At 61.3% G+C, this 57,671-nt stretch carries 51 protein-coding genes (1 of these 51 running past the window's edge); 19 read left to right on the top strand and 32 right to left on the bottom strand.

Translation table 11 applies throughout. The features are described from left to right. Positions 1–853, top strand: the 3' portion of a protein-coding gene (locus CAF79_RS07370; RefSeq protein WP_085697280.1) for a glucan biosynthesis protein D. It extends 776 nt beyond the left edge of the window; only the last 853 of its 1,629 coding nucleotides appear in the window; the start codon falls outside the window, past its left edge; the stop codon is at positions 851–853. A 121-nt stretch (positions 854–974) separates the two neighbouring features. On the opposite strand, the gene CAF79_RS07365 is transcribed toward CAF79_RS07370, so the two are convergent. The 4 genes from CAF79_RS07365 to CAF79_RS07350 form a co-directional block, all read right to left on the bottom strand. Continuing rightward, on the bottom strand, positions 975–1,508 hold the full coding sequence (locus CAF79_RS07365; RefSeq protein ID WP_085697279.1) for a GNAT family N-acetyltransferase: 534 nt from the start codon (positions 1,506–1,508) through the stop codon (positions 975–977). 91 nt (positions 1,509–1,599) lie between these two features. Further along, positions 1,600–2,706 (bottom strand): NADH:flavin oxidoreductase/NADH oxidase, encoded by a 1,107-nt coding sequence (locus tag CAF79_RS07360; protein WP_085697278.1) that lies wholly within the window; start codon positions 2,704–2,706, stop codon positions 1,600–1,602. A 233-nt stretch (positions 2,707–2,939) separates the two neighbouring features. Next, positions 2,940–4,649, bottom strand: a complete 1,710-nt coding sequence (gene recJ, locus CAF79_RS07355) for a single-stranded-DNA-specific exonuclease RecJ (RefSeq protein ID WP_085697277.1) — start codon at positions 4,647–4,649, stop codon at positions 2,940–2,942. Positions 4,650–4,703: 54 nt separating this feature from the next. Continuing rightward, entirely contained in the window at positions 4,704–5,246 is a 543-nt protein-coding gene (locus CAF79_RS07350) for a YaeQ family protein (RefSeq protein ID WP_007954646.1), read from the bottom strand. 146 nt (positions 5,247–5,392) lie between these two features. Here CAF79_RS07350 and CAF79_RS07345 point away from each other — a divergent pair, with 146 nt between their 5' ends. Further along, positions 5,393–6,592: a CaiB/BaiF CoA-transferase family protein gene (locus tag CAF79_RS07345; protein WP_085697276.1), complete on the top strand. Its 1,200-nt coding sequence runs from the start codon at positions 5,393–5,395 to the stop codon at positions 6,590–6,592. A 13-nt stretch (positions 6,593–6,605) separates the two neighbouring features. Beyond that, complete coding sequence (locus tag CAF79_RS07340) at positions 6,606–7,499, top strand: TIGR02285 family protein (protein ID WP_170929706.1); 894 nt, start codon at positions 6,606–6,608, stop codon at positions 7,497–7,499. 174 nt (positions 7,500–7,673) lie between these two features. Here CAF79_RS07340 and CAF79_RS07335 read toward each other — a convergent pair whose 3' ends face one another. The 7 genes from CAF79_RS07335 to xerD all read right to left on the bottom strand — a co-directional run bounded on the left by CAF79_RS07335 (position 7,674) and on the right by xerD (position 14,819). Next, entirely contained in the window at positions 7,674–7,955 is a 282-nt protein-coding gene (locus CAF79_RS07335) for a DUF3509 domain-containing protein (RefSeq protein WP_085697275.1), read from the bottom strand. A 164-nt stretch (positions 7,956–8,119) separates the two neighbouring features. Continuing rightward, complete coding sequence (locus tag CAF79_RS07330; protein ID WP_085697274.1) at positions 8,120–8,527, bottom strand: response regulator; 408 nt, start codon at positions 8,525–8,527, stop codon at positions 8,120–8,122. 118 nt (positions 8,528–8,645) lie between these two features. Further along, positions 8,646–10,016, bottom strand: a complete 1,371-nt coding sequence (locus tag CAF79_RS07325; protein ID WP_085697273.1) for a transporter substrate-binding domain-containing protein — start codon at positions 10,014–10,016, stop codon at positions 8,646–8,648. 119 nt (positions 10,017–10,135) lie between these two features. Continuing rightward, a complete protein-coding gene (thrC, locus tag CAF79_RS07320) occupies positions 10,136–11,545 on the bottom strand; it encodes a threonine synthase (RefSeq protein ID WP_085697272.1) in 1,410 nt (469 codons plus the stop codon). Between the two features lie 66 nt (positions 11,546–11,611). After that, the gene (locus CAF79_RS07315) at positions 11,612–12,916 is read right to left on the bottom strand and encodes a homoserine dehydrogenase (protein ID WP_018926703.1); all 1,305 of its coding nucleotides are present in this window, start codon (positions 12,914–12,916) and stop codon (positions 11,612–11,614) included. A gap of 132 nt (positions 12,917–13,048) precedes the next feature. Continuing rightward, a complete protein-coding gene (dsbC, locus tag CAF79_RS07310) occupies positions 13,049–13,780 on the bottom strand; it encodes a bifunctional protein-disulfide isomerase/oxidoreductase DsbC (RefSeq protein WP_085697271.1) in 732 nt (243 codons plus the stop codon). A 142-nt stretch (positions 13,781–13,922) separates the two neighbouring features. After that, a complete protein-coding gene (gene xerD, locus CAF79_RS07305) occupies positions 13,923–14,819 on the bottom strand; it encodes a site-specific tyrosine recombinase XerD (RefSeq protein WP_085697270.1) in 897 nt (298 codons plus the stop codon). A gap of 107 nt (positions 14,820–14,926) precedes the next feature. On the opposite strand from xerD, the gene CAF79_RS07300 reads away from it, so the two are divergent. Next, a complete protein-coding gene (locus CAF79_RS07300) occupies positions 14,927–16,735 on the top strand; it encodes a sodium:proton antiporter (RefSeq protein ID WP_085697269.1) in 1,809 nt (602 codons plus the stop codon). A 117-nt stretch (positions 16,736–16,852) separates the two neighbouring features. On the opposite strand, the gene CAF79_RS07295 is transcribed toward CAF79_RS07300, so the two are convergent. From CAF79_RS07295 to ffh, 6 genes are all read right to left on the bottom strand, one after another. Then, complete coding sequence (locus tag CAF79_RS07295) at positions 16,853–17,266, bottom strand: acyl-CoA thioesterase (RefSeq protein WP_011332614.1); 414 nt, start codon at positions 17,264–17,266, stop codon at positions 16,853–16,855. 90 nt (positions 17,267–17,356) lie between these two features. Beyond that, the gene (gene rplS, locus CAF79_RS07290) at positions 17,357–17,707 is read right to left on the bottom strand and encodes a 50S ribosomal protein L19 (RefSeq protein WP_085697268.1); all 351 of its coding nucleotides are present in this window, start codon (positions 17,705–17,707) and stop codon (positions 17,357–17,359) included. Between the two features lie 45 nt (positions 17,708–17,752). Continuing rightward, positions 17,753–18,505: a tRNA (guanosine(37)-N1)-methyltransferase TrmD gene (gene trmD, locus CAF79_RS07285; RefSeq protein WP_007954629.1), complete on the bottom strand. Its 753-nt coding sequence runs from the start codon at positions 18,503–18,505 to the stop codon at positions 17,753–17,755. A 3-nt stretch (positions 18,506–18,508) separates the two neighbouring features. Then, positions 18,509–19,045 (bottom strand): ribosome maturation factor RimM, encoded by a 537-nt coding sequence (gene rimM / locus CAF79_RS07280; protein ID WP_085697267.1) that lies wholly within the window; start codon positions 19,043–19,045, stop codon positions 18,509–18,511. Between the two features lie 5 nt (positions 19,046–19,050). Then, complete coding sequence (rpsP, locus tag CAF79_RS07275) at positions 19,051–19,302, bottom strand: 30S ribosomal protein S16 (protein WP_003198088.1); 252 nt, start codon at positions 19,300–19,302, stop codon at positions 19,051–19,053. Between the two features lie 332 nt (positions 19,303–19,634). Further along, on the bottom strand, positions 19,635–21,011 hold the full coding sequence (ffh, locus tag CAF79_RS07270) for a signal recognition particle protein (RefSeq protein ID WP_085697266.1): 1,377 nt from the start codon (positions 21,009–21,011) through the stop codon (positions 19,635–19,637). 209 nt (positions 21,012–21,220) lie between these two features. Here ffh and CAF79_RS07265 point away from each other — a divergent pair, with 209 nt between their 5' ends. The 3 genes from CAF79_RS07265 to CAF79_RS07250 all read left to right on the top strand — a co-directional run bounded on the left by CAF79_RS07265 (position 21,221) and on the right by CAF79_RS07250 (position 24,839). Next, entirely contained in the window at positions 21,221–22,033 is an 813-nt protein-coding gene (locus CAF79_RS07265) for an inner membrane protein YpjD (protein ID WP_085697265.1), read from the top strand. Positions 22,034–22,045: 12 nt separating this feature from the next. Beyond that, entirely contained in the window at positions 22,046–23,287 is a 1,242-nt protein-coding gene (locus tag CAF79_RS07260) for a transporter associated domain-containing protein (protein WP_085697264.1), read from the top strand. Between the two features lie 235 nt (positions 23,288–23,522). Beyond that, positions 23,523–24,839 carry an MFS transporter gene (locus CAF79_RS07250; protein WP_085697262.1) on the top strand — a complete coding sequence of 439 codons (1,317 nt, stop codon included), beginning with the start codon at positions 23,523–23,525 and terminating at the stop codon, positions 24,837–24,839. A 112-nt stretch (positions 24,840–24,951) separates the two neighbouring features. Here CAF79_RS07250 and purT read toward each other — a convergent pair whose 3' ends face one another. The 5 genes from purT to CAF79_RS07225 all read right to left on the bottom strand — a co-directional run bounded on the left by purT (position 24,952) and on the right by CAF79_RS07225 (position 28,149). Further along, positions 24,952–26,133 carry a formate-dependent phosphoribosylglycinamide formyltransferase gene (gene purT, locus CAF79_RS07245; protein ID WP_085697261.1) on the bottom strand — a complete coding sequence of 394 codons (1,182 nt, stop codon included), beginning with the start codon at positions 26,131–26,133 and terminating at the stop codon, positions 24,952–24,954. A gap of 100 nt (positions 26,134–26,233) precedes the next feature. After that, on the bottom strand, positions 26,234–26,701 hold the full coding sequence (locus CAF79_RS07240) for a preQ0 transporter (protein ID WP_085697260.1): 468 nt from the start codon (positions 26,699–26,701) through the stop codon (positions 26,234–26,236). 64 nt (positions 26,702–26,765) lie between these two features. Beyond that, entirely contained in the window at positions 26,766–26,981 is a 216-nt protein-coding gene (locus CAF79_RS07235; RefSeq protein ID WP_085697259.1) for a DUF1289 domain-containing protein, read from the bottom strand. Beyond that, positions 26,978–27,502 (bottom strand): gamma carbonic anhydrase family protein, encoded by a 525-nt coding sequence (locus CAF79_RS07230; protein ID WP_085697258.1) that lies wholly within the window; start codon positions 27,500–27,502, stop codon positions 26,978–26,980. Before CAF79_RS07230 ends, CAF79_RS07235 begins: the two co-directional genes overlap by 4 nt. A gap of 47 nt (positions 27,503–27,549) precedes the next feature. After that, complete coding sequence (locus CAF79_RS07225) at positions 27,550–28,149, bottom strand: CoA pyrophosphatase (protein WP_085697257.1); 600 nt, start codon at positions 28,147–28,149, stop codon at positions 27,550–27,552. Positions 28,150–28,296: 147 nt separating this feature from the next. On the opposite strand from CAF79_RS07225, the gene CAF79_RS07220 reads away from it, so the two are divergent. The 7 genes from CAF79_RS07220 to nagE all read left to right on the top strand — a co-directional run bounded on the left by CAF79_RS07220 (position 28,297) and on the right by nagE (position 36,955). Then, the gene (locus CAF79_RS07220; protein WP_085697256.1) at positions 28,297–28,848 is read left to right on the top strand and encodes an NUDIX hydrolase; all 552 of its coding nucleotides are present in this window, start codon (positions 28,297–28,299) and stop codon (positions 28,846–28,848) included. A 102-nt stretch (positions 28,849–28,950) separates the two neighbouring features. Then, positions 28,951–29,466: a murein L,D-transpeptidase family protein gene (locus CAF79_RS07215; RefSeq protein ID WP_007954614.1), complete on the top strand. Its 516-nt coding sequence runs from the start codon at positions 28,951–28,953 to the stop codon at positions 29,464–29,466. Positions 29,467–29,795: 329 nt separating this feature from the next. After that, the gene (locus CAF79_RS07210; protein WP_085697255.1) at positions 29,796–30,527 is read left to right on the top strand and encodes a GntR family transcriptional regulator; all 732 of its coding nucleotides are present in this window, start codon (positions 29,796–29,798) and stop codon (positions 30,525–30,527) included. A 30-nt stretch (positions 30,528–30,557) separates the two neighbouring features. Beyond that, positions 30,558–31,664, top strand: coding sequence for an N-acetylglucosamine-6-phosphate deacetylase (nagA, locus tag CAF79_RS07205; RefSeq protein WP_085697254.1), 1,107 nt, complete (start codon positions 30,558–30,560; stop codon positions 31,662–31,664). Beyond that, positions 31,645–32,667, top strand: a complete 1,023-nt coding sequence (locus CAF79_RS07200; protein ID WP_139832564.1) for an SIS domain-containing protein — start codon at positions 31,645–31,647, stop codon at positions 32,665–32,667. Before nagA ends, CAF79_RS07200 begins: the two co-directional genes overlap by 20 nt. A gap of 35 nt (positions 32,668–32,702) precedes the next feature. Continuing rightward, complete coding sequence (gene ptsP / locus CAF79_RS07195) at positions 32,703–35,216, top strand: phosphoenolpyruvate--protein phosphotransferase (RefSeq protein ID WP_085697252.1); 2,514 nt, start codon at positions 32,703–32,705, stop codon at positions 35,214–35,216. Positions 35,217–35,239: 23 nt separating this feature from the next. After that, positions 35,240–36,955, top strand: coding sequence for an N-acetylglucosamine-specific PTS transporter subunit IIBC (gene nagE, locus CAF79_RS07190; RefSeq protein WP_085697251.1), 1,716 nt, complete (start codon positions 35,240–35,242; stop codon positions 36,953–36,955). A 412-nt stretch (positions 36,956–37,367) separates the two neighbouring features. On the opposite strand, the gene CAF79_RS07185 is transcribed toward nagE, so the two are convergent. Together CAF79_RS07185 and purL are read right to left on the bottom strand one after the other, a co-directional pair. Then, complete coding sequence (locus CAF79_RS07185) at positions 37,368–37,679, bottom strand: YqfO family protein (RefSeq protein WP_085697250.1); 312 nt, start codon at positions 37,677–37,679, stop codon at positions 37,368–37,370. Between the two features lie 5 nt (positions 37,680–37,684). Beyond that, positions 37,685–41,581, bottom strand: a complete 3,897-nt coding sequence (gene purL / locus CAF79_RS07180; RefSeq protein ID WP_085697249.1) for a phosphoribosylformylglycinamidine synthase — start codon at positions 41,579–41,581, stop codon at positions 37,685–37,687. Between the two features lie 285 nt (positions 41,582–41,866). On the opposite strand from purL, the gene mltF reads away from it, so the two are divergent. Further along, positions 41,867–43,327, top strand: coding sequence for a membrane-bound lytic murein transglycosylase MltF (gene mltF, locus CAF79_RS07175; RefSeq protein ID WP_085697248.1), 1,461 nt, complete (start codon positions 41,867–41,869; stop codon positions 43,325–43,327). Positions 43,328–43,380: 53 nt separating this feature from the next. On the opposite strand, the gene pdxJ is transcribed toward mltF, so the two are convergent. The 8 genes from pdxJ to lptF form a co-directional block, all read right to left on the bottom strand. Continuing rightward, positions 43,381–44,124, bottom strand: coding sequence for a pyridoxine 5'-phosphate synthase (gene pdxJ, locus CAF79_RS07170; RefSeq protein ID WP_085697247.1), 744 nt, complete (start codon positions 44,122–44,124; stop codon positions 43,381–43,383). A gap of 39 nt (positions 44,125–44,163) precedes the next feature. Beyond that, positions 44,164–44,850: a DNA repair protein RecO gene (gene recO, locus CAF79_RS07165; protein ID WP_085688939.1), complete on the bottom strand. Its 687-nt coding sequence runs from the start codon at positions 44,848–44,850 to the stop codon at positions 44,164–44,166. A gap of 155 nt (positions 44,851–45,005) precedes the next feature. Next, positions 45,006–45,908, bottom strand: coding sequence for a GTPase Era (gene era, locus CAF79_RS07160; protein WP_011332590.1), 903 nt, complete (start codon positions 45,906–45,908; stop codon positions 45,006–45,008). Next, entirely contained in the window at positions 45,901–46,590 is a 690-nt protein-coding gene (gene rnc / locus CAF79_RS07155; RefSeq protein WP_011332589.1) for a ribonuclease III, read from the bottom strand. The genes era and rnc overlap by 8 nt, the downstream gene beginning before the upstream one ends. 182 nt (positions 46,591–46,772) lie before the next feature. After that, positions 46,773–47,627: a signal peptidase I gene (gene lepB / locus CAF79_RS07150; RefSeq protein ID WP_085697246.1), complete on the bottom strand. Its 855-nt coding sequence runs from the start codon at positions 47,625–47,627 to the stop codon at positions 46,773–46,775. A gap of 9 nt (positions 47,628–47,636) precedes the next feature. Further along, positions 47,637–49,433 carry a translation elongation factor 4 gene (lepA, locus tag CAF79_RS07145; protein ID WP_085697245.1) on the bottom strand — a complete coding sequence of 599 codons (1,797 nt, stop codon included), beginning with the start codon at positions 49,431–49,433 and terminating at the stop codon, positions 47,637–47,639. A 172-nt stretch (positions 49,434–49,605) separates the two neighbouring features. Beyond that, positions 49,606–50,667 carry an LPS export ABC transporter permease LptG gene (lptG, locus tag CAF79_RS07140; RefSeq protein ID WP_085697244.1) on the bottom strand — a complete coding sequence of 354 codons (1,062 nt, stop codon included), beginning with the start codon at positions 50,665–50,667 and terminating at the stop codon, positions 49,606–49,608. Beyond that, positions 50,660–51,781: an LPS export ABC transporter permease LptF gene (gene lptF, locus CAF79_RS07135; RefSeq protein WP_085697243.1), complete on the bottom strand. Its 1,122-nt coding sequence runs from the start codon at positions 51,779–51,781 to the stop codon at positions 50,660–50,662. Before lptF ends, lptG begins: the two co-directional genes overlap by 8 nt. 307 nt (positions 51,782–52,088) lie before the next feature. Between lptF and CAF79_RS07130 the strand changes: the two genes are divergently transcribed. From CAF79_RS07130 to CAF79_RS07115, 4 genes are all read left to right on the top strand, one after another. After that, the gene (locus CAF79_RS07130; protein WP_085697242.1) at positions 52,089–53,579 is read left to right on the top strand and encodes a leucyl aminopeptidase; all 1,491 of its coding nucleotides are present in this window, start codon (positions 52,089–52,091) and stop codon (positions 53,577–53,579) included. A gap of 60 nt (positions 53,580–53,639) precedes the next feature. Then, entirely contained in the window at positions 53,640–54,068 is a 429-nt protein-coding gene (locus CAF79_RS07125; protein WP_085697241.1) for a DNA polymerase III subunit chi, read from the top strand. A gap of 8 nt (positions 54,069–54,076) precedes the next feature. After that, on the top strand, positions 54,077–54,469 hold the full coding sequence (locus CAF79_RS07120) for a DNA polymerase III subunit chi (protein WP_085697240.1): 393 nt from the start codon (positions 54,077–54,079) through the stop codon (positions 54,467–54,469). A 200-nt stretch (positions 54,470–54,669) separates the two neighbouring features. After that, the gene (locus CAF79_RS07115) at positions 54,670–57,516 is read left to right on the top strand and encodes a valine--tRNA ligase (RefSeq protein ID WP_085697239.1); all 2,847 of its coding nucleotides are present in this window, start codon (positions 54,670–54,672) and stop codon (positions 57,514–57,516) included. Positions 57,517–57,671 lie beyond the last annotated feature (155 nt).

Raw genomic sequence — 57,671 nt, 5'->3', positions numbered from 1 at the left:
CAATGCCCGCACCGCCATCGAGCAATTGGGCATCGCGCCGATGACCAGCATGTTCAGCTGCGGCACCCACGAGCGCCGGATGTGCGACACCATTCACCCGCAAATCCACGACTCGGATCGTCTGGCCATGTGGCGCGGCAACGGCGAGTGGATCTGCCGCCCGCTGAACAACCCGGCCACCCTTCAGTTCAACGCCTTCGCCGACACCGACCCGAAAGGTTTCGGTCTGGTGCAGACCGACCACGAATTCGCCAATTATCAGGACACCGTCGACTGGTACAGCAAACGTCCGAGCCTGTGGGTAGAACCTACAACCGCGTGGGGCGAAGGCTCTATCGATCTGCTGGAAATTCCTACAACCGGCGAGACCCTCGACAACATCGTTGCGTTCTGGACGCCGAAGAAACCGGTAGCGGCCGGCGACTCGCTGAACTACGGCTACAAGCTCTACTGGAGCGCCCTGCCGCCGGTCGGCACGCCGCTGGCACGGGTGCATGCGACCCGTTCGGGCATGGGTGGATTCGTCGAAGGCTGGGCGCCGGGCGAGCATTACCCGCCGGTCTGGGCCCGTCGTTTCGCCGTGGACTTCACCGGTGGCGGTCTGGATCGCCTGCCGCAGGGCACCGGGATCGAGCCGGTGGTGACGTGCTCCAACGGCAAGGTGCAGGACTTCAGCGTGCTGGTGCTGGATGACATCAAGGGTTACCGGATCCTGTTCGACTGGTACCCGACCAATGACAGCGTGGATCCGGTAGAACTGCGTCTGTTCATCCGCACCAACGACCGCACGCTGAGCGAGACCTGGTTGTACCAGTACTTCCCGCCGGCACCGGACAAGCGCAAATACCCTTGATGATTCTCTAGCGTCAGATCGGGCCTCATCGCTGGCAAGCCATCTCCCACATGGATATCGATTGATCACCGAGCTTGTGTACAACCGAAAACCTGTGGGAGCGAGCTTGCTCGCGATGGCATCAGTCCAGGCGACAGTAAAAGTGGATATCGTGAGGTTCGAGTGCAAACAGTTCGGGATCCGGTTGCGCCAGCAACCGGCAACCCTGGCGCTGATAGAACTCCACGGTATTGCGCGACTCGGTCGCCGAGACGTACAACGCCTCGGCGCCAACCTCTCGGCCATGGGCGCAAGCCAGGGCAAACAATCGCCCGCCCAATCCCTGCCCCCGCCAGACACGGCTGATGTGCAGAAACTTCAACTGCCGCATGTTCAGGCCCTGATTGTGAATAACCCGGTTATCCACAACCACCGCAGCCACCAGTGTTTCGCCATCGAAAATCCCGTGTAGCCACCCGCCACTGCGCCAGCACTTTTCCAATACCCGCGCATTCTCCTCCGCCTCGCCTTCGGGCCAGCCGCGCATGTCGAAACGCGCCGGATACAGAATCAACTCACCGTTTTCCACGCGATAGCATTCCTCGACTAACTCGCTGCGGTCGATCAGCGCCAGCCGCGGCAAGTCCGATTCAGTCAGCGCTCGTTCGATCAACATTGCGATCCATTCCTTTGCAATTCCAAACGACAGACAAGAAAAAACCCGCCGGTTCAATGGCGGGTTTTATAGGCTTTGCGACAGGTCGGAATCAATCCCGCAGATCAGACTCGTGAATCGGCTGATCCCGATGGGTCGCACGTTGATACTGCGCCGGCCACACTGCTTTGCGTCCGCCCAGGTCATCGTCGGCATGCAGTGGCCAGTACGGATCACGCAGCAACTCACGGGCGAGGAAGATGATGTCGGCCTGACAGGTTCGCAAAATGTGCTCGGCTTGCGCAGGCTCGGTAATCATTCCCACGGTGCCGGTGGCGATACCTGACTCCTTGCGTACCCGCTCGGCGAAGCGCGTCTGATAACCCGGCCCAACGGGGATTTCAGCGTTGGCCGCCGTGCCGCCCGAGGACACGTCGATCAGGTCAGCCCCCAAGGCTTTCAGGCGGCGCGCCAGCTCTACGGTTTCATCCGGGTTCCAGCCGTCCTCGACCCAGTCGGTAGCCGACAGACGCACAAACACCGGCAGTTCCTCCGGCCACACCCCACGCACCGCTTCGGTCACTTGCAGCACCAGACGAATGCGGTTTTCGAACGAACCTCCGTACTGATCGCGGCGCTGGTTACTCAATGGCGAAAGGAACTGGTGCAGCAGATAACCGTGCGCCGCATGCACCTCGACCACACTGAAACCGGCGGTCAGCGCGCGTTTGGCCGCTGCCACGAAGTCCTGAATGACGTGAGCGATCTGCCCTTCATCCAGTTGTTTCGGCTGGGTGTGTTGCGGATCAAAGGCAATCGGCGACGGCCCGACCGGCGTCCAGCCACCATCCTCCGGTTTGACGCTGCCATGCTTGCCGATCCATGGCCGATGGGTGCTGGCCTTGCGCCCGGCGTGGGCCAGTTGAATGCCGGCCACTGCGCCCTGGGCGTTGATAAAACGGGTGATGCGTTGCAGCGGTGCGATCTGTTCCTCGTTCCACAGGCCCAGGTCTTCGGCGGTGATCCGTCCGTCGGCCGTGATCGCCGTGGCTTCGGTAAATACCAGGCCAGCGCCCCCCACGGCACGGCTGCCGAGGTGCACCAGATGCCAGTCGTTGGCCAGGCCATCAACGCTGGAATACTGGCACATGGGCGACACGGCGATGCGGTTGGACAGGGTCAGTTGGCGAAGGGTAAAGGGTTCAAGCAGCAGACTCATGGGGCACCTCTCAATTCAGTGGGCAGGCTCCAGGGTTCTGTTTGAAAAGTCGACGAGTGACAGGAAAAAGGTGCAGCACCCGCCCCCGCGGGCAAAAAATTCGACAAGACGTCACAAGGCCAATCAAGCAGTGCTTAGAGCCTAGTCGACATCCGGGGATGAGGGAGGGTTCAGAAATGAAACAGCACAATTGAAGATTGCCTGCGCCCCTTCAGTAAAGGGCGCAATGAGCTTTAGCGCGGCTCGATGTGGGCAATCATCAACTGCACGGTTTCATTGCCGCGAAACTCGTTGAGATCGAGTTTGTAGGCCAGTTCGACCCATTTGACCGTCGGGTTCGGCCAGATATCGCGATCAATGCCGAACGCGATGCCATCAAGCTTCACCGAACCGCATTCGGTTTTCAGCACCACTTTGAGATGCCGCTCGCCGACCACCCGCTGCTCGACCAACTGAAACACGCCGTGGAACAGCGGCTCCGGAAAATGCTGGCCCCATGGCCCGGCGTGGCGCAGGGCGCGGGCCAGTTCCAGATGAAACTCCTCGACCGCCAATGTGCCATCTGACAGCAGGCGCCCGGTCAGGTCTTCTTCGCGAAGTTGCCTACGCACTTCGGCGTCGAATGCCTCGGCAAACAACGGAAAATTCTCCTGCCGCAAGGTCAAGCCCGCCGCCATCGCGTGGCCACCGTACTTCGCGATCAGGTCCGGATGTTGCGCCGCAACCACGCTCAGCGCATCACGGATATGAAAACCCTGCACCGAGCGCCCCGAGCCCTTGAGCAAACCATCGCCTGCATCGGCGAAGGCGATGGTCGGGCGGAAATACCGCTCTTTCATCCGCGACGCCAGAATGCCGATGACACCCTGGTGCCATTCCGGATCGAAGAGGCAAAGACCGAAAGGCATCGACTCGACCGGCAAGTCCTTGAGCTGGGCCAGCGCCTCGCGCTGCATGCCTTGCTCGATGGATTTGCGATCCTGATTCATGCCGTCCAGTTGCGCAGCCATCTCACGGGCCAGCGCAGCGTCGTGGGTCAGCAGGCACTCGATGCCCAGGCTCATGTCATCCAGACGCCCTGCTGCGTTAAGGCGCGGGCCGACGATGAAACCGAGGTCGGTCGACGTGATGCGCGAGGCTTCACGCTTGGCCACTTCCAGGATGGCCTTGATTCCCGGCCGCGCACGCCCGGCGCGAATCCGCTCCAGGCCCTGATGCACCAGAATCCGGTTGTTGGCATCCAGCGGCACCACGTCGGCAACGCTGCCCAGCGCCACCAGATCCAGCAGTTCGCCGATGTTCGGTTGTGGTTTGCTCTCGTACCAGCCGAGGCTGCGCAGGCGCGCACGCAAGGCCATCAACACGTAAAAAATCACCCCGACACCGGCCAGCGCCTTGCTCGGGAACTCGCAGCCGGGCTGGTTCGGATTGACCAGTGCATCGGCCAGCGGCAGTTCGTCGCCGGGCAAGTGGTGGTCGGTGATCAAGACCTTCAGACCGTGACGTTTCGCGGCCGCCACACCTTCAACGCTGGAAATACCGTTATCAACGGTGATCAACAGTTGCGGCTCGCGGGTCATCGCGACTTCGACGATTTCCGGCGTCAGGCCGTAGCCGTATTCGAAGCGGTTCGGCACCAGATAATCGACGTGCGCCGCGCCCAGCAGGCGCAAGCCGAGCACGCCGACGGTACTGGCCGTCGCGCCGTCGGCGTCGAAGTCGCCGACGATCAGGATCCGCTGACGCTGCTCCAGCGCCGTCACCAACAGGTCCACCGCCGCATCGATCCCTTTGAGCTGCTGGAACGGGATCAGCCGCGCCAGGCTCTTGTCCAGCTCCGCCTCGGACTGCACGCCCCGCGCCGCGTACAGGCGGGTCAACAGGGGTGGCAGTTCACCGAGAAACGGCAGAGTGGCGGGCAACGGGCGAGGATCGATACGCATGGGCTAACAGAAGCTTCTCTTGAATACGTGGGATTTTTCGGGAATAGCGCGGACTTAACCGCGCTCGCCTTGCAGCCAGGTGAGCTGGACTTCGTGTTGACCACGGTCGTCAGTCACGAAGATCGTGCCTTCGCTGATCATCACGTCCCACTTGATGACGCGGGGCATGTCCTGGGCCAGGGTTTCCAGCACTTCCTGCGGAACGGCTGCGATGTTGACGTTCTTCAGGTTCTTGATTGCCGGGATTACCTTGCCTTCCCAGACGCGCAGGCTGCCGTAGGCCAGCAGACTGGTGCGCTCGGTGCGACGGGAGCACCAGGTCAGACGATCCGCATCAGGCTGGCCGACTTCGATCCAGTGCAGGACACGATCGTCCAGGCTCTTTTCCCACAGCGCAGGTTCATCCACGTCCGACAGACCACGACCGAACGACAGTTGCTCGTTGTACCAGAGCGCGTAGGCCAACAGGCGCACGGTCATGCGTTCTTCGGTTTCCGAAGGGTGACGGGCGATGGTCTGCTTCACGTTCTCGTAGACGCTGCGGTCGAGATCGGTGAGGTTCAGTTCGAATTTGTAGGTAGTGGACGGCTGGGCCATGAACGGGCTTCTTGATACGAGGAAAGTCGGCAAGTCTAACCGATGCTGTAGGCAATCCACGAATTGATGGCGATCAACCTTGCGCGACTGACAGCCGGCTATGTTAAAACGCTCTATCTGCTCAGCCTTGTCCTACAGGATCTCGCATGCCGTTCGCCAACAAACCGCTCAGCGGTCTGAAAGTCATTGAATTGGGTACTTTGATTGCCGGGCCGTTTGCCTCGCGCATCTGCGGCGAGTTCGGCGCCGAAGTGATCAAGATCGAGTCGCCGGACGGCGGTGATCCGCTGCGCAAATGGCGCAAGTTGTACGAAGGCACGTCGCTGTGGTGGTTCGTCCAGGCACGCAACAAAAAGTCACTGACCCTGAACCTGAAACACCCCGATGGCCTGGCGATCCTGAAAAAACTGCTGGGCGAAGCCGACATCCTGATCGAGAACTTTCGCCCCGGCGTGCTGGAAAAACTCGGCCTGAGCTGGGAAACCCTGCATGCGCTGAACCCGAAACTGGTGATGGTGCGTCTGTCCGGTTTCGGCCAGACCGGGCCAATGAAAGACCAGCCAGGTTTCGGTGCCGTTGGTGAATCCATGGGCGGCCTGCGCTACATCACCGGTTTCGAAGACCGCCCGCCAGTACGCACCGGCATTTCCATCGGCGATTCGATTGCCGCCCTGTGGGGCGTGATCGGCGCGTTGATGGCTTTGCGTCATCGCGAGGTCAACGGCGGGCTCGGTCAGGTGGTCGATGTGGCGCTGTACGAAGCGATCTTCGCCATGATGGAAAGCATGGTGCCGGAATTCGATGTGTTCGGTTTTATCCGTGAACGCACCGGCAACATCATGCCGGGCATCACGCCGTCGTCGATCCACACCAGTGCCGACGGCAAACATGTGCAGATCGGTGCCAACGGCGATGCGATCTTCAAGCGCTTCATGCTGATCATCGGCCGCGAAGATCTGGCCAATGACCCGGCGCTGGCCAGCAACGACGGACGCGACAGCCGTCGTGACGAGTTGTATGGGGTGATCGACCGCTGGGTCAACTCGCTGCCGCTGCAAACGGTACTGGACCTGCTGAACCAGGCCGAAGTGCCGGCGAGCCGGATCTTCAGCGCCGAAGACATGTTCAACGATCCGCAGTACCTGGCCCGGGAAATGTTCCTGCACGCCAAACTGCCGGACGGCAAACCCTTCAAGATGCCAGGCATCGTGCCGAAACTCTCTGAGACACCCGGCACGTCCGAATGGGTCGGACCGCAGCTCGGTGAACACAATGCGCAGGTACTCCACGATCTTGGCTACGACGAGAAGCAGGTCGCCCGGCTGCGCGAAGACGGAGCCATCTGAGCTGAAGCGCCTGATGCCCTCGGCCTCGAACCGCGCCCACCATTGGTGGACCTGGCGGTTGTTCGGCCTGCTATTGCTGCTGGTACTGCCGGCGTGGGCGCAGGCCAAACCGACGTTGATCTGGCTGCTGCGCGACCTGCCGCCGCTGACGATCTTAGAAGGCCCGAAAAAGGGCCAGGGCGTTATCGATCAATTGATGCCGATGCTGATTGCCGGCATGCCGCAATACGAACACACCTTGATGCGGGTCAATCGCGCCCGCGGCAATCAAATGCTCCATGAACACCCCTTCGCCTGCGACCCGTCGCTGGTCTGGAACAAGGAGCGGGCGCAATGGATCGCCTTCTCCATCCCCGCGTTTCGCGCGGTCAGCAATGGTTTGGTGGTGCGTCAGAGAGATCGCGAAGTACTCGAGCCATTTCTGGTCGAGGGCGAAGCCGACCTGTCGGCATTTTTGGCCAACGGCGAGCGGAAAGTCGGGGTGGTCGCGGAACGCAGTTATGGCGAGTACATCGATACATTGCTGCATCAGGCACCGGGCGGCGCGTTGACGCCGCACTACGGCAACGATGCGCTCAGCAGCCTGCTGTCGATGCAGCGTCTGGGGCGTCTGCAGGTGGTGCTGGGTTACTGGCCTGAAATCCGCTATCAGGCACGGCAGGCCGAGATCGCCGAGAACGAATTGCTGTTCTTTCCGATTCGCGGCACGGGCAAGTATCTGTCAGGCCATGTCGGCTGCACCGACACCACGGCGGGTCGACAGGCAATCACCGAGATCAATCAGCTGCTGCGCACCCTGCCCCACGAACATCTCGACCAGCTCTATGCCGACTGGCTCGACCCCGAGAGGCGCCAGGACTATCTGGAGCAGGCGCGGATTTTCTTCCAGCAACAAGCCGCGCAGTGAAATCCGGGCAAAAAGAAACCCCGAGAAGTGGGGAGACGACTCGGGGTTAAACGTGGTCTGAATCAAAGACCCGTAGCAGCAAGCCACAAGCACCGGAGCACAATGCTTGATCCTGCTGTTACGGGGTCTGACTGACTTGGATGCAGGAAGGTTCCCACAAAAGAAAAATCAGTTTCAGAGGGTCGGGTGCTTGTCGAGGGCTGCGTTTCGCAACGCGGCGATGACACAGGGCTCCAGCCGGCCTTCGGCAATCAGGATGTCACGGTGCAGGCCGTCGACCACATCGGTCAGCTGGCGCTTGTCGCTCAATTGCGCCTGATTGAATTCGCGCTCCACCACGATCGCGCCGTTGCCGTTCTTCAAGGTCACCAGGCATTCGCCGTGGCGACCCCGAGGGGTCAACGTCACCTGATACGGGCTCAGAGCCTCACCGAGCAATAGACTGATACTTTCCATCTCGATCTCCACTCAATAGTCCGAAAACACAGTGTCTGGGGCGTGTTCACAGTAAATGACCACCGGCCCGAGAGGAAAGTTCTGCCTGCCGCCGGCCTCTCCCGGAGCGTCACCGGCCTATCGGAGCATGCATGGCGAAGATGACAGAAAAATAACCATGGGGCTCAAGCGTCGACGGAATGCCGGGGGGTCGCCATGTAGGTGTCCAGCAGACTCCTCATCAACACCGCAGAGACCGGTGTGTGCAGGCGGCCCAGCAAGGTGATCCCGTGCTCGCCCAGCAACGTTTCCAGTTCGTCCAGCAGGCTGGGGGCCACGGTGCCCAGCAGGATCATCGCCCGCGCGCCCTTCCGGTCGGCCAGATGCCGGATCAGCGCCAACCCGTCACCGTTCTGCAATCGCGGATTGCACAGGGTGATGTCGACGGCTCCGCGGCGCTCCAGTGAGCGCTTGGCCGAACCCAGCGACGGCGCGGTCAGGACATCGTAGATACCGATGGCGTTGAGCATCTGGTGCAACGCCATCAGTTGGAACGGATTGGGTTCTAGAATCAGGATCTTGAGCGAGCGCATGGGACGACCTCTGGAGCGACAATCGCGGATTCACGCCGCAGTGGCCTGTCACTCTAGGGCAGTCGTCCTAAGCCTCCCATCAGAAAAGGAATCGCGGTTTATAGGACTTTTCCCATCTTTAATGCAGACATCGACACCCGCTCTCCTTTCGACGCTCGGTGATGTCCGTCCAGCCGCCAAGCAGACCGCGCAGTTTTCCGTCGGCACAGTAAAACGGCACCGTCCACTGATAGATCTGACGGGGGCCGCTCTTGAACATCAGTTGCCGTTTGCTGAAGCGCGTTTTACGCGTGCCCAGTTGCGCCATGAATTCGTCGTGCAGCATCAGTGCCGTCGCCTGTGGAAGTGCGTCGAACTCGAACAGCATCCGCCCCTGGACCTGCTCCTGACGGACCGACAGCGCATCTTCATAACTGCGGTTGCACATGATCAACCGACCTTGCAGATCGCGCACGAACACGGGATCGGGCATCGCATCGATCAGCGCATGTTGAAAGGCCAATTGATCTCGCAGATCCTTTTCGGCCGCACGTCTCTGTTTTATCTCGGCCGCCAGTCGACGGTTCCACAACAACGACAGGAGTCCGAACACTCCGAGTCCGCCTATCGCCCAGCATCCCCCCTTGATCAATTGCGACGTGATCGAGGGTGTCGGCGCGGGAGCAATGCCATCCAGCCATTTCATGCGCATGGCGCGCAGTTCGGCCGCAGAGAAAGCGCCCAAGGCCTTGTTGAGGATGCTCACCAGTTCGGGCAGCCCTTTGCGTACTGCCAGATGGTCAGCCTCCCACTTGCCCTCTACTAGACCGCCGACCCTGAGCAGGCCAGAGGGAAACAGCTGAGCGCCGATCTCGTTTTCGATGGTGGCGTAGGCCTCGCCACTCTCGACCAGGGCCCGTGCCTCTGCATACGTCTTGACCGAGCGGATCTCGATTGCCGGGTAATCGCGTCGAATGCTGTCCTCCAGCGCATGCCGGGCCGGCAGCACCAGCACCCGCTTGTCCAGCGCCGCAAGCGACTGTATCGCGGGCTCGTCAGCGTGCCCGACGAACACCCAGCCGGCACCGCCGAACGCGTGACTGAAATCCAGAAACGCCTTGCGCTCGTCGTTCATCGCCAGCGTTGTGCTGATATCGGCCACACCACTCTGGAGCCGTTCAAGCAGGTGATCGGTGGAGAATGACTCCTGATGCACAAACTGCAGGCCGGTCAATGCACTGATGTGCGACAGGACATCGTTGTTCAAGCCGCTCCACTGGCCATGCTCATCCTGAAACAGATACAACGGGTACTGCACCGAGGCGACGGTCACTCGGGGGTTATCTCGAATCCATTGACGCTCGTGCTCATCGAGCTCGATCGGCTGAACATCCTCCAGCGCAACGGAATGCTTCGCCAGATGGCCTGCTTCAGCCCACGGTGACAGCCCGAAGCAGCCCAATAAAAACAACCAGCACAGGGCTGGTTTCAATCCTGAAAAAAACCGCATTGCCACATCCTTCGTCATCGACTCGCCCGTCCTTGGTGGGCGAAACGCGCGCAGTGTGGCATGCAAAAACAAGAAAGCCCGTCAGGAGACGGGCTTCAAAATGTGACAGCTCTGCGGGCTTAAAGAGGCTTGCCGCGGTTGCCATGCTGACTGACAAAGGCCTGCACGGCTTTGAGCTCGTTCGGCAGGACAGTGCAGCGCTCTTCTCTCTCAAACAAATCAGAAAGATGTGTAGGTAGCTCGAGTGCTTTTCCTACGCCTGCTTTCTCCACTGCGTCCGGGAACTTGACCGGATGCGCCGTGCCCAGAATCACCATCGGGATGTCCAGGCTGCGACGGCATTCGCGAGCGGCTTTCACGCCGATGGCGGTGTGCGGGTCGAGCACTTCACCGGTTTGCTCGTAGACTTCGGCGATGGTCTCGCAGGTTTGCGCATCGTCCACGGCCAGCGAGTCGAACAGTTTGCGTGCCTCGGTCCAGCGTTCCTGTTCGACGCTGAAACCGCCGCCCTGCTTGAACGAGTCCATCAGGCCGGCGATCGCCGCGCCATTGCGACCGTGCAGGTCGAACAGCAGGCGTTCGAAGTTCGACGAGACCATGATGTCCATCGACGGCGACAGCGTGGCGTGCAGGGTCTCCTTGACGTACTGGTTGCCGCTCATGAAGCGGTGCAGGATGTCGTTGCGGTTGGTGGCAACCACCAACTGGTTGATCGGCAGGCCCATGTTGCGCGCCAGGTAGCCGGCGAAGATGTCGCCGAAGTTGCCCGTCGGCACCGAGAACGACACCGAACGCGCCGGGCCGCCCAATTGCAGGGCTGCATGGAAGTAGTAAACGATCTGGGCCATGATCCGCGCCCAGTTGATCGAGTTCACCGCCACCAGGCGCGTGCCCTTGAGGAAGCTCTGGTCGGCGAAGCTGGCCTTGACCATTTCCTGGCAGTCATCGAAGTTGCCTTCGATGGCGATGTTGTGGATGTTTTCACCGAGGATGGTGGTCATCTGCCGACGCTGCACTTCAGACACACGGTTGTGCGGGTGCAGGATGAAGATGTCGACGTTTTCGCAGTGCTTGCAGCCTTCGATGGCGGCCGAACCGGTGTCACCGGAGGTGGCGCCGACGATGACCACGCGCTCGCCGCGCTTTTCCAGTACGTAGTCGAGCAATCGACCGAGCAGTTGCAGGGCGAAGTCCTTGAACGCCAGGGTCGGACCGTGGAACAGCTCCAGCACCCATTCGTTGCCGTTCAGCTGACGCAGCGGCGCAACGGCGTTGTGGGCGAACACACCGTAGGTTTCTTCAAGAATCTTTTTGAAATCGGCGTCCGGAATGCTGCCGGTGACGAACGGGCGCATGACCCGGAAAGCCAGCTCGTGATACGGCAGGCCGGCCCAGGAAGCGATTTCTTCCTGGGTGAAACGTGGCAGGTTTTCCGGGACGTACAGACCGCCGTCGGTGGCAAGACCGGCCAGCAGGACGTCTTCGAAATTCAGGGCCGGTGCCTGGCCGCGGGTACTGATGTAACGCATGACTGACTCCAATGGACAGTGTTCACGACACCGGCCCCGCTGGCGGGACCGGTGAAGGAGATCGGCTTAGTTCAGGTGCTCGACACGGATCCGCACAACCGGACCGACCACGCCCGCCAGCGCTTCAAGGGCGGCGATCGCATCGTTGATGTGCTGTTCCAGCACGCGGTGGGTCAGCAGGATCATCGGCACCAGGCCGTCGTGTTCCTCGACTTCCTTCTGCATGATCGACTCGATGTTGATGCCGCGCTCCGAGAGGATGCTCGCCACCTGAGCGAGTACGCCCGGGTGATCCTTGGCCTGGATGCGCAGGTAGTAGGCACTTTCGCAGGCCTCGATCGGCAGGATCGGATGAGCCGACAGCGAGTCCGGCTGGAAGGCCAGGTGCGGCACGCGGTTTTCCGGGTCGGAGGTCATGGCGCGAACCACGTCCACCAGATCCGCGATCACCGACGAAGCGGTCGGCTCCATGCCGGCGCCGGCGCCGTAGAACAGGGTCGAACCGGCCGCGTCGCCATTGACCATCACCGCGTTCATCACGCCGTTGACGTTGGCGATCAGACGATCGGCCGGGATCAGCGTCGGGTGTACGCGCAACTCGATACCCGCGGCGGTGCTGCGTGCAACGCCCAGGTGCTTGATGCGGTAGCCCAGCGCTTCGGCGTAGTTCACGTCGGCGGTGGTCAGCTTGGTGATGCCTTCGGTGTAAGCCTTGTCGAACTGCAGCGGAATACCGAATGCGATCGATGCCAGGATCGTCAGCTTGTGCGCGGCGTCGATGCCCTCGACGTCGAAGGTCGGATCGGCTTCGGCGTAACCCAGCGCTTGCGCCTCGGCCAGCACGTCTTCGAAGGTACGACCCTTCTCGCGCATTTCGGTGAGGATGAAGTTGCCGGTGCCGTTGATGATCCCGGCGACCCAGTTGATACGGTTGGCGGACAGGCCTTCCCGGATCGCCTTGATCACCGGAATGCCGCCGGCGACCGCCGCTTCGAATGCCACGATCACGCCTTTCTCGCGTGCCTTGGCGAAAATTTCATTACCGTGAACGGCAATCAGAGCCTTGTTCGCGGTGACCACATGCTTGCCATTCTCGATGGCCTTGAGTACCAGCTCGCGGGCAACGGTGTAGCCGCCCATCAGCTCTATGACGATGTCGATCTCAGGGTTCGTGGCCACTTCGAAGACATCGTTGGTAATCGCAATACCGGTCGTCTGGAACTGAGGCTTTGGCGTGCGCATGGCAATTTGTGCCACTTCGATTCCACGCCCGGCACGACGAGCAATTTCCTCGGCGTTGCGCTGAAGTACGTTGAAGGTTCCGCCACCGACGGTCCCTAACCCACAGATGCCTACTTTGACCGGTTTCACTGTGAACTCCCCATAAAACGGCCGACACGAGGCCGGCCGTGAAAACAACCGCAGGTTCGCGGCTCTCTGTTGATGGCCCGGCAATCCAGCCGCCGGACCACGCTCGTCAACGCCTGAGCGCGACGATGCGAATTACTTCGCGCCCAGCGCCAGTTTGGCGACTTGTGGCGCAGGCTGGTAGCCCGGAATGACTTGTCCGTCAGCCAAAACGATGGTCGGCGTGCCGTTCACGCCGATCGACTGACCGAGGGCAAACTGTTTGGAAACCGGGTTCTCGCACTTGGCGGCCTTGATTTCCTTGCCATCGACCATTTTGTCCATGGCCGCTTTCTTGTCTTTCGAGCACCACACGGCTTGCAGCTGTTCGTCGCCCGGCGAGCCAAGGCCCTGACGCGGGAACGCCACGTAACGCACTTCGATGCCGCGCTTGTTCAGCTCAGGCACTTCGGCGTGCAGCTTGTGGCAGTACGGGCACGTGGTGTCGGTGAACACGGTGATGTGCGACTTGGTTTCACCCACGGCCGGGTAAACCACGGTCTCGGCCACCGGGATCGCATTGATCAGTTTGGAAATGCCCAGGCGCTCGGTCTTTTCGGTCAGGTTGACCGGTTTGCCGTCCTTGAGCTGGAACATGTAGCCCTGAACGATGTACTGGCCGTCGGCGCTGGCGTAGAGCACGCGGCTGCCCTTGAGCTTGACTTCGTACAGGCCCGGCAGCGGGCTGGCGGTGATGGTGTCCACCGGCACGTCGAGCTGGAGGTTTTCCAGGCTTTGGCGAATCGCTTTGTCGGCCGCGTCATCGGCGACGGCAAAGGTGCTGACCAACGCAATGGCTGCGGCGGCGAAAATCTGGGTCAGACGCATGAGAACTCCTGAAGGCGGACAAATGGAACGATCAGAACGCCCGTGCCGGAACACCGGGTCATAACCGCCCATCGTGCAAACCGGCAAAGCCTACCACATAAGGCTCCCGTGGCCGAATGCGCCTGTCGCAAGACGAACGGGCTCAGCCGCGCGGGTGATGTTTGGCATGCAGATCCTGCAAACGCGCCCGGGCGACGTGAGTGTAGATCTGCGTGGTCGACAGGTCGCTGTGGCCCAACAGCATCTGCACCACCCGCAAGTCCGCGCCATGGTTGAGCAAGTGGGTGGCAAACGCGTGACGCAGGGTGTGCGGCGACAGCGATTTACCGATCCCGGCGACCTTGGCCTGATGCTTGATGCGGTGCCAGAAGGTCTGCCGAGTCATCTGCTCGCCGCGCTGGCTGGGAAACAGCACATCACTGGGGCGCCCGCCCAGCAGTTCGCTGCGGCCGTCGCGCAGGTAGCGCTCGACCCAGACAATCGCTTCCTCGCCCATCGGCACCAACCGCTCCTTGCTGCCCTTGCCCATCACCCGCAACACGCCCTGACGCAGATTGACCTGCTCCAGGGTCAGGCTGATCAACTCGGTCACCCGCAGTCCACAGGCGTAAAGCACTTCGAGCATGGCGCGGTCGCGCTGACCGATGGCTTCACTCAAGTCCGGCGCCTTGAGCAGCGCTTCAACGTCGGCTTCCGACAGGGACTTTGGCAATGGCCGACCGAGCTGCGGCATATCCACGCGCAAGGTCGGATCGACCGAAATCAGTTTTTCCCGCAACAGATAGCGATAAAAGCCACGCACACCCGAGAGGAATCGCGCGGTGGAGCGAGGTTTGTAGTTCTGTTCCAGACGCCAGGCCAGGTGATCGAGGATCAGTTCGCGACCGGCATTGATCAGCTCGAGACCTTTGTCCTGCAACCAGCCGTTGAACAGCGCGAGATCACTGCGATAGGCGTTGCGAGTGTTGTCGGAGAGACCTTTTTCCAGCCAGAGGGCGTCGAGAAACTGGTCGATCAGTGGGTGGTCGATGGCAGGCATGGGCGCTCAAGTCACGCAGGCTTGGCACTGCGCGCAAATAAAGAGTGAACGGTTGAAATGGCCGCTAGTCTTTCATAGCCCGCTATTTCAAGGAACAGGGAGCTTCAATGAACGAGCAGCAAATTCTGTTGGCTTTCGGCGGTATCGGTGCCGCCGCGCTGGGCTGTCAATGGCTCGCCTGGCGCCTGAAGCTGCCGGCGATTCTGTTTCTGCTGCTGACCGGCATCCTGGCAGGCCCCGTGCTGGGCTGGCTCGACCCGCAGGAAATGTTCGGTCCGTTGCTGATGCCTCTGGTGTCGCTGGCGGTGGCGCTGATTCTGTTTGAAGGCAGCCTGACCCTGCACCTGTCGGAGTGGCGCGAGATCGGCAGCGTCGTGCATCGCCTGGTCACAATCGGAGCGCTCTCGACCTGGACAGTGATTGCGGTCGCGACTCACTGGCTGCTGGGCTTCGACTGGCTGCTCGCCATCCTGTTCGGCAGCCTGACCCTGGTCACCGGCCCGACCGTGATCGTGCCCATGCTGCGCGTGGTACGTCCCAAGGCATCGATCGCCAACATCCTGCGCTGGGAAGGAATTGTGATCGACCCGATCGGGGCGCTGCTCGCGGTGGTGGTCTACAGCTTCATCATCGCCAGTGCCGAGGGCCAAGGTCTCAAGCAGAGCCTGTTGACCTTCGGCGGAGTGATTCTGTGCGGAAGTCTGTTCGGTGTGGCCGGCGGCTGGCTGCTGGGCACCATCATCCGTCGCCAGTGGCTACCGGAATACCTGCACAACCTCGCGTCGTTGGCGGCGGTGCTGGGGATCTTCATTGCAGCCAACGAGGCGATGCACGAATCGGGACTGCTGGCGGTAACGCTGATGGGCATGTGGCTGGCCAATATGAAGGGTGTGGATGTGCGGCATATTCTGCACTTCAAGGAAAATCTCAGCGTGCTGCTGATTTCCGGGCTGTTCATTCTGCTGGCGGCACGCCTGGATCTGAATGCGCTGATCGGCCTCGGGCCGCTGGTATTGATTCTGCTGCTGGTCATCCAGCTGATCGCCCGGCCTTTGAATGTAATGCTGAGTACCGCCGGCTCCAGCTTGAGCTGGCGTGAACGTGCATTGCTGTGCTGGATTGCCCCGCGCGGTATCGTCGCCGCGGCGGTCTCGGCGATCTTTGCGATTCGCCTGGATGAAGCGGGCCATGAAGGCGCGCTGTTGCTGGTGCCGCTGACCTTCGCCGTGATTATCGGCACCGTTGTGCTGCAAAGTGCGACTGCCCGACCCTTGGCGCGCCTGTTAAAGGTTGCGGAGCCTGCGCCGAGCGGCTTTCTTATCGTCGGGGCGAACGGCCCTGCGCGCCTGCTTGGCAAATCGCTGCAGCAGTTGGGCAGCCGGGTGCTGCTGACGGATTCGAGCTGGGAAAACATCCGGGCAGCGCGCATGGATGGCTTGCCGACCTACTTCGGCAATCCGGCCTCGCAGCATGCCGATGCGCATCTGGACCTGGTCGGACTGGGGCATTTGCTGGCGCTGTCACCGTCGGGCGAACTCAATACCCTGGCGGCCATGCGCTTTCGCCATGACTTCGGCCATCAACGTCTGTTCGGACTCGCCAGCGGGCAGGAGAGCCGGCGCAGCGACAAACATCGCGCAAGTCTTGAGCATCGCGGCAATCAACTGGGTAGCGAGGCGTTCACCTACGCGAAGTTGGCCAGCCAGATGGGCCAAGGGGCCGAGTTGTACAGCACAACGTTGACGGATGGGTTTGGCTGGGAGGATTACCAGGCGTTACATGGCAATCGTGCGACGCTGCTGTTCATGCGCGATGACAGTGGCTGGGTGCATGTCGTGTCGCCGGAAACCGCGCTGAAGCCGGGGCCGGGGTGGACGTTGCTGGCGCTGATTCAGCCGGAGAGTGTCAGCGCCTGACAGACCGGATCGCGGGCAAGCCCGTTCCCACAGGTTTTGTTTGGTCCGCTGATGTTGTGCTCGGCACCGACACTGTGGGAGCGGGCTTGCCCGAGAATGCCTCGGCTCGGTGCAGGATCAGGCCGCGAAACCTGGCAGCACGGGCACCGGACGCTTGTCATCATCGATGGCGACAAAGCTGAACTGCCCGTGAATCGCTTTCTCACGCCCGTCGCAGCTCATGCTTTCCACGAACACTTCCACCTCGACCTTGAGACTGGTGTTGCCGACCTTGATCACCCGTCCAACCAGTTCGACGATGGAACCCGCCGGAATCGCGTGATTGAAGTCGATGCGATCGGTCGACACGGTCACCAGCGGCAAACGGCAGAAGCGCGTGGCAGTGATGAACGACACTTCGTCCATCCAGGCCAGCGCGGTGCCACCGAACAGGGTGTTGTGGTGATTGGTGGTCGGCGGGAAAACCGCCTTGGTCACGCGGGTCACCGAGAGTTCGGTGCGGCGTTCGATTTCTTGCTCGCGAGGGGTCATGGGTCAGGCCTGAAACGGAATGCTGTGGATAAATTGCGGGCAACAAAAAAGCAGCCCGTAGGCTGCTTTCTTCTGCATCGGAAGCTGGACTTAAGCCAGTTTTTCCTTGATGCGAGCTGCTTTACCCGACAGGTCGCGCAGGTAGTACAGCTTGGCTTTACGTACGTCACCGCGACGCTTGACAGCCATGCTGTCGATCTGCGGGGAGTAGGTCTGGAAAGTACGTTCTACGCCAACACCGTTGGAGATTTTACGAACGGTGAACGCACTGTTCACGCCGCGGTTACGCTTGGCGATTACAACGCCTTCGAACGCTTGCAGACGGGAACGATCGCCTTCCTTCACTTTCACCTGAACGACGATGGTGTCGCCTGGGGCAAAGGTAGGGACTTCTTTGGTCATCTGCTCTGCTTCGAGTGCAAGGATGATTTTGTTGGTCATGCTGTGCTCCTAAGGTAAATCGTCTGATCTACCATCGATACGTTGTTAACTATCGTCCCGCTCGCGGATGTATTCCTCGAGCAGCTTCTTCTCTTCTCCAGAAAGCGAGCGGCTTTCCAGAAGATCGGCGCGTCGTTCATAGGTCCTGCCGAGGGACTGCTGTAAACGCCAACGCCGGATATGCGCGTGATTGCCACTCAGCAACACGTCGGGAACACGCTGATCCGCATACACCTCAGGTCGGGTGTAGTGCGGGCAATCCAGCAGACCATCCGTAAAGGAATCTTCCTCAGCGGAATCCGCATGCCCTAAAGCTCCGGGCAGCAGTCGTGTAACCGCATCGATCATGACCATAGCCGGCAGCTCGCCGCCAGACAACACATAGTCACCAATCGACCACTCTTCATCGACATGAGCATCAATAAAACGCTCGTCAATGCCTTCATAGCGACCGGCAATCAGGATCAATGCATCCGATTTCGCCAGTTCGCGTACCGCCGACTGAGTCAGTTGACGGCCTTGGGGGGACAGGTAAATCACCTTCGCCGCCTCCCCGGCTGCTGCCTTGGCCTGAACCAGAGCATCTTCCAGGGGCTTGATCTTCATCACCATGCCCGGACCACCGCCAAACGGGCGATCGTCCACAGTGTGATGCCGATCCGTCGTGTAATCCCGCGGATTCCAACAGGTCAGCTGCAACAGCCCCTGTTTGACCGCACGACTGGTAATGCCGTACTCACTGATGGCCGAGAACATCTCGGGGAACAGCGTAATGACGTCTACGCGCAGGCTGGCCATTGCTTAGAAGTCCGCGTCCCATTCCACCCTCATCACGCCTGCTTCCAGGTCGATTGCCAGCACGCATTGCTCCGTATAGGGCAACAACCGCTCGCGATCATCCAGGCTGCCGACGCAGGGCTTGACCACCAATACATCGTTCGCGCCGGTCTCCAACAGGTGATCAACCTTGCCGAACAGTTGTTCGTCCTGGTTGATGACACTCAGACCCTGCAACTGGTACCAGTAGTACTCGTCGCCAGTCAGGTCGGGCAAAAGGCTTCGTGAGATGCAAATCTCGTAACCGCTCAGAAGACGGGCTTCATCACGATCGTCGAGGCCTTTGAGCTTGGCAACCAGATCCTTTTGAGTGGATCGACCGCTGACCAGCTCGACCTGCTTTACCACGCCTTCGCGCCGAAGCGTCCAGTTGCGGTAGTTCAACAGGTTTTCAATCGGATCGGTAAAGGAAAAGACCTTCACCTCGCCGCGAACGCCGTGAACCGAAAAAATCTTGCCGACAACGATCAGGTCATCAGCTTTTTCTGGCGTCGCGCTCATACTGCTCAGGCTGCAGCCTTGGCAGATTCCTTCAGCAACTGAGCAACACGCTCAGAAGGCTGTGCACCAACGCTCAGCCAGTAGGCAACGCGCTCTTGGTTCACGGACAGACGAACTTCCTGACCACGGGCAACAGGGTTGAAGAAACCAACCTGTTCTTTGTGGGAACCGTCACGCGGGTTGCGGGAGTCGGTTACGGTCAGGTGGTAAAACGGGCGCTTTTTGGAGCCGCCAAGGGCAAGACGGATTGTTAGCATGTGAACATCGTTCCTGTAGTCGGTGCTGCAAATCTAAATGCACAGCGGGCATGGGTGCCCGAAAGGCCGCATATTCTAAGGAATATCCGGACTTTTGCAAATGACTTTTTCCGGCGCCTGTGGCATGCCGTGCAGATTTGCATATGGGGCCGTCATTCAAAACGGCCGGTCAGCTCCCGCCGAGTGCGGGTTTGCTGTTGATCCTGCGTCCTTGCAGGGTCTGCGCCGGCGCGACGACCGGCGAGAATCCAGTCCCGTCTCAGCCATTTCGCTCACTTTTGGCGAGTGACTGTTGCCGCCACAAGTGAGCAGAATGGGTAAGGCGGGACACCTTACATTTTCGGCATGCCGCCGCCGGGCAACATACCGCCCATGCCGCGCATCATTTTCGCCATTCCGCCCTTGGCGGAGAATTTCTTCATCATCTTCTGCATCTGCTTGTGCTGCTTGATCAAGCGACCGATGTCCTGCACCTGGGTGCCGGAACCCATGGCGATCCGACGCTTGCGCGAACCGCTGATCAGCTCAGGGTCGCGGCGCTCGGCCGGGGTCATGGAGTTGATGATGGCTTCCATCTGTTTGAACTGCTTCTCTGCGGCGCTCTGGGCGTTGCCCATTTGCGAGAGATTGACGCCGCCGATGCTCGGCAGTTTGTCCATGAGCCCGCCGAGGCCGCCCATGTTCTTCATCTGTTGCAACTGATCGCGGAAGTCTTCGAGATCGAAGCCCTTGCCCTTCTTCAGCTTTTTAGCAAGCTTGTCGGCCTTGTCCTTGTCGAGGGTCGCTTCGGCCTGTTCGATCAGGCTGAGCACGTCGCCCATGCCGAGGATCCGCGAAGCGATACGCTCAGGGTGGAACGGATCGAGCGCTTCGCTCTTCTCGCCCATACCGATGAACTTGATCGGCTTGCCGGTGATCGCGCGAACGGACAGCGCGGCACCGCCACGGGCATCACCGTCGACCTTGGTCAGGATCACGCCGGTCAGCGGCAGCGCATCACCGAAGGCCTTGGCCGTGTTGGCCGCGTCCTGACCGGTCATGGCGTCGACCACGAACAGGGTTTCAACCGGATTGATCGCGGCATGCAGCGCCTTGATCTCGCCCATCATCTCTTCATCGATGTGCAGACGACCGGCGGTGTCGACGATGACCACGTCGATGAATTTCAGTTTTGCTTCTTTAATAGCCGCGTTGGCGATGTCGACCGGCTTCTGGCTCAGGTCGGACGGGAAGAACGTCACGCCGATGTCGTTGGCCAGGGTTTCCAGCTGTTTAATAGCAGCAGGACGGTAGATGTCCGCCGACACGACCATGACCGACTTCTTCTTGCGCTCTTTAAGGAAGCGCGCCAGTTTGCCGGCGGTGGTGGTTTTACCCGCGCCCTGCAGACCGGCCATCAGAATGACGGCAGGCGGCACGGCGCTCAGGTTCAAGTCTTCGTTGGCCGCACCCATCAGGGTTTCGAGCTCGGCCTGGACGATCTTCACGAACGCCTGGCCCGGCGTCAGGCTGCGCGACACCTCGGTGCCGACAGCGCGTTCCTTGACCGAATTGACGAAGTCCTTGACCACCGGCAGGGCGACGTCAGCCTCGAGCAACGCCATGCGCACTTCGCGCAGGGTGTCTTTGATGTTGTCCTCGGTCAGTTTCGCCTTGCCGGTGACATGGCGCAGCGTCTGCGAGAGACGGTCGGTTAAGTTTTCAAACATTGCGCGATCCTTTCAGGCCCTGTGTAGACCGGGATAATGGCGGCCCAGACCGGAATCAACATGTGCTCGGCGAGCCTGCGGCGTGGGCAGGTCGCGGATTATAGCGAAGACTGCGTCTGGCGGACACCTCGCTGTCAGCTTGCCGGTCTTTCGTGCGACGGCGGTTCTATGCCAAACTCAGCGCCTTTCGGGCTTGCCTAACAGGATTTATGCTCCCCTTGTCACCGAGTTTGCTGACCACCCTCGCCGCCGCACTTCTCTACGCCGCTGCGACCCTCTACCAGGGCACCCGCCTGGCCACTGGCGCCAAGGCCAACAAGCGCCTGCTGGTCTCGCTCGGCGTCCTCGCCGTGCTGGCCCACAGCGCAAGCCTGCTCACGCATTTATTGACGCCGATCGGTCTGGGCCTGGATTTCTTCAGCGCCTCAAGCCTGATCGCCGCCGCTGTCATCGCCCTGACCCTGCTGGCCTGCTCGCGGATTCCAGTGGAAAACCTGCTGGTGCTGCTGTTCCCGCTAGGTGCGATCACGGTGCTGCTGGCGCAGTTCGCGCCGACTGGCACGGTACAGATCATTGATGAAGAGCCAGGCATCCTCGCGCACATTCTGTTGTCGATCCTCGCCTACGGCATGTTCACCATCGCGGTTTTTCAAGCCTTGTTGCTGCTGGTGCAGGATCATCAGCTCAAGCACAAACATCCGTCCGGGCTGATCAAGAACTTCCCGCCACTGCAAACCATGGAAAGCCTGCTGTTCGGCTTCCTCTGGGCAGGCTGGACATTGCTGTCGCTGTCGCTGATCTCCGGCTGGCTGTTCGTCGAGAATCTGTTTGCGCAACACCTGGTGCATAAAACCCTGCTGGCCTGCCTGGCCTGGATCGTGTTCAGCGTCCTGCTCTGGGGCCGTAACCGCCTCGGCTGGCGCGGCCACAAGGCAATCCGCTGGACCCTCGCCGGTTTCTGCCTGCTGATGCTCGCGTATTTCGGCAGCAAACTGGTTCGTGAATACATCCTGCACATCTGACGGGCGGTATAAATGGACGGTTTGCCCATAGGGCCGATGCTCGCGGTATTTGTCCTGCTGATTCTCTGGTCGGGGCTGTTTACCGCCGTCGAAGCGGCGCAGCAGCACCTGCTTGCGCAACGCACCGCATCCCGCGCCAGCGACAAGCCGCTGGCGAAGCTCAACTTCCCGCTCGACAGCCTGATCCTCTGCAATACCCTGTGCCGCGCCCTCGCCGTCATTCTTGCCACACTGCTGGCAATCTTTCTCTGTGAAGAAAACGGCCCCTGGGCGGCTTGCCTTGGCGCCGGCGCCCTGCTGTTGGTCTTTGCCGATTATTTCCCCCGCGCGCTCGCCCAACGATACCCGGATGCGGTGTTGTCGTTTGGCAATACGCTGCTGGCAGTACCGCTGAAGGGGGTTTACCCGCTTGCTTGGCTGCTCGGCCGCATCAGTGGCTTGCTGATGCGCCCGTTCATCCGCAAGGCCCAGATGGTGCAACAGAGCGAAGACGATGTGCCGACCGAGCATCATGACGATCCGGATCATCCGGTACGCCCGCATCCGATTTCAGGCATCCATGCGCTGGACAACATCACGGTCAACGACATTCTGGTGCCGCGCAGCGATGTCGACGGCATCAACCTCGACGATCCGCTCGAAGAAATCATCGAGCAATTGCGCAAGAACCGGCGCACTCGCCTGCCGGTGTTCCACAGCGATATCAATCAGGTCGAAGCCGTACTCAACACCCGGCAGATCCGTCACCTGCTCGACAACGGCAGCCTGACCCGCGAAGCGTTGCTGGCGGCCAGTTACGAGCCGTACTTCGTTCCCGAAAGCACCCCGCTGCAACTGCAACTGCTGAACTTCCACAAGCAGCAGCGGCGCCTGGGCATGGTGGTGGACGAGTACGGCGAAGTGCTGGGGATTGTCACCCTGGAAGACATTCTCGAAGAGATCGTCGGCGAATTTGAAAGCGAGCACAGCCTCGACAACCCGCACATCCACCCGCAAGCCGATGGCCGCATGGTGATCGATGGGGCGGCGTCGATCCGCGAACTGAACAAATGCCTGGGCTGGCACCTGCCCAGCGACGGCCCCCGGACCCTCAACGGTCTGGTGACCGAGGCGCTGGAAACCATCCCGGAAAGCGCGGTGTGCCTGAAGATCGGCCGCTATCGCCTGGAGATTCTCGAAACCGAGGAGAACCGGGTGAGCAAGGTCCTGATCTGGCACACCACTTCGGCACCGGCGCTGGCCACGGCCCGCTAGCCAGCCCCTTGTTCAATCGTTAGCCACCTTCCTATAATCGCGAGGCTTACCCAAGCCCCGCCGAACCGCGTGCTTACCCCGCACCCGACCCGTTCCGGCCGGTTCACCGGCAATATCCGCATCACACCGACGACTGCTCCTACCTGAAGCAGCGATCGCGCCTCATCCCACATCCCTGGGTGCTCGACCATAATAATTCGCTCCAACGGAGCTCATGACTGTCAGGGATCACCGCATGACAACCAGTACTGCTTACAGCGACACCGCGCCGACCCAACCGGCCAACTCCGCCACCCGCGTGGCCACCGCGAGCTTCATCGGCACGGCCATCGAGTTCTACGATTTCTACGTCTACGCCACCGCCGCTGCGCTGGTGATCGGCCCGGTATTTTTCCCACAGACTTCCGGCACGGCGCAGATGCTCTCGGCATTCCTGACCTTCGGCATCGCCTTCCTCGCCCGACCTTTGGGCTCGGCGCTGTTCGGCCATTTCGGTGACCGGATCGGGCGCAAATCGACCTTGGTCGCTTCGCTGCTGCTGATGGGCGTCTGCACCACGCTGATCGGCGTTCTGCCGGGCTACGACAGCATCGGGGCCTGGGCGCCGATCCTGCTTTGTGTGCTGCGCTTCGGCCAAGGCCTGGGATTGGGTGGTGAATGGGGCGGCGCGGCGCTGCTGGCGACCGAGAATGCCCCAAAAGGCAAGCGGGCGTGGTTCGGCATGTTCCCGCAACTCGGGCCTTCGATTGGCTTTCTGGCCGCCAACGGCCTGTTCCTGACGCTGGCCATGACGCTCAATGACGAGCAATTCCGTAGCTGGGGCTGGCGGATTCCGTTCCTGCTCAGTGCGGTGCTGGTGATGGTCGGGCTGTACGTGCGCCTCAAACTCCACGAAACCCCGGTGTTCGCCAACGCCATCGCCCGTCAGGAGCGAGTGAAAGTGCCGCTGGTCGAGCTGTTCAGCCAGTACTGGGCACCCACCCTGCTGGGCGCCGCCGCCATGGTGGTGTGTTACGCACTGTTCTACATCTCGACGGTGTTTTCCCTGAGTTACGGCGTATCCACGCTGGGTTACAGCCGCGAGACCTTCCTCGGACTGCTGTGCTTCGCGGTGCTGTTCATGGCGGCCGCGACGCCGTTGTCGGCGTGGGCCAGTGACCGCTACGGGCGCAAGCCGGTGCTGATCATCGGTGGTGTGCTGGCGATTCTTTCCGGTTTTCTGATGGAGCCGTTGCTGACTCAGGGCTCGACCTGGGGCGTGGCGCTGTTCCTGTGCATCGAGCTGTTCCTGATGGGCGTGACATTCGCCCCGATGGGCGCGCTGCTGCCGGAGCTGTTTCCGACGCACGTGCGGTATACCGGCGCATCGGCGGCCTACAACCTCGGCGGTATCGTCGGAGCCTCGGCGGCGCCGTTCTTCGCGCAGAAACTGGTGGCGATGGGTGGTTTGAGTTACGTCGGCGGGTATGTATCGGGGGCAGCGGTGCTCAGCCTGATCGCTGTGCTGTGCCTGAAGGAAACGCGCAATAACGACCTGAATCAGGTTGCCTGATCTAAAAGCTTCGCGAGCAAGCTCGCTCCCACATTGTCCGTGCCACACACATAATTTGTGAGTGCCGCCGAACTTGTGGGAGCGAGCTTGCTCGCGATGGATGTGACTCGGTTTACAGCTCTACAACGACCGCCTGAGAAGCACGGGTCGCCTTGGCACGAGCGGCTTCAATCGACTCGTCACGGGCCAGTGCAACACCCATGCGGCGCTGGCCGTTGACTTCAGGCTTGCCGAACAGACGCAGCGCGGTATCCGGTTCACTCAGTGCCGCGCCGAGGTTGGCGAATGCGGTCTGGGTCGACTGACCTTCCACCAGAATCACTGCCGAAGCCGATGGGCCGAACTGACGGATCAGCGGTACCGGCAGACCGAGGATCGCCCGGGCGTGCAGGGCGAACTGCGACAGGTCCTGGGAAATCAGGGTCACCAGACCGGTGTCATGTGGACGCGGCGAGACTTCGCTGAACCACACTTGATCGCCTTTGATGAACAACTCGACGCCGAACAGGCCACGGCCGCCCAACGCTTCGGTCACGGCTTTGGCAACGCGCTCGGATTCAGCCAGTGCGATTGGGCTCATGGCCTGTGGCTGCCAGGATTCCTGATAGTCGCCCTTCTCCTGACGGTGGCCGACCGGCGCACAGAACGTAGTGCCACCGACATGACGCACGGTCAGCAGAGTGATTTCGTAGTCGAAATCGATGAAGCCTTCGATGATCACGCGACCTTTACCGGCGCGACCGCCCTCTTGTGCGTAATCCCAGGCCTTCTGCACGTCATCGGCGCTGCGCAGCAGGCTCTGGCCCTTGCCCGACGAACTCATCACCGGTTTGACGACGCACGGGAAACCCAGGTCCTGAACGGCTTTGCTGTAGTCCTCGAAGGTGTCGGCGAAGTGGTATGGCGAAGTCGGCAGATCCAGTTCTTCGGCGGCCAGACGACGGATGCCTTCGCGGTTCATGGTCAGTTGCGCGGCGCGAGCAGTCGGGATCACGGTGAAGCCTTCGGCTTCCAGCTCCACCAGGGTTGCGGTGGCGATAGCTTCGATTTCCGGCACGATGAAGTGCGGCTTCTCGGCTTCGATCACTGCACGCAGGGCGGCACCGTCGAGCATGTTGATCACGTGGCTGCGATGGGCAACCTGCATGGCCGGCGCATTGGCGTAGCGGTCGACGGCAATCACTTCAACGCCCAGGCGTTGCAGCTCGATCACCACTTCCTTGCCCAACTCACCACAGCCACACAGCAATACGCGGGTCGCGGTCGGCGACAATGGAGTTCCGATACGGGTCATCTCAGGTCCTCAAAGAAGCGGATCATCGAGGAAAGCAACGCCAGACGCGCTTTCCATGGGGAGAAAGCGCGGCATTTTACATGAACCTGAGGGTTTGGCTTCAGCCGGCGACAGCCTGTTTGCGTTCACGCCAGGCCATGATCAGCCAGACGGCGGTGACACCGGCGAACTTCGAGGCCAATGCAGTGATGAGCACTGGCGGTGTCAGCAGGTCGATCATGCCGAAGAAGATGAAGGTGTCGAGGGGAATGCTCAGCGCCGAGCTGATCCACAACCGGTCACGCAGCGGGCGCCTGGTGACGGTGAATACCAGCCAGTCGATGCACTCCGAGACCGCGAATGCCGTGGCACTGGCCAACGCGATCGACGGATCGGACGTGACATAGGACAGCACCAGCGCCGCCAGCATCGCCAGGATCGCACCGTGGCCAAAACGGATCTGCACCATGTCGCGCAAGACGAAAACCAGCCCGCCCCAGGCCGACCAGATGATGTCCAGGTGCGGTGCGGTGGAGAAGGCAAAGTTGATCAGCACGACGCTGCTGATGTAGGCGATGAGGAAAATCATGGGCGTGACCTGTCAAATTGGCGCACAGGTTACTTCAGCCCTTCGATGACGCCAATCAAATCGATTATTGCCCTGGCGTTTTGCCGATCATCCAGACCAACCCGCTCGCCTTCGCCCGCTCATGACACAACCCCAGCACCGCCCGCCGCTCGTCGTTGGTCATCCGGCTCCAGCGGGTGATCTCCTCGACCGTGCGCTGGCAACCGGTGCAAATGTCGTCTTCGTCCAGCGCGCAAATGCTCACGCACGGCGAGGCGACGGGTCTTTCCGGGGTTGTCATTCTTCCTGCTCGACCAGATCGCGCGCATAGCGCTGTGAGTTATGCACATAGTGCGCGGCGCTGGCCTCGAGCATCTTCTTCTGCGGCTCGGTGAGCTCGCGCACCACCTTGCCTGGCGAGCCCATCACCAGTGAACCGTCAGGGATTTCCTTGCCTTCGCCAATCAGCGCGTTGGCGCCGATGATGCAGTTCTTGCCGATTTTCGCGCCGTTGAGGATGACCGCGTTGATGCCGATCAGGCTGTAGTCGCCGACCGTGCAACCGTGAAGCATGGCATTGTGGCCGATGGTCACGCCGGTGCCGATGGTCAGCGGATAGCCCATGTCGGTGTGCATCACCGTGCCGTCCTGCACGTTGCTGTTCTTGCCGATCAGGATCAGTTCGTTGTCGCCGCGCAACACGGCGTTGAACCAGACGTTGGCGCCTTCTTCCAGTCTGACCTTGCCCACCAGCACGGCATTGGGGGCAACCCAGCTCTGCGGATGGGTATCGACACGGGCGTCGCCCAGGCGGTATTTCATCTTGTTTTCCTCAGGGCTCACGATGGCTGGCCATTCGAACGATGGCTTCAGGTATTGATAAAGCTTTTTGGCGGCTCATGCAGGCTGATTCTGGCGTCATAGAGCAGGTTGATCAACTCGACGATCATGATCGCCGTCAACCCCCAGATCTTGTATTCGCCGAAACGATAGCTCGGCACGTACCAACTGCGACCCTGATAGTCGATGCGGTGGGTATGTTCGCGCGGATCCTTGCGGAAGAACTCCAGCGGCACACTGAACACCGCAGCGATCTCGGCATCATTGGCCTGGTATTCGACAAAGTCGGGAATCACCCCGACATACGGCGTGACCTTGATGCCATGCAGGGAAATAAGCGGGCTGAGCGGACCGATCACTTCGACCAGCCCCGGTGGCAGGCCGATTTCTTCTTCGGCTTCGCGCAGGGCGGTGAACGTCAGGTCCGGGTCTTCCGGATCCCGTCGCCCACCGGGGAAGGCGACTTCGCCGCCGTGGGTCGAGAGCCCGCTGGCGCGCAGGGTGAGGACAAGTTCGGGTTCGTCACTGCGAGTAATCGGCACCAGGACAGCGGCCTCGGGGAAACGCGTGTCGGTCTCCAGCGTGCGCGGCGTGTGATTGCTTACCCGGTGCAGTAGCTCGTCCAGCATAAGTGTTCTCGATCGGTGCCTTGCCCTGCATCATGCACCAATCATTGCGACCGCCCAAGCCCCGGACAGGCGTCATGTCGCGAAACGACAACTTGCCGACTGACACCGCTGCACGCCAAGATAGGCGCAGCATTCAGGAACCCCAGCATGAAATTTTGCAGCCAGTGCGGCAACCCGGTGACCCAGCGCATTCCCGAAGGCGACTCGCGGCTGCGATTTGTCTGCGGCAGCTGTCAGACGATTCACTACCAGAACCCCAATATCGTGGCCGGTTGCGTGCCGACCTGGGGCAGCAAAGTCCTGCTGTGTCGCCGCGCCATCGAGCCACGCCTCGGTTACTGGACGTTGCCCGCCGGGTTCATGGAGAACGGCGAAACCATCGAGCAGGCCGCCATCCGCGAAACCGCCGAGGAAGCCTGCGCCCGGGTACGCAACCTGAGCATCTATACCCTGATCGACGTGCCGCACATCAGTCAGGTGCATGTGTTTTTCCGCGCCGAGCTGGCGGATCTGGACTTCGCCGCCGGCCCTGAAAGCCTGGAAGTGCAACTGTTCGACGAGGAAGACATTCCCTGGGACGAGCTGGCTTTTCGCACGGTGGGCCGTACCCTGGAATGCTTCTTCGCCGACCGGCGCGTCGAGGTCTATCCGGTTCGTTCCGAATCGATCCCGCCGCTCGCGCAACCGGCTATCACTTGATTTCGACGGCGGCCGGCCGATAACCGGCTAACGCAGCCCGCGACAGCGACTGCACACTCTCTATAAATAAAGTATCTGCTTCATATCTGGGGAATCGTTTCAATGCGCTGGTTGCTTGCCCTGTTCTGCCTGTCGTTCGTCACCGTCTCCCAAGCGTCATTCGTGACCACCGTGACGCCTTCAAACACCCCGCTCATCGAAAAAGTACTGGTGCTCAAATCGGCCCATCAACTGCAGTTGATCGCCGACGGCAAGCCACTCAAGAGCTATCGCATTTCCCTGGGCAAAGGCGCGAAAAAGGGTCCGAAGCTGATTGAGGGCGACAAACGCACGCCGGAAGGTTTCTATTGGATCGACTGGCGCAAGACCAGCGACAAATTCAACCTGTCGATGCACATCTCCTACCCGAACATCAGCGACTCCGCCCGCGCCCGTCGCGAAGGCGTCGAGCCTGGCGGGATGATCATGATCCACGGTACGCCGGACTCCGAGGACAACCCCGAGCAACTGTTCCACACCCTGGACTGGACCGACGGCTGCATCGCCATGCGCAACGTCGACATGCGCGAAGTCTGGAACCTGGTGCCGGACGGCACGATGATCGAAATCCGCCCTTGAGTCTGTGACCGGAGCGCTTGCGCTCTGAGGGCCGCAAAGCGGCCCTATCTCCCGACCATTGGTCGCTCGCAAAAAATAAATCAAAAAGATCGCAGCCTGCGGCAACGTCTGAACGGTGATACCACTTTCACCCGCCAGAACTGCCGCAGACTGCGATCTTTTGCTTTGCCGCCCCCACCTCTAATACCACTTGAAACCACCCATCCTCAAACACCCGAACCCAAAGGACTACAGGCGTTTCCGACGCGTTGACATGGTATGCAAGTGGTATTAGTTTTCGCCGCACTACCGAGCGACAACAATCCTATTCAGCGCCGGAAATGCCTTACATGAACGACCTCCACGCCCTACGCCCAGACGACTCCCAGCCGACGCCGCTGTACCTGCAACTGGCGCGCAACCTGGAAGCGGCGATCCATGCAGGCCAGTGGAAAGCCGAACAGGCAATGCCCTCGGAGCGCAATCTGAGCGAGATGCTGGGGATTTCCCGGGTCACCGCCCGCAAGGCGCTGGAAGTCCTGCTCGATCAGGGTTTGATCCGACGCCTGCAAGGCTCCGGCACCTTCATCACCCCGCGCCTTGAACAACCGCTGTCGCGCCTGTCGGGTTTCAGCGAGATGCTGCGTCTCAAGGGGTTCGTACCCAGCTCGCAATGGCTCGAGCGGGAAATCTCCCTGCCCACCCACGAAGAACTGATCCGACTCGGTCTGTCGCCGAACGACAAGGTCGCGCGCATGAAACGCCTGCGCAAAGCCGACGACACGGTGATGGCCATCGAGATGAGCACCCTGCCCGCCTCGATCATGCCCAAGCCACAGGTGGTGGGCGATTCCCTCTACGAACACCTCGACAGCATCGGCAAACCGATCGTGCGCGCGTTGCAGCACATCCAGGCGATCAACGCCTCGGACGAGTTCGCCGCACTCGTCGGCATCGCCCCCGGCACCGCGATGCTGCTGATGACCCGGGTCGGCTACCTGGAAGACAACACGCCGATCGAAGTCACCGACACCTATTGCCGCAACGACTACTACGACTTTGTTGCAGAGCTTCGCCGCTGATCAGCAGGCAGGCCAAACGAGAGAAGCGAAATGTCTGAAGACAACATCCTCACCGCTGACGGCTGGGTTCGCGGCCGGCTGATCCACGAACACGGCAGAGTCGTGTCGATCGAAGGCGAACCTTGCGATCCGGCGACCAATGACTTGCCGTATCTGCTGCCGGGTTTCATCGATCTGCACGTCCACGGCGGTGGCGGCAAGGACATCATGGAAGGTGCCAGCGCGTTCGAAACCATCACCAGGACCCACGTGCGCTTCGGTACCACCTCGCTGTTGGCCACTACCATGACCGCGCCGAGTGTCGAGATTGCCAGCGTGCTCAAGGAAGTCGGCGAATTCTGCGAGCAGCGTCCGAAAGGCGCCGCACGGGTGCTCGGCGTTCACCTTGAAGGTCCGTACATCAATCCCGGCAAACTCGGCGCCCAACCGAACTTCGCCCACACCGCGTTGATGGCCGAAGTTGAAGAGTATCTGGCACTCGCGCCGATTCGGGTGATCACTATCGCCCCGGAAATCGCCGGCCATGACGGTTTGATTCGTGAGTTGAGCAGCCGTGGCATCCGCATGCAGATCGGCCACACCCTCGGCAGTTACGAGGAAGGCGTCGCCGCGCTCGAAGCCGGCGCCACCAGCTTCACGCATTTGTACAACGCCATGAGCCCGCTGCACCACCGCGAGCCGGGCATCGTCGGCGCGGCACTGGCCCACGCCAAATTCGCCGAACTGATTCCGGACTTGCTGCACGTACACCCCGGCGCGATCCGCGTCGCCCTGCGCTCGATTCCGTGCCTGTACTGCGTGACCGATTCGACCGCCGCCGCCGGCATGCCCGACGGCGAGTACAAGCTCGGCAGCCACACCGTCACCAAATGCCTGGGCGGCGTGCGCCTGCCCGACGGCACCTTGGCCGGCAGCACCCTGACCATGGATCAGGCCCTGCGCAATCTGGTGAAGATCGGTCTGCCGATCGCCGAGGCCTCGCAACGTCTTTCGCAATTCCCCGCCGACTACCTCGGCATCACCGAACGCGGACGCCTGCAACCCGGCGCCTGGGCCGACTGCGTGCGGCTGGATCGCTCACTCACACTGACCGCCGTCATGGTCGAAGGAGAAGACATTGACTTCAAAAATGCTTGAGGAGGCGCTGTCCTCGTTCGAGGCCGTGCAAGCCCAACTGCAACAACTCGATCCGCACATGATCGAGATCGCCGGGCGCCTGCGTCGTCAGCCGCCGCAAGTGGCGATGACCGTTGCCCGTGGCAGCTCCGACCATGCAGCGAGCTACTTCGCCTACCTGACCATGCAGCAACTGGGGATTCCGGTGGCGTCGCTGCCGATGTCGGTGGTGACCATGCAGCAGGCGCCGCTGAAGGTCAGCGGTCAGGTCGCGTTCGCGTTTTCCCAGTCGGGCCAGAGCCCGGACCTGGTCAACAGCCTGCGCCTGCTGCGCAAGCGCGGTGCCCTGAGCGTGTCGATGGTCAACGCCGCCGATTCGCCGCTGGAAGCTGCCTGTGAATTCAGCCTGCCGTTGCTGGCCGGCACCGAAAGCAGCGTCGCCGCGACCAAGAGCTTCATCGCTACCCTCAGCGCCAGCGCCCGTCTGATCGCGCACTGGAAAGAAGACAGCGAATTGCTGGAAGCACACAACGCCCTGCCCGAAGGCCTGCGCGAAGCCGCGCAACAGGACTGGAGCCTGGCCATCGACGCCCTGCGCGATTGCGAGCGGTTGATGGTGATCGGCCGTGGCGCTGGTTTCGCCATCGCTCAGGAAGCCGCACTGAAATTCAAGGAAACCTCGGCGATCCAGGCCGAAGCCTTCAGCAGCGCCGAAGTCCGTCACGGCCCGATGGCCCTGATCGACGAACATTACCCGCTGCTGGTGTTCGCCCCGCGCGGTGCCGAACAGGCCGGCCTGCTGAGCCTGGCGGCCGAAATGCGCCAGCGCGGCGCCCGCGTGCTGCTGGCCGCGCCGGATGATGTCAGCGAACGTGACCTGACCTTGAGCCGTGCCGAGCACCCGGCGCTCGATCCGATCCTGGCGATCCAGAGTTTCTACGTGATGGCAGCCGGTCTGGCCGTGGCCCGTGGCATGGACCCGGATCAGCCGCGACACCTGAGCAAAGTCACCCGTACGCACTGAGTCCGAACCGAACGTTTTCCTGATGAGACCGAGCCATGCACAACAACAATAAAGAGCTGACTTTAAGCGCCCCGCTCAGCGGCCCGGTGCTCACGCTCGCCAAAGTCCCGGACGCGGTGTTCGCCAGCGGCGCGATGGGCGACGGCATTGCCATCGATCCGCTGAACGATACCTTGTATTCGCCCTGCGCCGGCGTGGTGATCCACGTCGCCCGCACCGGCCACGCACTGACCGTGCGCGCTGACAACGGCGCCGAGCTGTTGTTGCACCTCGGCCTGGACACGGTGGAGTTGCAGGGCGAAGGGTTCTCGATGCTGGTCAAGGAAGGCGCGCGGGTCAGCAGTGGCCAGCCGTTGTTGCGCTATGACCTGGACAAGGTCGGCCGCCAGTGCAAAAGCCTGGTCAGCCTGTTGATCCTGACCAACAGCCAGGATTTCCAGGCGCGCCCCATTACGCTGAAAACGGTGAAGGTCGGTGAACCTCTGCTGCACATCGTCGCTCGTCGCAGCGTTGCGGCGAACATCGAAGAACCTGGCGGCCCGGAAGTTCACGGTCACGTGCGGATCGCCCATCGCGGTGGTCTGCATGCACGCCCGGCGGCGTTGATCCGCCAGACAGCGCAAGGTTTCAAGAGCCAGTCGCAGCTGCATTTCGCCGGCAAATCGGCGCCGTGCAACAGCCTCATCGGTTTGATGGGCCTGGCGATTGGCGAGCAGGACGAAGTGCAGGTCAGTTGCCAGGGCCCCGACGCACAGGCGGCGTTGCAAGCCTTGCTCACCGCATTGGCCACCGCCCTGCCCGAAGATCATCATGCCGCCGCGCCGGTTGCCTCCGCCCCACGTAATCGTCCGGCCGAGGCTGGCGTGTTGCACGGTGTTTGCGCCGCACCGGGCCTGGTCGGCGGGTCGCTGTTTCGCTTGAACGCAATCAGCCTGCCAGCCGACAGTGGCAATCATCAGCCCGAGCAACAGTTGCAGATTCTCGACACCGCCCTGAATCAGGTTCGCAGCGAAATCAACAGCACCCTCGCCCAGGCGAAAAAACAGCGTAATGCCGACGAAGAAGCGATTTTCGCCGCGCACCTGGCCTTGCTTGAAGACCCGGCCCTGCTCGACGCTGCGCAGCAATCAATTGAAACCGGCACGGCGGCGACCCACGCCTGGAGCCAATCCATCGACGCGCAATGCGAGGTACTGCAAAACACCGGCAGCCCGCTGCTGGCCGAGCGCGCCAACGATCTGCGCGACCTCAGGCAACGGGTGCTGCGCGCGCTGCTTGGCGAAGCCTGGCAATACGACGTGCCGGCCGGCGCCATTGTCGCCGCCCACGAACTGACGCCGTCGGACTTGCTGCAACTGAGCGCGCAAGGCGTCGCGGGCTTGTGCATGGCTGAAGGTGGTGCGACTTCCCACGTGGCGATTCTGGCCCGAGGCAAAGGCCTGCCGTGCATGGTTGCACTGGGCTCGGCGCTGCTCGACCAAGCACAAGGCCAATCGGTGGTCCTCGACGCCGACGGCGGTCGCCTCGAACTGACGCCGAATGCCGAGCGTCTGGCCGAAGTCCAGCAAGCGCAGATCGACCGACAGCAACGGCGCAATGCCCAGCAAGCCAAAGCCCATCTGCCGGCCGAAACCCGCAACGGCGTCGCTATCGAAGTGGTCGCCAACGTCGCCTCCAGCCATGAAGCGGCGGATGCATTTGCCAACGGCGCCGATGGCGTCGGCCTGCTGCGTACCGAGTTCCTGTTCGTCGACCGCCACACTGCACCGGATGTCGAAGAGCAACGCGCCGCCTATCAAGCCGTGATCGATGCCATGGGCGACAAGTCGGTAATCATCCGCACCATCGACGTCGGCGGCGACAAACAACTCGACTACCTGCCACTGCCGGTCGAAGCCAACCCGGTGCTCGGTCTGCGCGGTATTCGTCTGGCCCAGGCCCGCCCGGAAATCCTCGATCAGCAACTGCGCGCCCTGCTGCAAGTCAGCCCGTTGCAGCGCTGCCGGATCCTGTTGCCGATGGTGACCGAAGTCGACGAACTGCTGCACATCCGCCAGCGGGTCGATGCGCTGTGTCTGGAGCTGGGCATCAATCAACGTCCGGAAATCGGCGTGATGATCGAAGTTCCGGCCGCTGCGCTGCAGGCTGAACAACTGGCCGAGCACGCGGACTTCCTGTCCATCGGCACCAACGACCTGTCGCAATACACCCTGGCCATGGACCGCGACCACGCCGGCCTCGCCGCACGGGTCGATGCCTTGCACCCGGCGCTGCTGCGCCTGATCGCCATGACCTGCGACGGCGCGGCGCTGCATAAACGCTGGGTCGGCGTGTGCGGCGCCCTCGCCTCGGATCCGCTGGCGACGCCGGTGTTGATCGGCCTGGGCGTGACCGAACTGTCGGTGAGCCCGGTACAGATCGGCGAAATCAAGGACCGCGTGCGCCAGCTGCACGAAGCCGAATGCCAACGCCTCGCCCGGGACTTGCTCAAGCTGAGCAGCGCCGCCGCGGTGCGGCATGCCTGTCATCAACACTGGCCTCTGCGCTAACAAAAACAACAAGGACAAACGCCATGTACCAACTCTTCATCGAAAGCCTGCAACGCCTCGGCCGGGCGCTGATGCTGCCAATCGCGATCCTGCCGATCGCCGGCCTGCTGCTGCGCCTGGGCGACACCGACCTCCTGAACATCGCGATCATCCACGACGCCGGTCAGGTGATCTTCGCCAACCTGGCAATGATCTTCGCCATCGGCATCGCGGTCGGGTTTGCCAAGGACAACAACGGCACCGCCGGTTTGGCCGGGGTGATTGGTTACCTGGTGATGATCTCCACCCTCAAGGTGCTCGACGCGAGCATCAACATGGGCATGCTCGCCGGGATCGTCAGCGGCCTGATGGCCGGCGCGCTGTACAACCGTTTCAAGGACATCAAGCTGCCGGAGTACCTGGCGTTCTTCGGCGGCCGGCGCTTCGTCCCCATCGTCACCGGTTTCAGCGCGGTCGGCCTGGGCGTGCTGTTCGGCTACATCTGGCCGCCGATCCAACACGGCATCAACAGCTTCGGCACCCTGCTGATGGAAAGCGGCAGCTTCGGCGCCTTCGTCTTTGGCGTGTTCAACCGCCTGCTGATCGTCACCGGCCTGCACCACATCCTCAACAACATGGCGTGGTTCGTGTTCGGCAACTTTACCGACCCGACCACCGGCGCACTGGTCACCGGTGACCTGTCCCGCTATTTCGCCGGCGACCCTAAAGGCGGCCAGTTCATGACCGGAATGTTCCCGGTCATGATCTTCGGCCTCCCCGCCGCCTGCCTGGCGATGTACCGCAACGCCCTGCCGGAGCGGCGCAAAGTCATGGGCGGGATCTTCCTGTCGATGGCCCTGACCGCGTTTCTCACCGGCGTCACCGAACCCATCGAATTCGCCTTCATGTTCCTCGCTCCGCTGCTGTTTCTTCTGCATGCGCTACTGACCGGCCTGTCGATGGCAATCACCAATGCGCTGAACATCCACTTGGGCTTCACCTTCTCCGGCGGTTTCATCGACATGGTGCTGGGCTGGGGACGCTCGACCAACGGCTGGCTGGTGGTGCCGGTGGGCCTGGTTTATGCGGTCATGTACTACGCGGTGTTCGACGTCTGCATTCGCCGCTTCAACCTGAAAACCCCGGGACGCGAAGACGTCGCCACCGCAGACAAAGCGGTCCTGACCGAAAACGAACGCGCCGGCGCTTACATCAAGGCACTCGGTGGCGCGGAGAATCTGGTGACTGTCGGCGCATGCACCACGCGGCTGCGCCTGGAAATGGTGGATCGCAACAAAGCCTCGGACGCCGATCTGAAAGCGCTGGGCGCGATGGCCGTTGTGCGTCCGGGCAAGGGCGGGAGCTTGCAGGTGGTTGTCGGGCCGATGGCCGACAGCATTGCCGACGAAATCCGTCTGGCAATGCCCGCATTGGGCCGAACCGTAATGACTGCCCCTGTCGACGTCGTTGAAACCAGCGAGCCCGTCACAGTCTCCACACCCCAGGCCCAGCAATGGCTGACTGCTCTGGGCGGCAGCGACAACGTGCTGCAACTGGACTGCATCGCCATGAGCCGGATTCGCCTGCAACTGGCCGATGGCAAGGCGCTGTCGGAAAGCCGATTGAAAGAGCTTGGATGTCTGGGTGTGAGCGCACTGGAAGATGGCGTATGGCACTTGCTGGTGGGCGAGCGGGCGCAGAGTTTGAGTGCGGCGCTGGAGGGGTTGGTTAATCGGAGTGAGGTGAGTGCGAAGGTTTAGGTCCACCACTCAACACGATGAGCGTTAGCTCGAGTAAGGCTCTTGATCTTTTGGCCCCATCGGCAGGCTGAGTGGAGGGATTTATCCGGGGGTGGGAGCGCAGCGACCGTGCGGCGCAGCCGCATGCATCGAGAGGAGGTGCAGCGAAGCAAACCGTAGGCGATGCCCCCGGATGAATCCCGGAACGAAGGAACGCCGAGCCACAGCGAGGCGCCGAACGCAGGGGCCCAGCGTTTTTGGTTACTTTTTTGGCGTTTGAAAAAAGTGACTCGCCGTAAGGGCGAAACCATAAGAAGCCGTTACCGCAGCAACGGATATTCACTCAATCCCAACCCCAACCCCAAACCCAAAAAACCAAAAAACCCGCTGAAATCACTCTCAGCGGGTTTCCCGTTTCAGCAGCCAAGGAGGATCAAAAATCCTCCAGTCGCCACACTTCATAAGCCGGCGTCTCGTAGGGATGGCTCAACTTAAGAGCCGCCACTACCGAGTGAATCAACTCATCGCCAACAACAAGCTCAACCTTCCACTCCTCGACCCGCTCAACCTGCCCCGCCTCGCCAATGAACGGCTGACTGCCGTCCAGAGGCCGAAACTGACCAGATCCAAGCACCTGCCAGGCACAGTGGTCATAGTCACCGATCCGCCCGCCACCGGCCGCGAATACGGCGTCCTTGACCACCTCGACATGGCTGTCGGGAACAAAAAACGCGAGCTTGTACACAGCGCTTAGTTCACCCACACACGAGCGTTACGGAACATGCGCATCCAAGGAGCGTCTTCGTTCCAGTCTTCCGAACGCCACGAGTTCTGCACGGCGCGGAACACACGCTCCGGGTGCGGCATCATGATCGTCACGCGACCGTCGCGGCTGGTGAGGCCGGTGATCCCGCGCGGCGAACCGTTCGGGTTGGCCGGGTAGGCTTCGGTGACCTTGCCGTGGTTGTCGACGAAACGCATCGCCACGCAACCGGACAGATCGGCTTCAAGCAGTGCCTCTTCGCTTTCGAATTCGGCATGGCCTTCACCGTGAGCGATAGCGATCGGCATGCGCGAACCGGCCATGCCCTGCAGGAAGATCGAGTTCGATTCCTGAACCTGAACCATCGCCACGCGCGCTTCGAACTGCTCGGAGCGGTTGCGCACGAAGTGCGGCCAGAACTCGCTGCCCGGAATCAGCTCGTGCAGGTTGGACATCATCTGGCAACCGTTGCACACGCCGAGGGTGAAGCTGTCGTTACGTTCGAAGAAGCCCTGGAACGCATCGCGGGCACGGCTGTTGAACAGCGCGGATTTGGCCCAGCCTTCACCGGCGCCGAGAACATCGCCGTAGGAGAAGCCACCGCAGGCCACCAGACCTTTGAACTCGTTCAGGTCGACGCGGCCGGCCAGAATGTCGCTCATGTGCACGTCGATCGCGTTGAAACCGGCGCGGTCGAACGCGGCTGCCATTTCCACCTGACCGTTGACGCCCTGCTCACGCAGTACGGCGACCTGTGGGCGGATGCCTTTCTTGATGTAAGGCGCGGCGATGTCCTGGTTGACGTCGTAGCTCAGCTTGACGCTCAGGCCCGGGTTGTCTTCTTCCAGCAACGCATCGAACTCTTGCTCGGCGCAGTCGGCGTTGTCGCGCAGACGCTGGATCTGGTAGCTGGTCTCGGCCCACTGACGTTGCAGCAGACGACGCTGGCCTTCGAACACGGTGTCACCGTTGAAGGTGATGTTGATCTGGCCGTTGTTGATCGGTTGACCGATCACGGAAACGCATTCGCCCAGACCGGCAGCGCTGAATTGCGCAAGGATGCCCGGAGTGGCGTCCTGGCGAACCTGGATCACGGCACCCAGTTCTTCGTTGAACAGGATGGCGGCGATTTCTGCCGAGGATTCAGCAACGCTGTCGAGGTTCAGGCTCAGACCGCAGTGGCCGGCGAAGGCCATTTCCACTACGGAGGTCAGCAGACCACCGTCGGAACGGTCGTGGTATGCCAGCAGGTGACCGTCGGCATTGAGGCCCTGGATCACCGCGAAGAAGGCTTTCAGGTCTTCGGCGTCGTCGACGTCCGGGGCCTGCTTACCGAGCTTGCCGTGAACCTGAGCGAGGATCGAGGCGCCCATGCGGTTCTGGCCCCGACCGAGGTCGATCAGGATCAGGTCGGTGGTGCCCTTGTCCATGCGCAGTTCCGGGGTCAGGGTCTGACGGATGTCAGCCACTGGCGCGAAACCGGTCACGATCAGGGACATCGGCGAGGTGACGGTCTTGTCTTCGCCGTTGTCGTTCCAGCGGGTGGCCATGGACATCGAGTCCTTGCCCACCGGAATGGTCAGACCCAGCTCAGGGCACAGCTCCATGCCGACCGCTTTCACGGTGTCATACAGACGCGCGTCTTCACCCGGGTGGCCGGCAGCGGACATCCAGTTCGCCGACAGTTTGATGTCGGAGAGCTTGTTGATGCGCGAGGCGGCAATGTTGGTCAGGGTTTCGCCGATGGCCATGCGACCCGACGCCGGAGCGTCCAGCAGCGCCAGCGGAGTGCGCTCGCCCATCGCCATCGCTTCGCCGGTGTAGACGTCGAAACTGGTGGCGGTAACGGCAACGTCAGCCACCGGAACCTGCCATGGGCCGACCATCTGGTCACGGGCCACGAGGCCGGTAATGGTGCGGTCGCCGATGGTGATCAGGAAGCTTTTGCTCGCCACGGCCGGGTGGTGCAGGACGCGCTCGATGGAATCGGCGATGTCGAGGTTCGACGGATCGAAGTCATCGCCCAGCTCGGCTTCGCGAACCACCGAACGGTGCATGCGCGGTGCCTTGCCCAGCAACACTTCCAGTGGCATGTCCACCGGGTTGTTGCCGAAGTGGCTGTCGGTCACGGTCAGTTGCGGCTCGGCGGTGGCTTCACCGACGACGGCGAACGGGCAACGCTCACGTTCACAGATCGCTTTGAAGCGCTCGAAGTCGGCCGGGCCGACTGCCAGAACGTAACGCTCCTGGGATTCGTTGGACCAGATTTCGTGCGGGGCCATGCCCGGCTCGTCGTTTGGAATGTTGCGCAGTTCGAAACGGCCACCGCGGTCGCCGTCGTTGACCAGTTCCGGGAAGGCGTTGGACAGACCGCCAGCCCCCACGTCGTGGATGAAGCTGATCGGGTTTTTGTCGCCCAGCTGCCAGCAACGGTCGATGACTTCCTGGCAGCGACGCTCCATTTCAGGGTTTTCACGCTGCACGGAAGCAAAGTCCAGGTCCGCCGAGCTGGTGCCGGTGGCCATTGAGGAAGCAGCGCCGCCGCCCAGACCGATCAGCATCGCCGGGCCGCCGAGCACGATCAGCTTGGAGCCGACGACGATCTCGCCTTTCTTGACGTGTTCTTCACGGATGTTGCCCATACCGCCCGCCAGCATGATCGGCTTGTGGTAACCGCGAACTTCGTCACCGTGCGGGGTAGTGATCGATTGTTCGAAGGTACGGAAGTAGCCGGTCAGGGCCGGACGACCGAATTCGTTGTTGAACGCAGCACCGCCCAGCGGGCCTTCGATCATGATGTCCAGCGCGTTGACGATGCGCTCAGGCTTGCCGTACGGCACTTCCCACGGCTGTTCGAAGCCCGGGATCTGCAGGTTCGACACGGTGAAGCCGGTCAGGCCGGCCTTCGGCTTGGCGCCACGACCGGTTGCACCTTCGTCGCGGATCTCGCCGCCGGAACCGGTGGACGCGCCCGGGAACGGAGCGATAGCGGTCGGGTGGTTGTGGGTTTCGACCTTCATCAGGATGTGCACCGGCTCCTGCACCGCGCCGTACTGGCGGGTTTCCGGATCCGGGAAGAAGCGGCCGGCGACGTTGCCGACGATCACCGAAGCGTTGTCCTTGTAAGCGGACAGCACGCCTTCGCTGTGCATCTGATAGGTGTTCTTGATCATGCCGAACAGGCTTTTTTCCTGGCTCTCGCCGTCAATATCCCAACTGGCGTTGAAGATCTTGTGGCGGCAGTGCTCGGAGTTGGCCTGGGCGAACATCATCAGTTCGATGTCGTGGGGGTTACGCTTGAGACCGTTGAAGGCGTTGACCAGGTAGTCGATCTCGTCTTCGGCCAGGGCCAGACCCAGTTCGACGTTGGCTTTTTCCAGCGCGGCGCGACCACCGCCGAGGATATCGATGGCGGTCAGCGGCTTCGGTTCGGCGTGGCTGAACAGACCGGCAGCCTGTTCGAGGTTGCCCAGAACGATCTGGGTCATGCGGTCATGCAGTACGTCGGCGATCTGCTGCGCGTCGGTTTCGCTGAACTGACCGGCCACGTAGAACGCAATGCCGCGCTCCAGGCGCTGGATCTTGTTCAGGCCGCAGTTGCGGGCGATGTCGCTGGCCTTGCTCGACCATGGCGAGATGGTGCCGAAACGCGGCAACACCAGGAACAGACGACCGGTTGGCTCTTGAACCGGAACGCTTGGACCGTACTTCAGAAGGCGCGCAAGCACCTGCTGTTCGTCGCCGGTCAGGACGCCGGTGACTTCGGCGAAGTGAGCGAATTCAGCATACAAGCCACTGACAGCCGGAACCTTCTGGCTCAGTTGCTCAAGGAGTTTGCTGTGGCGAAAGGCAGAAAGGGCAGGAGCGCCGCGCAGGATCAACATCTTCGGGACAGCCTCGGGAAGGGGTGTGCTTTGAGGCCGTGCATTCTAGCCTAAACCGCCCTCAACATCACCCGAAACGCTACGCACGGTTGCACCCGGATGTCGAGTGGTGTTCCTGCCTTGAGGGTCAAATTTAACGGCTGCAGGAACGCCGGTTATTTTTTCTGTCACAAAATGCCTTTCGGGCCCGTCCCCGCGGGGTTTCGAGCGGTTTTGTGATCCCTAGCAGACAACCCCGCAACTGTCGAGATATGGCGCCCGTTGTCCTTTGCGTATACTGCGCACATGTTTTCCCCAACGGCTTTGCGTCCGCGGTACGCCAAATGGCTGATCGCTACCGGACTCTTCCTGATGCTCAGTGGCTGTGTTGATAAACCCAACACACTCGAGCGCGTAAAGGAGGATGGCGTGCTGCGGGTGGTCACCCGAAACAGCCCCGCCACCTACTTTCAGGATCGCAGCGGTGAAACCGGCTTCGAATACGAGCTGGTGAAGCGCTTCGCCGACGATTTGGGGGTAGAGCTTAAAATCGAAACCGCCGACAACCTCGACGACCTGTTCAACCAGATCGGCAAGCCGAACGGCCCGGTGCTGGCGGCCGCCGGTCTGGTCAGCAGCGAACAGCGCAAGAAACAGGTGCGTTTCTCCCGCTCCTACCTCGAAGTCACTCCGCAGATCATCTACCGCAACGGCCAGTCACGCCCCACCGACGCCAGCGATCTGGTAGGCAAGAAGATCATGGTGCTCAAGGGCAGCACCCACGCCGAACAACTGGCGGAGCTGAAACAGAAATATCCTGCCATTCAATACGAAGAATCCGACGCCGTTGAAGTGGTCGACCTGCTGCGCATGGTCGATGAAGGTCAGATCGACCTGACCCTGGTCGATTCCAACGAAGTGGCGATGAACCAGGTGTACTTCACCAATATCCGCGTGGCCTTCGACCTCGGCGACGCCCGCAGCCAGAGCTGGGCCGTGGCCGCCGGTGAAGACAACAGCCTGCTCAACGAGATCAACAGTTATCTGGACAAGGTGCAGAAGAACGGCACCCTGCAACGTCTGAAAGACCGTTATTACGGGCACGTCGACGTCCTCGGCTACATGGGTGCCACCACCTTCGCCCAACATTTGCAGCAGCGGCTGCCCAAATACGAACAGCACTTCAAGGCCTACGCCAAGAAAGAAAAAGTCGACTGGCGGCTGCTCGCGGCCATCGGTTACCAGGAATCGCTGTGGCAACCGGCGGTCACGTCGAAGACCGGCGTGCGCGGCCTGATGATGCTGACCCAGAACACCGCCCAGGCCATGGGCGTATCCAACCGCCTCGATCCGAAGCAGAGCATCATGGGTGGCGCCAAGTACCTGGCCTACATGAAGGATCAGCTCGACGAGTCGATCCAGGAGCCGGATCGCACCTGGTTTGCCCTCGCGGCCTACAACGTTGGCAGCGGTCATCTGGATGACGCGCGCAAACTGGCGGCCAAGGAAGGGTTGAACCCGGACAAGTGGCTGGATGTGAAAAAGATCCTGCCGCGACTGTCGCAGAAGCAGTGGTACAGCAAGACCCGCTACGGCTACGCCCGGGGCGGCGAACCGGTGCATTTCGTGGCGAACATCCGACGTTACTACGACATCCTCACCTGGGTGACCCAGCCGCAGCTTGAAGGCGATCAGGTGGCCGAAGGCAACCTGCATGTGCCGGGGATCGACAAGTCGAAGCCCGCTCAAGAGCCCGCCCCGCTTTAACCCATCCCCAAAACAAATGTGGGAGCAAGTTTGCTCCCACAGGATGTTGATACTTAGTGCTTGGCAGCCGCCACAATCAGCGCTTTCATCTCCGACACCGCCGACTTGAAGCCGACGAACAACGCGTGTGCCACCAACGCGTGACCGATGTTCAGCTCGTTGATGCCCTTGATCGCGGCCACGGCCTCGACGTTGTGATAGTGCAGGCCATGGCCGGCATTGACGATCAGGCCCTGGGCCAGACCGAACGCCACGCCATCCGCCACACGCTTGAGTTCTTGCGCCACTTCGCTTGGCGTTTCAGCCTCGGCATACCGCCCGGTGTGCAGTTCGATGGCCGGTGCGCCGACACGCTTCGACGCCGCGATCTGCCGCTCGTCGGCGTCGATGAACAGCGACACTTCGCTGCCGATCTTCGACAGACGCTCGACCGCCGCTCTGATTCGCTCCTCCTGCCCCGCCACATCCAGACCACCTTCGGTGGTCAGTTCCTGACGAGTTTCCGGCACCAGGCAGATGTGCGCCGGACGAATGCGTTCGGCGAACGCCATCATTTCTTCGGTGACGCCCATTTCGAAGTTCATGCGGGTTTGCAGCACGTCCTTGAGCAGCAGGACGTCGCGCTCCTGAATGTGTCGACGGTCTTCGCGCAGGTGCACGGTGATGCCGTCGGCGCCCGCCTCTTCCGCGTCCAGCGCAGCCTTGACCGGATCCGGGTAGCGCGTACCACGGGCCTGACGCAGGGTGGCGACGTGGTCGATGTTCACGCCAAGAAGAATGCGATTGCTGGTGGTCACGGATGCGCTCCTGAATGGAAAGATTCGGCGCACAGCATATCAGGGCTTGCGAAACAGCTCGCGACTGACGAGAGGACGACCGCCCAGATGCACGGCCAGCGCTTGTCGCATCAAGCGTTTGGCGGCGGACAACGCGCCGGGGGCCGACCAGTCGGCTTCGGCCATGGCCAGCAGTTCGGTGCCGTTGAACAGGCCGGGTTGCAGCAGATAGACCCGCTCGAGTCCGGCATCCACCTGCAAACGGTAGAGACCATCCGCAGCGATGGGTTCGTCATTGATGTCGGTGTTCAGGGAAAAACCGTAACCAAGGTCGTCGAGCAGCCGCCATTCGAAGGATCGCAGCAGTGGCTCCAGTGGCCGGCCTTCAGCCAATGCCAGCAAGGTAGCAGCGTAATGATCGAACACCGCCGGGTGCGGGTCTTCGGCGGGCAGCAGGCGAATCAACAATTCGTTGAGATACAGGCCGCTGAACAACGCCTCGCCGACCATCCACGTTGCGTTGCCGACACTTTCCATCCGCCCGACGTTCTTCAACTCACCCTTGCCGCGAAACTCCACTTCCAGCGGCACGAACGGCCGCGCCAGTGTTCCGGCCTTGCCCCGCGCACTGCGCAATACCGCCCGCAGCCGACCTTGCGGCGTGAGGAAGTCCACCAATGCGCTGGTTTCGCGGTAGGCGCGGGAGTGCAGGACGTAGGCGGGTTGGGCGGGAGGCGCTTGAGACATGGATTTCTCGTTGAGGGAAACGCGGTTTACTCATCACCCAAAACCAGTGTGGGAGCGAGCTTGCTCGCGAAAGCGGTGCAACAGTCAACATCAATGCCGAATGTTACATCGTCTTCGCGAGCAAGCTCGCTCCCACAATGGATCGATGTATTGCTTTACAGGTCGCCGTAACCCAGCGAACGCAGCGCACGCTCGTCGTCGGACCAGCCGCCCTTCACCTTGACCCACAGGTTGAGCATGATCTTGGAATCGAACAGCAGCTCCATGTCCTTGCGCGCCTCGGTGCCGATGCGCTTGATACGCTCGCCCTTGTCGCCAATGATGATTTTCTTCTGGCCGTCACGCTCGACGAGAATCAACGCATGGATGTGTAGCGTCGCGCCCTGCTGCTTGAACTCTTCGATTTCCACGGTGATCTGGTACGGCAGTTCGGCACCGAGCTGGCGCATGATCTTCTCGCGCACCAGTTCGGCGGCGAGGAAGCGGCTGCTGCGGTCGGTGATCTGGTCTTCCGGGAAGAAGTGATCGTTCTCCGGCAGATGGTCGGCGATGACCTTTTCCAGCGCATCGAGGTTATGCCCTTGTTGCGCCGAAATCGGAATGATCTGCGCGTTCGGCAGCTGTTCCTGCAACCACGACAGATGCGGCATCAGCTCGGCCTTGTCTTCGATGCGGTCGGTCTTGTTCAGCGCGACGATCAACGGGCCGGTCACGTACTGCACGCGCTCCAGAACCATCTGATCTTCTTCGGTCCACTTGGTGCGATCGACTACGAAGATCACCACGTCGACGTCTTTCAACGCCGCCGAAGCGGTCTTGTTCATGTAGCGGTTCAGGGCCTTTTCGCCACCCTTGTGCATGCCGGGGGTGTCGACGTAGATCGCCTGCACGTCGCCCTCGGTCTTGATCCCGAGCATGTTGTGGCGAGTGGTCTGCGGCTTGCGCGAGGTGATTGCCAGCTTCTGGCCGAGGATGTGGTTCAGCAGCGTGGACTTGCCCACGTTGGGACGGCCGACGATGGCAACATAGCCACAGCGCGTTGCGTTTGTATCAGTCATTGCCATTCTCCACACCCAGGGCAATCAGTGCTGCGGCGGCCGCTACCTGTTCGGCAATACGACGGCTCACACCCTGACCTCGGCTTTTTTCATTCAATAGGACAACTTCGCACTCGACGAAGAAGGTACGGCAGTGCGGCTCGCCCTGGATATCCACCACTTCATAGCGCGGCAGTTCACAGCCGCGCGATTGCAGGAATTCCTGCAGGCGAGTCTTCGGATCCTTGTTGGTATCGACCAGCGTCAGGCCTTCGAACTCACCGGCCAGCCAGGCCAGTACGCGCTCGCGGGCGACTTCCATGCCGGCGTCGAGGTAGATTGCACCGATCAGTGCTTCCAGGGCGTCGGCCAGAATCGACTCGCGACGGAAACCGCCACTCTTCAACTCGCCGGAACCCAGACGCAGGTAATCGCCCAGATCGAAACCGCGGGCCAGCACCGCCAGCGTCTCACCTTTTACCAGCCGTGCGCGCAAACGCGACAACTGGCCTTCGCGAGCCAGCGGGAAACGGTCGAACAGGGCTTCGCCGGCAACAAAGTTGAGGATCGCATCGCCGAGGAATTCCAGACGCTCGTTGTTGCGTCCGGCAAAGCTGCGGTGCGTGAGGGCCAGGACCATCAGTTCCTGGTCCTTGAAGGTGTAACCGAGCTGGCGCTCGAGACGGCTTAGAGAAACGCTCACGGTTTACCCACGCTGAGTTCGTGGCTGGATTCCACCGCCATCGCCGGGATACGGCGCAGGCCTGGGACAATTAACGCTGTGTTCAAAAATGACGTCCTGAATATCGTGGCTTCATGCCCTGGAGCCGGTTGTGCCGACGCCAGAAATGCATTCGGCGCTGTGGTCAACAGCGCCGTGTTTGTTTACTTGATCAGGCCGACCCGCGAGAAGTTCGGCAGGTGGCTGAGTTTCGGTTCCGGCCAGCTCATCCAGACCGCGAAGGCTTTGCCGACGATGTTCTGGTCGGGAACCATGCCCAGCAGATCCTTGGGAATGTTTGGATCATCCCAGTAGCGACTGTCGTTCGAGTTGTCGCGGTTGTCGCCCATCATGAAGTAGTGTCCGGCCGGCACGGTCCAGCTATGGTCCGGCGTAGCGCGGTAGCGGCTCATTTCCTTGCGGATCAGGTGCTCGGCGGCGCCGAGTTTTTCCTTGTAGAGTTCCGCACTGCCGAGGGTGCCCGGCTCGGAGCCGACCATTTGCTCGGCAATCGACTCGCCATTGACGAACAGACGCTTGTCGGCGGTGTACCGCACGGTGTCGCCCGGCAGGCCGACTACACGCTTGATGTAGTTGACGTTCGGATCGCTCGGGTAGCGGAATACCATCACATCGCCGCGCTGCGGATCACCGACTTCGATGATCTTCTTGTCGATCACCGGCAAACGGATCCCGTAGGAAAACTTGTTCACCAGAATGAAGTCGCCGACGTCCAGGGTCGGTTTCATCGAGCCGGACGGAATCTGGAACGGCTCCACCAGAAACGAACGCAGCACCAGCACGATGAACAGCACCGGGAAGAACGACTTGCCGTACTCGACCAGCAGCGGTTCCTTGTTCAGCTTCTCGACCACCATCACATCAGGCTGGCTGACGCTGCCCTGATAGGAGGCGATGGCAGCACGCCGACGCGGTGCCAGGATCAACAGATCGAGCAACGCCAACAGACCGCAGACGAACACGGCAATGACCAGCAACAGCGGGAAATTTAGTGACATAGGACCTGACTATTCCAACCTGAGCACGGCGAGGAAGGCTTCTTGTGGGATTTCCACGTTGCCGACCTGTTTCATGCGTTTCTTACCGGCCTTCTGCTTCTCAAGCAGTTTTTTCTTACGGCTGACGTCGCCGCCGTAGCACTTGGCCAATACGTTCTTTCTGAGCGCCTTGACGGTTGTCCGGGCGACGATCTGACCGCCAATGGCAGCCTGGATGGCCACGTCGAACATCTGACGAGGAATCAGTTCTTTCATCTTCTCGGTCAACTGGCGACCTTTGAAGTGCGAATTGTCACGGTGCACGATCAGCGCCAGAGCGTCGACCTTGTCGCCGTTGATCAGCACGTCCAGTTTCACCAGATTAGCCGATTGGTAGCGATCGAAATGGTAGTCCAGCGAAGCATAGCCGCGGCTGGTGGATTTCAGACGATCGAAGAAGTCCAGGACCACTTCGTTCATCGGCAGGTCGTAGGTCACCTGCACCTGATTGCCGAGGAACAGCATATCCACCTGCACGCCGCGTTTTTCGATGCACAGGGTGATGACGTTGCCCAGGTGCTCCTGCGGTACCAGGATGTTGGCGCGCACGATCGGCTCGCGCATGTCTTCGATCGACGAGACATCCGGCAGCTTTGACGGGTTGTCGACGTAAATCGTTTCACCGGTTTTCAGCACCAGTTCGAAGATTACGGTTGGCGCCGTGGTGATCAGGTCCAGGTCGTATTCGCGCTCCAGGCGCTCCTGGATGATCTCCATGTGCAGCATGCCGAGGAAGCCGCAACGGAAGCCGAAGCCCAGTGCGTCGGAGCTTTCCGGGGTGTATTGCAGCGACGAGTCGTTCAGGGTCAGTTTCTGCAGCGCTTCGCGGAAGTCCTCGAAGTCGTCGGAGCTGACCGGGAACAGACCGGCGTAAACCTGCGGCTGGATGCGTTTGAAGCCTGGCAGCACCGGAACGTCCGGAGTGGAGCTCAGGGTCAGGGTGTCACCGACCGGCGCACCGTGAATGTCCTTGATGCTGGCGATGATGAAGCCCACTTCGCCGGCTTTCAGGTCAGCGGTGGCGGTGTGTTTCGGGTTGAACACGCCAACGCTGTCGACCAGATGCACCTTGCCGGTGGACTTGACGAGGATCTTGTCGCCCTTCTTCACGCGGCCGTGACGCACGCGTACCAGGGAGACAACGCCCAGGTAGTTGTCGAACCAGGAGTCGATGATCAACGCTTGCAGCGGATCTTCGATGTTGCCGGTCGGCGCAGGAATGGTGGTAACCAGACGCTCCAGAACCTCGTCGACACCCAGGCCGGTCTTGGCGCTGCAGGTGACGGCGTCGGTGGCGTCGATGCCGATGATCTTCTCGATCTCGTCCTTGACGCGGTCGGGCTCGGCCTGTGGCAGGTCGATCTTGTTCAGCACCGGCATGACCTCGAGGCCCTGCTCGATGGCGGTGTAGCAGTTGGCCACGGACTGGGCTTCAACACCCTGCCCCGCATCGACCACCAGCAACGCGCCTTCACACGCGGCCAGGGAACGGCTGACTTCGTAGGTGAAGTCGACGTGGCCCGGGGTGTCAATGAAGTTCAGCTGGTAGGTGATGCCGTCTTTGGCCTTGTAATAGAGGGTGACGCTGTGGGCCTTGATGGTGATCCCGCGCTCACGCTCCAGTTCCATGGAGTCCAGGACCTGGGCTTCCATTTCACGCTCGGCCAGGCCGCCGCACATCTGGATGAAACGGTCAGCCAGCGTCGACTTGCCATGGTCAATGTGGGCGATGATGGAGAAATTGCGGATATGACTCAAATCACTCACGGATCAACACTCAAAAAGGCTGCAGGCTTGGCCCGCCGAAAAATAGCCGGGAATTGTACCTGATACACGGCGCAAGCGTCACGTTCGCCTGTCACCCGGATTGCATGCAAAAACGCCCCGATCTGACGACCGAGGCGTTTCCAAGGCTAAAGCACGGGTGAAACCTTGTTCATCAACCGGCTCGACGCAACAGCCAGACACCCGCCAGCGCACATACGCCAGCCGGCACCAGCACCGCGAACAGCGGCGAGAACCCGAACACCAGACTGGATGGACCCAGCAGATCCTGAACGATGCGGAAGGTGAAACCCACCAGCACACCGGTGAATACCCGCTGACCGAGGGTCACCGAACGCAACGGACCGAAGATGAAGGAGATCGCCATCAGTACCAGGGCAGCGGTCACCAGCGGCTGCAACACCTTGACCCAAAATGCCAGCCAGTAACGACCGTTGCTCAGGCCCTGATCGGCCAGGTAGTGGATATAACCCCACAGGCCGGTGATCGACAGCGATTCCGGCGCCATCACCACAGTGCTCAGCAATTGCGGGCTCAGCGAGACATCCCAACGCTCGACCGGTGTATTGACCACTTCGGTACTGCGCTCGTGGAATCTGGTGGTCGTTACATCGGTCAGCTGCCAGTGATCGGTATCGAACTCGGCGCGCTTGGCGAAGCTCGAGCTCAGCAGATGACGCTCTTTGTCAAAGTGATAGCGAGTCACGCCATACAGGCGACCGTTGGGCTGTACGGAGTTGATGTGAATGAACTCCTCGCCCTGGCGGTGCCACATGCCGTGCTTGGCGCTTTGCGCGTCGCCGCTGCCTTGCGCCAGCGAACGGTTGGCCTGGGCCATGCTTTCGGTGACCGGCGCCACGTACTCGCCGATCAGCACACCGGCCAGCATCAGCACCAGCATCGGTTTCATTACCGCCCAGACGATGCGCCCGATGGACACACCGGCAGCGCGCATTACCGTCAGTTCGCTGCTGCTCGCCAGACTGCCGAGGCCGATCAGACAGCCGATCAGCGCCGCCATCGGCAGCATGTCGTACATGCGGCGTGGCGCGGTCAGGAGCACGAAACTCAGGACATCGACCAGGGTGTAGGTGTCACTGACGTCGCCCATCTCGTCGATGAACGCGAACAAGGTCGCCAGGCCGAGAATGATCGCCAGCACTGCGATGATCGCAATGAATACGCTGCTGCCGATGTAGCGGTCGAGTTTAACCACGGGCCACCTCCAGCGCAGCGCTGCGACGGCTGGCCAGCTTCAGGCGCAGAGGTTCCCAGTACAACAGGCCCAGGCCGATGAACAGGAAGATCGCGTGCACCCACCACAAACCGAGCGACGGTGGAATCTTGCCTTTTTCAAGGGCGCCGCGGGCGGCAATCAGGATGGTCAGGTAAGCCATATAAAGAAGAATCGCCGGCAGCAGCTTGAGGAAACGCCCCTGACGCGGGTTGACCCGCGACAGCGGCACCGCCATCAGGGTCACGATGAACACCAGCAACGGCAGCGACAGGCGCCATTGCAATTCGGTTTTCGAGCGGATGTCGTCGCTGCCCAGCAAAGACGAGGTCGGCATGGCGTCACGGTCGGTGACTTCCTCGCTGACATCCGGCTTGGGCAGCAGCACGCCGTAGGTTTCGTAGTGGATGGCGCGGTAGTTGGCCTGACCCGGACTGCCGTCGTAGCGGTAGCCGTTGTCGAGGATCAGGTAGCGGTTGCCGTCGGGACGCACTTCCTGACGGCCCTTTTCTGCCACCAGCACGGAAATGCCGCGATCCTTCTGGTTGGCGCCGAGGTTCTTCTGCGAGATGAACACGCTGCCCAGGTTGACCCGATCGTCGCTCAGGGTTTCGGTGTAGGTCACCCGCGTACCGTCGCGCAGGGCCTGGAAACGGCCGGGCTCGAGGGTGTCGAACTCGGTCAGGGCGTCCTGTTTGTTCAGCAGCAGTTGGAACTGGTTGGCGCCTTGCGGGGCCAGGCTCAGGCTCAGCCATGCCACCACCAGCGCCACCAGGGTGGCCGGGAACAGGGTCATGCGAAACAGACGCTGCTGACTCATGCCGGTGGCCGAGAGCACGGTCATTTCGCTTTCCAGGTACAACCGGCCGTACGCCAGCAGGATCCCGAGAAACAGGCCCAGCGGCAGGATCAGTTGCAGGAAGCCCGGCAGACGGTAGCCCATGATCAGGAACAGCGATCCCGGATCGAGCTGGCCCGCAGCGGCCTGGGCGAGGTATTTGATGAAGCGACCGCTCATGATGATGACCAGCAGCACGGCGCTTACCGCACTCAGGGTCAACAGGACTTCGCGGGACAGATAACGGAAGACGATCAAACCAGACACTCCAGGGTTGTCAGGCTAAGGCGGCCAAACAAGCAAACGTATCGACGGGCCCGCAAGGCAGAGCCGTCGAAAAAAGATGCGGCATTATCCTGTGATTGAGGGCGCCTGTCACTGCGCACACTCACGCAAGCATGCAATCCGTTGAAGATCGTACAACCGAGGGTTGTCAGGCGCGGTGAGCGAGGTTCAAACTGCCGCCTCTGTCGCAGGCACTGGCCTGCGCCTCTTCTCTCTATAAGCAGGCGACGGCGGACACGTCGAACGCCTGCGTGTTGACCATTCATTCAGGGATCCGGACATGGAACTGGTTGTAAAAAGCGTTAGCCCAGAAACGTTGAAAACCGCCACCCTGGTGGTTGCTATCGGCGAAGGCCGCAAACTCGGTGTTGCCGCCAAGCAGGTCGACGAACTGAGCGGCGGCGCCATCAGCGCCGTGCTCAAGCGTGGCGACCTGGCCGGCAAGGTCGGTCAGAGCCTGTTGCTGCACAGCCTGCCGAACCTGAAAGCCGAACGCGTGCTGCTGGTCGGCGTGGGCAAGGATGAAGAACTGGGCGACCGTCCGTTCCGCAAGATCGTCGCCGGCATCCTCAACACGCTTAAAGGCCTGGGTGGCAGCGACGCCGTGCTGGCGCTCGATGAAGTCATCGTCAAGAACCGCGACAGCTACGGCAAGACCCGACTGCTGGCCGAAACCCTGATCGACGGCGAATACACCTTCGACCAGTTCAAGAGCCAGAAAGCCGAACCGCGCGCCCTGAAGAAGATCACCCTGCTGACCATCAAGGCCGCTCAGGCCGAAGTGCAGCGCGCCGTGAACCACGCCACTGCGATCGCCAACGGCATGGCGTTCACCCGCAACCTGGGCAACCTGCCGCCGAACATCTGCCACCCGACTTTCCTGGGCGAACAGGCCAAGAACCTCGGCAAAGAGTTCAAGGATCTGAAAGTCGAAGTCCTCGACGAGAAGAAGATCAAGGCGCTGGGCATGGGTTCGTTCTACGCCGTCGGCCAGGGCAGCGCCCAGCCGCCGCGTCTGATCGTCATGCAATACAACGGCGGCAAGAAATCCGAGAAGCCGTACGCGCTGGTCGGTAAAGGCATCACCTTCGACACCGGCGGCATCAGCCTGAAGCCGGGCGCCGGCATGGACGAGATGAAGTACGACATGGGCGGCGCCGCCAGCGTGTTCGGTACCCTGCGCGCCGTGCTGGAACTGAAACTGCCGATCAACCTGGTGTGCATCCTCGCCTGCGCCGAGAACATGCCGAGCGGCACTGCTTCGCGTCCGGGCGACATCGTCACCACCATGAGCGGCCAGACCGTGGAAATCCTCAACACCGACGCCGAAGGCCGTCTGGTGCTGTGCGACGCCCTGACCTACTCCGAGCGCTTCAAGCCGCAAGCGGTAATCGACATCGCCACCCTGACCGGTGCCTGCGTCGTTGCTCTGGGCGCCCACACGTCAGGCCTGCTGGGCAACAACGACGAGCTGATCGAGCAACTGCTGAGCGCCGGCAAGGCTGCCGACGACCGCGCCTGGCAACTGCCGCTGTTCGATGAGTACCAGGAGCAACTGGACAGCCCGTTCGCCGACATCGCCAACATCGGCGGTCCGAAAGCCGGCACCATCACCGCCGCCTGCTTCCTGTCGCGCTTCACCAAAAAACTGAACTGGGCGCACCTGGACATTGCAGGCACCGCCTGGACCAGCGGCGGCAAGGACAAGGGCGCCACTGGCCGTCCGGTTCCACTGCTGACCCAATACCTGCTGGACCGCGCCAAAGCCTGAAACCGATGACTGCGGGCGGCGCCTTTCTTGAGAGGCGCCGCTTTCAGCTCAGGAACCGCAATGACCAAAGTCGACTTTTATATCCTGCCCAGCGCCGATCCTTCGGCTCGCCTGGACTTTGCCTGCAAGCTCACCGAGAAAGCGTGGCGCATGGGCCACCGCATCTACCTGCATTGCAGCGATGCCGCCCAGCGTGATGATCTCGATGCGCGGCTGTGGGCGTTCAAGGGCGAAACCTTCGTGCCTCACGGCCCGGCTGAAAGCGAACCGGAAGGTTTGATCGTGTTGGGATTGGGCGATGACTGCGGCCAGCACGCGGACTTGCTGGTCAACCTCGACCTGAAAGTCCCGGCTTTCGCCAACAAATTCGCCCGGGTGGCGGAGGTTGTGGTGGAAGATCCGACGATTCGCACTGCGGCGCGGGAGAGTTTCCGTTTCTACCGCGAACAGGGCTATCCTCTGCAAGACCACCGTTTACAGCGACTCTGAGTACGCCGATGGACACTCCAAAACCGCTGCAAAAACCCGCGCACCTGCTGGATGATCTCGAGTCGATCCGCCAGTTGCTCGGTGATGACAACCTGCAACCGCCGCTGCTGACCGACACGGTCGATGATGGCGAACAGGAACAGATTCCGATGTTGTTCGATTCGATCGACAACACACCGCAAGCCGCCGAAGCTGCACCCCCGCCGACGCCTGCCCCGCAGCCTGCCGCTGCACCTGTGGATAAAGGTCCCGACGCGCTCCTGCACCTGGACAGCGAACTGCGCGCCGCCGCGCAACTGATCATGCAGGACGTGATCGACGATTTCGCACCGCACATCGAAACCGAAATCAAACGTCGCCTCGAGGCGCGGATGGAACGGCTTCTCGGCCAGTACGAATAATCCCCCCGATCTCCTGTAGGAGCTGACTGGCCAGCGACAGCATCACGGCGGCTTTCCTGAAAAACCGCGGCGCCGCCATCGCTGGTCAGCCAGCTCCCACATTTAGCCCTCCACCCGGCCCGCACCGCTCGCCCTGCGCCCCATGCCCCGCTATACTTCCCGGCTTTTCCTGAATAAATGCCAATAGGGTCCCGCCGCGCATGGATAAGACCTACCAGCCGCACGCCATTGAAACTTCCTGGTACAACACCTGGGAGTCCGAGAACTACTTCGCCCCGCAAGGCGCGGGCGACTCCTACACCATCATGATCCCGCCGCCGAACGTCACCGGCAGCCTGCACATGGGTCACGGTTTCAACAACGCGATCATGGACGCCCTGATCCGTTTCCGCCGCATGCAGGGTCGCAACACCCTGTGGCAGCCGGGCACCGACCACGCCGGTATCGCCACGCAGATGCTGGTGGAGCGTCAACTCGAAGCTCAGGGCCAGAATCGCCACGATCTGGGCCGCGAGAAATTCCTCGAGAAAGTCTGGGAGTGGAAGGATCAGTCCGGCGGCAACATCAGCCGTCAGATCCGCCGCCTCGGCTCGTCCGTGGACTGGAGCCGCGAGCGCTTCACCATGGATGACGGCCTCTCCGAAGCCGTTAAAGAAGCGTTCGTGCGCCTGCACGAAGACGGTCTGATCTACCGCGGCAAGCGCCTGGTCAACTGGGACACCAAGCTGCACACGGCGATTTCCGACCTCGAAGTGGAAAACCATGACGAGAAAGGTTTCCTGTGGAACCTGAAGTACCCGCTGGCCGACGGCGCGAAAACCGCTGAAGGCAACGACTTCCTGATCGTCGCGACCACCCGTCCGGAAACCATGCTCGGCGACTCCGCCGTCGCGGTTAACCCGAACGACGAGCGCTACAAAGCCCTGATCGGCAAGTTTGTCGAGCTGCCGCTGGTCGGCCGCCGCATTCCGATCATCGCCGACGATTACTGCGATCCTGAATTCGGCACCGGCTGCGTGAAAATCACCCCGGCCCACGATTTCAACGACTATGAAGTCGGCAAGCGCCACAACCTGCCGCTGCTGAACATCTTCGACAAGAACGCCAACGTGCTGCCCGCAGCGCAAGTGTTCAACCTCGACGGTACGTTGAACGACAGCATCGACGGCAAGATTCCGGCCGAGTACGCCGGCCTCGAACGTTTCGAGGCACGCAAGCAGATCGTGGCCGCGTTCGACGCCGCCGGCCTGCTGGTCAGCGTCGACGATCACAACCTGAAAGTGCCGAAAGGCGACCGCTCCGGCACCGTCATCGAACCGTGGCTGACCGACCAGTGGTACGTGTCCACCAAACCGCTGGCCGAGCCTGCGATTGCTGCCGTTGAAGACGGCCGTATCCAGTTCGTGCCGAAGCAGTACGAAAACATGTACTTCTCGTGGATGCGCGACATCCAGGACTGGTGCATCAGCCGTCAGCTGTGGTGGGGCCACCGGATTCCGGCCTGGTACGACGAATCGGGGAAGGTCTACGTGGGTCGCGACGAAGCCGAAGTGCGCGCCAAGCACAACCTCGGCCCGGACGTTGCGCTGCAACAGGACAACGACGTGCTCGACACCTGGTTCAGTTCGGGCCTGTGGACCTTCTCTACCCTGGGCTGGCCGGAAAAGACCGAGTTCCTGAAGAAATTCCACTCCACCGACGTGCTGGTCACCGGTTTCGACATCATTTTCTTCTGGGTCGCCCGGATGATCATGCTGACGATGCACCTGATCAAGAACGAGGACGGCACGCCGCAGGTTCCTTTCAAGACCGTTTACGTACACGGTCTGGTGCGTGATGGCCAGGGCCAGAAGATGTCCAAGTCCAAGGGCAACGTCCTGGACCCGCTGGACATCATCGACGGCATCGAGCTTGAAACCCTGGTGCAGAAGCGCACGTCCGGCCTGATGCAGCCGAAGCTGGCGAAGAAGATCGAGAAGCAGACCCGCGAAGAGTTCGCCGACGGCATCGCCAGCTACGGCACCGACGCCCTGCGCTTCACCTTCTGCTCGCTGGCCTCCACCGGTCGCGACATCAAGTTCGATATGGGCCGCGTCGAAGGCTATCGCAACTTCTGCAACAAGATCTGGAACGCCGCGCGTTATGTTCTGGACAAGGGCGAAGACTGCGGCCAGAACGGCGAAGCCTACGAGCTGTCGCTGGCAGACCGCTGGATCATCTCGCAGTTGCAACGCACCGAAGCCGAAGTGACCCGTCAACTGGATCAGTTCCGTTTCGACCTGGCGGCGCAAGCGCTGTACGAGTTCATCTGGAACCAGTACTGCGACTGGTACCTGGAACTGTCCAAGCCTGTGCTGTGGGACGAAAACGCGCCGGTCGAGCGTCAGCGCGGCACCCGCCGCACGCTGGTTCGCGTACTGGAAGTGGCGCTGCGTCTGGCGCATCCGTTCATGCCGTTCATCACTGAAGAAATCTGGCAGCGCATCGCGCCGCTGGCCGGCATTCAGGGCAAGACGATCATGCTGCAACCCTGGCCGGTGGCCAACGAAGAGCGCATCGATCCGGCGGCCGAAGACGACATCGAATGGCTCAAGGGCCTGATGCTCGGCACGCGCAACATCCGTGGCGAAATGAACATCGGCCCGGGCAAACCGCTGCCGATCTACCTGAAAAACGTCACCGCCGAAGATCAGCGCCGCCTGACCGAAAACGAAGCGCTGCTGAAGAAGCTGGCGCGTCTGGAATCGATCACCGTGCTGGCGGCCGGCGAAGAAGCGCCGCTGTCTGCCACCGCGCTGGTTGGCGAGATGGAAGTGCTGGTGCCGATGGCCGGCCTGATCGACAAGAACGCCGAGCTTGCACGTCTGGACAAGGAAATCCTGCGTCTGCAGGGCGAAGTCCAGCGCGTTGGCGGCAAGCTGTCCAACGCCGGTTTCGTTGACAAGGCCCCGGCCGAAGTCATCGAGAAGGAACGCGCCAAACTGGCCGAAGCCGAACAGGCTCTGGCCAAGCTGGCCGAGCAGCACGCGCGGATTGCCAGCCTGTAACGGCAAATCGCACTGAAAAAGGGAGGCCCGCAACGGCCTCCCTTTTTTGTGCCCGGTGTCTCGTCCTGAATAAGGTTTACACCTTCTGACCCATTCTCAGGAGGGAGTAATGAATACAGGAAAAAGGCGCAGTCAGCGTGATTACACGCGGACCT

Origin of the sequence: Pseudomonas sp. B26(2017) (assembly GCF_002113045.1) — a bacterium.
GTDB lineage: Bacteria > Pseudomonadota > Gammaproteobacteria > Pseudomonadales > Pseudomonadaceae > Aquipseudomonas.
Note: the sequence above shows the minus strand (reverse complement) of the source record. Positions and strands in the feature narration are given on the sequence as shown.

What these genes read in the sequence shown, in the direction of transcription:
- CAF79_RS07365 (WP_085697279.1), bottom strand. Translation starts at nt 1,508, where the DNA reads ATGTTGATCGAACGAGCGCTGACTGAATCGGACTTGCCGCGGCTGGCG.
- CAF79_RS07360 (WP_085697278.1), bottom strand. Translation starts at nt 2,706, where the DNA reads ATGAGTCTGCTGCTTGAACCCTTTACCCTTCGCCAACTGACCCTGTCC.
- recJ (WP_085697277.1), bottom strand. Translation starts at nt 4,649, where the DNA reads ATGCGTATCGATCCTCGCCCGTTGCCCGCCACTCTGCCGTTTCTCGGT.
- CAF79_RS07350 (WP_007954646.1), bottom strand. Translation starts at nt 5,246, where the DNA reads ATGGCCCAGCCGTCCACTACCTACAAATTCGAACTGAACCTCACCGAT.
- CAF79_RS07345 (WP_085697276.1), top strand. Translation starts at nt 5,393, where the DNA reads ATGCCGTTCGCCAACAAACCGCTCAGCGGTCTGAAAGTCATTGAATTG.
- CAF79_RS07340 (WP_170929706.1), top strand. Translation starts at nt 6,606, where the DNA reads ATGCCCTCGGCCTCGAACCGCGCCCACCATTGGTGGACCTGGCGGTTG.
- CAF79_RS07335 (WP_085697275.1), bottom strand. Translation starts at nt 7,955, where the DNA reads ATGGAAAGTATCAGTCTATTGCTCGGTGAGGCTCTGAGCCCGTATCAG.
- CAF79_RS07330 (WP_085697274.1), bottom strand. Translation starts at nt 8,527, where the DNA reads ATGCGCTCGCTCAAGATCCTGATTCTAGAACCCAATCCGTTCCAACTG.
- CAF79_RS07325 (WP_085697273.1), bottom strand. Translation starts at nt 10,016, where the DNA reads ATGCGGTTTTTTTCAGGATTGAAACCAGCCCTGTGCTGGTTGTTTTTA.
- thrC (WP_085697272.1), bottom strand. Translation starts at nt 11,545, where the DNA reads ATGCGTTACATCAGTACCCGCGGCCAGGCACCGGCCCTGAATTTCGAA.
- dsbC (WP_085697271.1), bottom strand. Translation starts at nt 13,780, where the DNA reads ATGCGTCTGACCCAGATTTTCGCCGCCGCAGCCATTGCGTTGGTCAGC.
- xerD (WP_085697270.1), bottom strand. Translation starts at nt 14,819, where the DNA reads ATGCCTGCCATCGACCACCCACTGATCGACCAGTTTCTCGACGCCCTC.
- CAF79_RS07300 (WP_085697269.1), top strand. Translation starts at nt 14,927, where the DNA reads ATGAACGAGCAGCAAATTCTGTTGGCTTTCGGCGGTATCGGTGCCGCC.
- CAF79_RS07295 (WP_011332614.1), bottom strand. Translation starts at nt 17,266, where the DNA reads ATGACCCCTCGCGAGCAAGAAATCGAACGCCGCACCGAACTCTCGGTG.
- rplS (WP_085697268.1), bottom strand. Translation starts at nt 17,707, where the DNA reads ATGACCAACAAAATCATCCTTGCACTCGAAGCAGAGCAGATGACCAAA.
- trmD (WP_007954629.1), bottom strand. Translation starts at nt 18,505, where the DNA reads ATGGCCAGCCTGCGCGTAGACGTCATTACGCTGTTCCCCGAGATGTTC.
- rimM (WP_085697267.1), bottom strand. Translation starts at nt 19,045, where the DNA reads ATGAGCGCGACGCCAGAAAAAGCTGATGACCTGATCGTTGTCGGCAAG.
- rpsP (WP_003198088.1), bottom strand. Translation starts at nt 19,302, where the DNA reads ATGCTAACAATCCGTCTTGCCCTTGGCGGCTCCAAAAAGCGCCCGTTT.
- ffh (WP_085697266.1), bottom strand. Translation starts at nt 21,011, where the DNA reads ATGTTTGAAAACTTAACCGACCGTCTCTCGCAGACGCTGCGCCATGTC.
- CAF79_RS07265 (WP_085697265.1), top strand. Translation starts at nt 21,221, where the DNA reads ATGCTCCCCTTGTCACCGAGTTTGCTGACCACCCTCGCCGCCGCACTT.
- CAF79_RS07260 (WP_085697264.1), top strand. Translation starts at nt 22,046, where the DNA reads ATGGACGGTTTGCCCATAGGGCCGATGCTCGCGGTATTTGTCCTGCTG.
- CAF79_RS07250 (WP_085697262.1), top strand. Translation starts at nt 23,523, where the DNA reads ATGACAACCAGTACTGCTTACAGCGACACCGCGCCGACCCAACCGGCC.
- purT (WP_085697261.1), bottom strand. Translation starts at nt 26,133, where the DNA reads ATGACCCGTATCGGAACTCCATTGTCGCCGACCGCGACCCGCGTATTG.
- CAF79_RS07240 (WP_085697260.1), bottom strand. Translation starts at nt 26,701, where the DNA reads ATGATTTTCCTCATCGCCTACATCAGCAGCGTCGTGCTGATCAACTTT.
- CAF79_RS07235 (WP_085697259.1), bottom strand. Translation starts at nt 26,981, where the DNA reads ATGACAACCCCGGAAAGACCCGTCGCCTCGCCGTGCGTGAGCATTTGC.
- CAF79_RS07230 (WP_085697258.1), bottom strand. Translation starts at nt 27,502, where the DNA reads ATGAAATACCGCCTGGGCGACGCCCGTGTCGATACCCATCCGCAGAGC.
- CAF79_RS07225 (WP_085697257.1), bottom strand. Translation starts at nt 28,149, where the DNA reads ATGCTGGACGAGCTACTGCACCGGGTAAGCAATCACACGCCGCGCACG.
- CAF79_RS07220 (WP_085697256.1), top strand. Translation starts at nt 28,297, where the DNA reads ATGAAATTTTGCAGCCAGTGCGGCAACCCGGTGACCCAGCGCATTCCC.
- CAF79_RS07215 (WP_007954614.1), top strand. Translation starts at nt 28,951, where the DNA reads ATGCGCTGGTTGCTTGCCCTGTTCTGCCTGTCGTTCGTCACCGTCTCC.
- CAF79_RS07210 (WP_085697255.1), top strand. Translation starts at nt 29,796, where the DNA reads ATGAACGACCTCCACGCCCTACGCCCAGACGACTCCCAGCCGACGCCG.
- nagA (WP_085697254.1), top strand. Translation starts at nt 30,558, where the DNA reads ATGTCTGAAGACAACATCCTCACCGCTGACGGCTGGGTTCGCGGCCGG.
- ptsP (WP_085697252.1), top strand. Translation starts at nt 32,703, where the DNA reads ATGCACAACAACAATAAAGAGCTGACTTTAAGCGCCCCGCTCAGCGGC.
- nagE (WP_085697251.1), top strand. Translation starts at nt 35,240, where the DNA reads ATGTACCAACTCTTCATCGAAAGCCTGCAACGCCTCGGCCGGGCGCTG.
- purL (WP_085697249.1), bottom strand. Translation starts at nt 41,581, where the DNA reads ATGTTGATCCTGCGCGGCGCTCCTGCCCTTTCTGCCTTTCGCCACAGC.
- mltF (WP_085697248.1), top strand. Translation starts at nt 41,867, where the DNA reads ATGTTTTCCCCAACGGCTTTGCGTCCGCGGTACGCCAAATGGCTGATC.
- recO (WP_085688939.1), bottom strand. Translation starts at nt 44,850, where the DNA reads ATGTCTCAAGCGCCTCCCGCCCAACCCGCCTACGTCCTGCACTCCCGC.
- era (WP_011332590.1), bottom strand. Translation starts at nt 45,908, where the DNA reads ATGACTGATACAAACGCAACGCGCTGTGGCTATGTTGCCATCGTCGGC.
- lepB (WP_085697246.1), bottom strand. Translation starts at nt 47,627, where the DNA reads ATGTCACTAAATTTCCCGCTGTTGCTGGTCATTGCCGTGTTCGTCTGC.
- CAF79_RS07130 (WP_085697242.1), top strand. Translation starts at nt 52,089, where the DNA reads ATGGAACTGGTTGTAAAAAGCGTTAGCCCAGAAACGTTGAAAACCGCC.
- CAF79_RS07125 (WP_085697241.1), top strand. Translation starts at nt 53,640, where the DNA reads ATGACCAAAGTCGACTTTTATATCCTGCCCAGCGCCGATCCTTCGGCT.
- CAF79_RS07120 (WP_085697240.1), top strand. Translation starts at nt 54,077, where the DNA reads ATGGACACTCCAAAACCGCTGCAAAAACCCGCGCACCTGCTGGATGAT.
- CAF79_RS07115 (WP_085697239.1), top strand. Translation starts at nt 54,670, where the DNA reads ATGGATAAGACCTACCAGCCGCACGCCATTGAAACTTCCTGGTACAAC.